This window comes from Enterobacter cloacae subsp. cloacae ATCC 13047, assembly GCF_000025565.1.
Taxonomy (GTDB): Bacteria; Pseudomonadota; Gammaproteobacteria; order Enterobacterales; family Enterobacteriaceae; genus Enterobacter; species Enterobacter cloacae.
Window position 1 is genome coordinate 110459 of sequence record NC_014107.1, and the last position, 57087, is coordinate 167545.

At 53.8% G+C, this 57087-nt stretch carries 54 protein-coding genes and 3 pseudogenes (2 of these 57 only partly in view); 35 read left to right on the top strand and 22 right to left on the bottom strand.

What is annotated here, in order from left to right:
• From traU to ECL_RS26570, 19 genes and pseudogenes are all read left to right on the top strand, one after another.
• A protein-coding gene (gene traU, locus ECL_RS26480; RefSeq protein ID WP_395314219.1) for a conjugal transfer pilus assembly protein TraU crosses the window boundary here: on the top strand, positions 1–392 show its 3' portion. 556 nt of this gene lie to the left of the window's left edge; 392 of the gene's 948 nt are visible here — the last part of the coding sequence; its start codon lies off the left edge, out of view; the stop codon is at positions 390–392.
• A 10-nt stretch (positions 393–402) separates the two neighbouring features.
• A complete protein-coding gene (gene trbC / locus ECL_RS26485; RefSeq protein WP_013087215.1) occupies positions 403–1029 on the top strand; it encodes a type-F conjugative transfer system pilin assembly protein TrbC in 627 nt (208 codons plus the stop codon).
• On the top strand, positions 1026–2861 hold the full coding sequence (gene traN / locus ECL_RS26490) for a type-F conjugative transfer system mating-pair stabilization protein TraN (RefSeq protein ID WP_013087216.1): 1836 nt from the start codon (positions 1026–1028) through the stop codon (positions 2859–2861). The genes trbC and traN overlap by 4 nt, the downstream gene beginning before the upstream one ends.
• Positions 2858–3640: a type-F conjugative transfer system pilin assembly protein TraF gene (gene traF, locus ECL_RS26495; RefSeq protein WP_013087217.1), complete on the top strand. Its 783-nt coding sequence runs from the start codon at positions 2858–2860 to the stop codon at positions 3638–3640. Before traN ends, traF begins: the two co-directional genes overlap by 4 nt.
• A gap of 9 nt (positions 3641–3649) precedes the next feature.
• Positions 3650–4141, top strand: a complete 492-nt coding sequence (locus ECL_RS26500) for a hypothetical protein (RefSeq protein ID WP_013087218.1) — start codon at positions 3650–3652, stop codon at positions 4139–4141.
• Positions 4138–4356, top strand: coding sequence for a hypothetical protein (locus tag ECL_RS26505; protein WP_013087219.1), 219 nt, complete (start codon positions 4138–4140; stop codon positions 4354–4356). The genes ECL_RS26500 and ECL_RS26505 overlap by 4 nt, the downstream gene beginning before the upstream one ends.
• On the top strand, positions 4346–4954 hold the full coding sequence (locus ECL_RS26510; protein WP_013087220.1) for a type-F conjugative transfer system pilin assembly thiol-disulfide isomerase TrbB: 609 nt from the start codon (positions 4346–4348) through the stop codon (positions 4952–4954). Before ECL_RS26505 ends, ECL_RS26510 begins: the two co-directional genes overlap by 11 nt.
• 17 nt (positions 4955–4971) lie before the next feature.
• Entirely contained in the window at positions 4972–5235 is a 264-nt protein-coding gene (locus tag ECL_RS26515; RefSeq protein WP_013087221.1) for a hypothetical protein, read from the top strand.
• Positions 5232–5636 (top strand): hypothetical protein, encoded by a 405-nt coding sequence (locus ECL_RS26520; protein WP_013087222.1) that lies wholly within the window; start codon positions 5232–5234, stop codon positions 5634–5636. Before ECL_RS26515 ends, ECL_RS26520 begins: the two co-directional genes overlap by 4 nt.
• A complete protein-coding gene (traH, locus tag ECL_RS26525) occupies positions 5629–6993 on the top strand; it encodes a conjugal transfer pilus assembly protein TraH (protein ID WP_013087223.1) in 1365 nt (454 codons plus the stop codon). The genes ECL_RS26520 and traH overlap by 8 nt, the downstream gene beginning before the upstream one ends.
• Positions 6993–10391 carry a conjugal transfer mating-pair stabilization protein TraG gene (gene traG, locus ECL_RS26530; protein WP_013087224.1) on the top strand — a complete coding sequence of 1133 codons (3399 nt, stop codon included), beginning with the start codon at positions 6993–6995 and terminating at the stop codon, positions 10389–10391. The genes traH and traG overlap by 1 nt, the downstream gene beginning before the upstream one ends.
• Position 10392: 1 nt before the next feature.
• Positions 10393–11082, top strand: a complete 690-nt coding sequence (locus ECL_RS26535) for a hypothetical protein (protein ID WP_013087225.1) — start codon at positions 10393–10395, stop codon at positions 11080–11082.
• 146 nt (positions 11083–11228) lie between these two features.
• Positions 11229–11827, top strand: a pseudogene (gene traT / locus ECL_RS26540) (complement resistance protein TraT).
• Between the two features lie 191 nt (positions 11828–12018).
• Complete coding sequence (locus ECL_RS26545) at positions 12019–12333, top strand: hypothetical protein (protein ID WP_013087227.1); 315 nt, start codon at positions 12019–12021, stop codon at positions 12331–12333.
• Positions 12334–12447: 114 nt separating this feature from the next.
• Entirely contained in the window at positions 12448–15003 is a 2556-nt protein-coding gene (gene traD, locus ECL_RS26550; protein ID WP_013087228.1) for a type IV conjugative transfer system coupling protein TraD, read from the top strand.
• A complete protein-coding gene (traI, locus tag ECL_RS26555; RefSeq protein ID WP_013087229.1) occupies positions 15000–20423 on the top strand; it encodes a conjugative transfer relaxase/helicase TraI in 5424 nt (1807 codons plus the stop codon). The genes traD and traI overlap by 4 nt, the downstream gene beginning before the upstream one ends.
• 27 nt (positions 20424–20450) lie before the next feature.
• Entirely contained in the window at positions 20451–21236 is a 786-nt protein-coding gene (locus tag ECL_RS26560; protein WP_013087230.1) for a DsbA family protein, read from the top strand.
• A 124-nt stretch (positions 21237–21360) separates the two neighbouring features.
• Positions 21361–21888 carry a hypothetical protein gene (locus ECL_RS26565; RefSeq protein ID WP_225986326.1) on the top strand — a complete coding sequence of 176 codons (528 nt, stop codon included), beginning with the start codon at positions 21361–21363 and terminating at the stop codon, positions 21886–21888.
• Positions 21879–22295, top strand: a complete 417-nt coding sequence (locus ECL_RS26570) for a type II toxin-antitoxin system YafO family toxin (protein ID WP_023338064.1) — start codon at positions 21879–21881, stop codon at positions 22293–22295. The genes ECL_RS26565 and ECL_RS26570 overlap by 10 nt, the downstream gene beginning before the upstream one ends.
• A 212-nt stretch (positions 22296–22507) precedes the next feature.
• Here the strand turns inward: ECL_RS26570 and ECL_RS26575 are convergent, their stop codons facing one another.
• Positions 22508–23485, bottom strand: a complete 978-nt coding sequence (locus tag ECL_RS26575; protein WP_013087234.1) for a tyrosine-type recombinase/integrase — start codon at positions 23483–23485, stop codon at positions 22508–22510.
• Positions 23486–23717: 232 nt separating this feature from the next.
• Between ECL_RS26575 and ECL_RS26580 the strand changes: the two genes are divergently transcribed.
• The 3 genes and pseudogenes from ECL_RS26580 to ECL_RS26590 all read left to right on the top strand — a co-directional run bounded on the left by ECL_RS26580 (position 23718) and on the right by ECL_RS26590 (position 26900).
• Complete coding sequence (locus ECL_RS26580) at positions 23718–24869, top strand: hypothetical protein (protein WP_013087235.1); 1152 nt, start codon at positions 23718–23720, stop codon at positions 24867–24869.
• 263 nt (positions 24870–25132) lie between these two features.
• Positions 25133–25323 (top strand): annotated as a pseudogene (locus ECL_RS26585) (hypothetical protein); the annotation flags it as partial.
• A 363-nt stretch (positions 25324–25686) separates the two neighbouring features.
• Positions 25687–26900, top strand: a protein-coding gene (locus ECL_RS26590; protein WP_099516394.1) for an IS3 family transposase whose coding sequence is annotated in 2 segments (ribosomal slippage) — positions 25687–25981 and positions 25981–26900 — 1215 coding nt in all. Because the reading frame shifts where the segments join, the coding sequence is not laid out codon by codon here.
• Positions 26901–26910: 10 nt separating this feature from the next.
• Here ECL_RS26590 and ECL_RS26595 read toward each other — a convergent pair.
• The 13 genes and pseudogenes from ECL_RS26595 to ECL_RS26655 form a co-directional block, all read right to left on the bottom strand.
• Complete coding sequence (locus tag ECL_RS26595) at positions 26911–28410, bottom strand: helix-hairpin-helix domain-containing protein (protein ID WP_032662300.1); 1500 nt, start codon at positions 28408–28410, stop codon at positions 26911–26913.
• Between the two features lie 25 nt (positions 28411–28435).
• Complete coding sequence (locus ECL_RS26600; RefSeq protein ID WP_013087238.1) at positions 28436–30073, bottom strand: PP2C family serine/threonine-protein phosphatase; 1638 nt, start codon at positions 30071–30073, stop codon at positions 28436–28438.
• Positions 30073–31113 (bottom strand): TerY-C metal binding domain-containing protein, encoded by a 1041-nt coding sequence (locus ECL_RS26605; RefSeq protein ID WP_013087239.1) that lies wholly within the window; start codon positions 31111–31113, stop codon positions 30073–30075. Before ECL_RS26605 ends, ECL_RS26600 begins: the two co-directional genes overlap by 1 nt.
• A gap of 85 nt (positions 31114–31198) precedes the next feature.
• A complete protein-coding gene (locus ECL_RS26610; RefSeq protein WP_013087240.1) occupies positions 31199–31837 on the bottom strand; it encodes a vWA domain-containing protein in 639 nt (212 codons plus the stop codon).
• Entirely contained in the window at positions 31837–32478 is a 642-nt protein-coding gene (locus ECL_RS26615; RefSeq protein WP_000116681.1) for a TerD family protein, read from the bottom strand. Before ECL_RS26615 ends, ECL_RS26610 begins: the two co-directional genes overlap by 1 nt.
• Before the next feature lie 22 nt (positions 32479–32500).
• Positions 32501–33139 carry a vWA domain-containing protein gene (locus ECL_RS26620; RefSeq protein ID WP_001388628.1) on the bottom strand — a complete coding sequence of 213 codons (639 nt, stop codon included), beginning with the start codon at positions 33137–33139 and terminating at the stop codon, positions 32501–32503.
• A gap of 463 nt (positions 33140–33602) precedes the next feature.
• A complete protein-coding gene (terW, locus tag ECL_RS26625; RefSeq protein WP_001176767.1) occupies positions 33603–34070 on the bottom strand; it encodes a tellurium resistance protein TerW in 468 nt (155 codons plus the stop codon).
• Positions 34071–34087: 17 nt separating this feature from the next.
• Positions 34088–35296 (bottom strand): DUF4236 domain-containing protein, encoded by a 1209-nt coding sequence (locus ECL_RS26630; RefSeq protein WP_000506888.1) that lies wholly within the window; start codon positions 35294–35296, stop codon positions 34088–34090.
• Between the two features lie 10 nt (positions 35297–35306).
• Positions 35307–36263, bottom strand: a complete 957-nt coding sequence (locus ECL_RS26635; RefSeq protein ID WP_000797363.1) for an HpcH/HpaI aldolase/citrate lyase family protein — start codon at positions 36261–36263, stop codon at positions 35307–35309.
• Positions 36263–37342, bottom strand: a complete 1080-nt coding sequence (locus ECL_RS26640) for a cysteine protease StiP family protein (protein ID WP_001182415.1) — start codon at positions 37340–37342, stop codon at positions 36263–36265. The genes ECL_RS26635 and ECL_RS26640 overlap by 1 nt, the downstream gene beginning before the upstream one ends.
• Before the next feature lies 1 nt (position 37343).
• A complete protein-coding gene (locus ECL_RS26645) occupies positions 37344–38117 on the bottom strand; it encodes an HAD family hydrolase (protein WP_001040062.1) in 774 nt (257 codons plus the stop codon).
• Positions 38110–39252 (bottom strand): phosphoribosyltransferase domain-containing protein, encoded by a 1143-nt coding sequence (locus ECL_RS26650; RefSeq protein ID WP_001282603.1) that lies wholly within the window; start codon positions 39250–39252, stop codon positions 38110–38112. The genes ECL_RS26645 and ECL_RS26650 overlap by 8 nt, the downstream gene beginning before the upstream one ends.
• A 9-nt stretch (positions 39253–39261) precedes the next feature.
• Positions 39262–40319, bottom strand: a pseudogene (locus tag ECL_RS26655) (ATP-grasp domain-containing protein).
• Between the two features lie 321 nt (positions 40320–40640).
• Here ECL_RS26655 and ECL_RS26660 point away from each other — a divergent pair.
• From ECL_RS26660 to ECL_RS27870, 8 genes are all read left to right on the top strand, one after another.
• Positions 40641–41222, top strand: a complete 582-nt coding sequence (locus ECL_RS26660; RefSeq protein ID WP_000254136.1) for a TerD family protein — start codon at positions 40641–40643, stop codon at positions 41220–41222.
• Positions 41222–42379, top strand: a complete 1158-nt coding sequence (locus ECL_RS26665) for a TerD family protein (RefSeq protein ID WP_001054787.1) — start codon at positions 41222–41224, stop codon at positions 42377–42379. Before ECL_RS26660 ends, ECL_RS26665 begins: the two co-directional genes overlap by 1 nt.
• A 22-nt stretch (positions 42380–42401) precedes the next feature.
• Entirely contained in the window at positions 42402–42857 is a 456-nt protein-coding gene (locus ECL_RS26670; protein WP_000007448.1) for a tellurite resistance TerB family protein, read from the top strand.
• Between the two features lie 22 nt (positions 42858–42879).
• Positions 42880–43920, top strand: coding sequence for a tellurium resistance membrane protein TerC (gene terC / locus ECL_RS26675; protein WP_000255079.1), 1041 nt, complete (start codon positions 42880–42882; stop codon positions 43918–43920).
• A gap of 48 nt (positions 43921–43968) precedes the next feature.
• The gene (terD, locus tag ECL_RS26680) at positions 43969–44547 is read left to right on the top strand and encodes a tellurium resistance membrane protein TerD (RefSeq protein ID WP_000116677.1); all 579 of its coding nucleotides are present in this window, start codon (positions 43969–43971) and stop codon (positions 44545–44547) included.
• A 67-nt stretch (positions 44548–44614) separates the two neighbouring features.
• Positions 44615–45190 carry a TerD family protein gene (locus tag ECL_RS26685; protein ID WP_000301242.1) on the top strand — a complete coding sequence of 192 codons (576 nt, stop codon included), beginning with the start codon at positions 44615–44617 and terminating at the stop codon, positions 45188–45190.
• A 428-nt stretch (positions 45191–45618) separates the two neighbouring features.
• The gene (locus ECL_RS26690; protein WP_001053338.1) at positions 45619–46860 is read left to right on the top strand and encodes a vWA domain-containing protein; all 1242 of its coding nucleotides are present in this window, start codon (positions 45619–45621) and stop codon (positions 46858–46860) included.
• 90 nt (positions 46861–46950) lie between these two features.
• Positions 46951–47082 carry a hypothetical protein gene (locus ECL_RS27870; RefSeq protein WP_000374059.1) on the top strand — a complete coding sequence of 44 codons (132 nt, stop codon included), beginning with the start codon at positions 46951–46953 and terminating at the stop codon, positions 47080–47082.
• 340 nt (positions 47083–47422) lie between these two features.
• Here ECL_RS27870 and ECL_RS26695 read toward each other — a convergent pair whose 3' ends face one another.
• The 3 genes from ECL_RS26695 to ECL_RS26705 form a co-directional block, all read right to left on the bottom strand.
• Positions 47423–47704, bottom strand: coding sequence for a hypothetical protein (locus ECL_RS26695; RefSeq protein ID WP_000077926.1), 282 nt, complete (start codon positions 47702–47704; stop codon positions 47423–47425).
• A 49-nt stretch (positions 47705–47753) separates the two neighbouring features.
• Positions 47754–47945 carry a DUF7706 family protein gene (locus ECL_RS26700; RefSeq protein ID WP_000398480.1) on the bottom strand — a complete coding sequence of 64 codons (192 nt, stop codon included), beginning with the start codon at positions 47943–47945 and terminating at the stop codon, positions 47754–47756.
• 91 nt (positions 47946–48036) lie between these two features.
• Positions 48037–48378: a hypothetical protein gene (locus ECL_RS26705; protein ID WP_001151575.1), complete on the bottom strand. Its 342-nt coding sequence runs from the start codon at positions 48376–48378 to the stop codon at positions 48037–48039.
• Between the two features lie 372 nt (positions 48379–48750).
• Between ECL_RS26705 and ECL_RS26710 the strand changes: the two genes are divergently transcribed.
• Positions 48751–49143, top strand: coding sequence for a hypothetical protein (locus ECL_RS26710; RefSeq protein ID WP_000341066.1), 393 nt, complete (start codon positions 48751–48753; stop codon positions 49141–49143).
• Between the two features lie 688 nt (positions 49144–49831).
• On the opposite strand, the gene ECL_RS26715 is transcribed toward ECL_RS26710, so the two are convergent.
• From ECL_RS26715 to ECL_RS26730, 4 genes are all read right to left on the bottom strand, one after another.
• The gene (locus ECL_RS26715; RefSeq protein WP_000427623.1) at positions 49832–50836 is read right to left on the bottom strand and encodes an IS110-like element IS4321 family transposase; all 1005 of its coding nucleotides are present in this window, start codon (positions 50834–50836) and stop codon (positions 49832–49834) included.
• Positions 50837–50914: 78 nt separating this feature from the next.
• A complete protein-coding gene (locus tag ECL_RS26720) occupies positions 50915–51472 on the bottom strand; it encodes a recombinase family protein (protein WP_003100847.1) in 558 nt (185 codons plus the stop codon).
• On the bottom strand, positions 51466–51837 hold the full coding sequence (locus tag ECL_RS26725) for a hypothetical protein (protein WP_003100853.1): 372 nt from the start codon (positions 51835–51837) through the stop codon (positions 51466–51468). The genes ECL_RS26720 and ECL_RS26725 overlap by 7 nt, the downstream gene beginning before the upstream one ends.
• On the bottom strand, positions 51834–52433 hold the full coding sequence (locus tag ECL_RS26730) for a transposase (RefSeq protein ID WP_223203167.1): 600 nt from the start codon (positions 52431–52433) through the stop codon (positions 51834–51836). The genes ECL_RS26725 and ECL_RS26730 overlap by 4 nt, the downstream gene beginning before the upstream one ends.
• On the opposite strand from ECL_RS26730, the gene ECL_RS26735 reads away from it, so the two are divergent.
• Genes ECL_RS26735 through ECL_RS26750 form a run of 4 tightly spaced genes read left to right on the top strand, consistent with a single transcriptional unit; the run spans position 52427 to position 56906 of the window.
• Positions 52427–54106 (top strand): Mu transposase C-terminal domain-containing protein, encoded by a 1680-nt coding sequence (locus tag ECL_RS26735; protein WP_003465068.1) that lies wholly within the window; start codon positions 52427–52429, stop codon positions 54104–54106. The genes ECL_RS26730 and ECL_RS26735 overlap by 7 nt on opposite strands.
• 2 nt (positions 54107–54108) lie before the next feature.
• Entirely contained in the window at positions 54109–55017 is a 909-nt protein-coding gene (locus ECL_RS26740; protein ID WP_003465065.1) for a TniB family NTP-binding protein, read from the top strand.
• Positions 55014–56231, top strand: a complete 1218-nt coding sequence (locus ECL_RS26745) for a TniQ family protein (protein ID WP_013087245.1) — start codon at positions 55014–55016, stop codon at positions 56229–56231. Before ECL_RS26740 ends, ECL_RS26745 begins: the two co-directional genes overlap by 4 nt.
• Before the next feature lie 60 nt (positions 56232–56291).
• The gene (locus ECL_RS26750) at positions 56292–56906 is read left to right on the top strand and encodes a recombinase family protein (RefSeq protein WP_000904941.1); all 615 of its coding nucleotides are present in this window, start codon (positions 56292–56294) and stop codon (positions 56904–56906) included.
• Positions 56907–56958: 52 nt separating this feature from the next.
• Here the strand turns inward: ECL_RS26750 and merE are convergent, their stop codons facing one another.
• Positions 56959–57087: the 3' portion of a broad-spectrum mercury transporter MerE gene (gene merE, locus ECL_RS26755; RefSeq protein WP_001087809.1), read on the bottom strand. It continues 108 nt past the right edge of the window; 129 of the gene's 237 nt are visible here — the last part of the coding sequence; its start codon lies beyond the right edge, outside the window — the gene reads right to left on this strand; the stop codon is at positions 56959–56961.

The window sequence follows — 57087 nt, forward strand, 5'->3', positions numbered from 1 at the left end:
CCGCCGCTTCAGCGGGTCTGCCGCTCTCGCCGTTGTTCTGGTGTGCAGGGAGTCAGGGGTCAATGTACCCGCTGACGGGCTATACCAGTGGTGAGTTTTCTCCGCTTGAGGCCTCTCTGCTGGTTGGCGAGCGAATGGCATTCAAGATGCATCGAGAGGGGCTGGTCTGGAATTCTATTGGTGCAGATAACGCAGTATGTAACCAGTATCCGTCACCGATCATCCCGAAAGAACGATGGCGATATCAGATGGTGAACATGTATCCCGAGACGAACAACTGTCATCCCTTCGGGGCCAGTACGCAGCTGTGGGGTACAAAGCACAATTCCCCGTCCTCCAAAAAGAACTTCGGCTATCTCTTCTGGCGCAAACGTAACTGCGTCTTCCTCTAAGGACATGACAATGAAAAACGCTTATCTCCGGGTGCTGACGATCGGCGTCCTGATTGCTTTCGCGCCGCTGGCTCTGGCGAGCGCCCAGACCGATATTTCCGTTTCCGACCATAGCTGGATCAAAGGTCAGCAGGACGCGCTGGCCGCCATGAAGGAAGACCTGCAGGGCCATCCGGCAACAGATTGGTCTGTGTTGCCACAGCGACAACAGGATCTGATTAGCCGCCTGCAGGGCGATATCGCCGCGCAAACCAACGCTATGGGGGAAAAAGACACGTTCCCGGCTATTTACTTTGTGAGCCTCGGTATTCCGCGCGAAGGTCTGCTGTCCATGCTGAAGGATGCCCGTCGTTTCAACATACCGCCAACGTTGCGTGGACTGGTCAATAACGACATGCGACAGACTGCGGCGGCCATGTTTGAGCTGAATAAGGAGGACAAGGACGCCGGCGTACAAATCGATCCAACGTTATTCACTCAGTACAACATCACCACGGTGCCCGCCCTGGTGGTGACCTGCCCTGGCCATCATGACGTTATCCGGGGAAGTCTGCCCCTGCAGCAGGCGCTGGAAAAGGTGGCAGAAAGCGGTGATTGTGCAGCAACAGCCCGCCATCTCCTGGAGGCTGCCAGATGAAAAAACTCCTTTCAACGATGCTGATGCTTTTCCCGCTCCTGGCTGGTGCAGCCGATCCAGCCTTTGAGGCGGGTGCGAGTTTTGGCAAGGGCAATGCCTCCGCCGGTACGGGGGTCCTGAAAAATCCGGGTACCGTCACAGGAACAATACCAGGCTATACCGCTAACCCACCGGAGAAAGGGTATTACGGCGGTGTGAATGGCGGCGACGGCGGACTGGCAAACAAAGGGCAGGCGGCCTTGCAGGGAAATGATGCGGCACAGTCGGTGATCAGTTCCGGTACCAAAAACCCGGCCCCCACAATTGACCCGAACGCCCCCTTTATTACCATCGGAAAAAATGCGGAGGGTACGGCAGGCGGGATCATGAATGGCACCAGTCAGCAGTGTAAGGAGACGACGGTATCAAAATCGACGTTTGAGAACTTTACCTGCGATCGGGATGTGGCCACCATCCAGACGTGCGGAAGAACAGCCAGTATCACCGGGCATTATGAGGATAACTACAGCTATAAGACCATCACCATTGATTCAGACAATCTGGACGTCAGCAGCCCGGAAGTGTCGTACAGCATGCCGGAAGGAACGGTGTATTCAGCGACGATGAATTACACGTTCAAGAAACATTTAGCGTTCAGCAACGATCTCTGGTTCCTGAACATTACGGCTCTCGGTTCACTGATGACGATGTACGAAACCTCCGGGTCGTATGACCTGCCCCCGGGTAAGAGTTTTACCGAAGGAGAGAAGCTGACCATCACGTTTAATAACAAACAAAAAGTACCCGAAAGGGTTGCCAGTATCTGGGAGATGGGTAAAACCAACCATATGTACCATTTTGTCATCACCATCGTTTACCGTACCGGTACAAAGGTTTGGGTTCCGCAGACGACCTGGACTGAAAGCTGTGGTTTTGACAAAAAAACGGCGCTGTCCAGTGCTGGCAGTACCTGTACTGAGCCTGGTGGCACCCGTACGGTAATCGTTGACGGCAAGGAGTACAGCCAGACAAACAGTTGCTGGGCCTGGTCGGATGAATACGTGACGGGTACCAGTTCCCGGGGAAACTGCGGTTCACTGATGGATAATCCCGCCTGCACACTTTCTTCACATACCTGCACAACAACGGAATCCGGGGTATGTACTCACCAGTCGGAGACGTATCAGTGTCAGAAAACGTGGTCATCCAGTGGTCTTGTCTGCGGCGGGGAATACATCTGCAAGTCCGGGGCCTGTGATGAGACCAATGGTACCGGTGATAACGGGTTTGATACGGCAGTGGCCAAACTTGCGGGCCTGGCCTCTGCGGCAGAAGATGTCAGGGATCAGAACAGCACTATAGATGTCAGAGCGTTCACGGGTAAGGCCATGAGCTGCCGCAAAGCGTTTGCTGGCTTCTCAAACTGCTGTAAGGACTCAGGATGGGGACAGGATACCGGGCTGGCAGCCTGTAACGATGATGAACTTGCTCTCGGTAAGGCGAAAGCCAAGAAGATAACCGTTAGCTTGGGTGAACGTTGCGACCGTAAGGTGCTGGGAGCCTGCATTCAGAAAAGTAAGGTTTACTGTGTGTTTGACGGCAAGCTTGCCCGCATCATTCAGGAGCAGGGGCGTCGCGACCAGTTAGGTGTGAAGTTTGGCAGCGGTGACAGCCCGGACTGCCGGGGGATCACGGTTCCGGAACTGCAGAGTATCGACTTCGACAAAATCAACTTCTCTGACTTCTACGAGGATTTGATGAAGAACCAGAAAATCCCCGATACCAGCGCGCAGGTCAAGCAGATTAAGGATCGCATCGCCGCGCAGGTGAACCAGCAGGGAGGTGGCAAATGAAGCGTGTCCTCTGTGGCCTGCTTATGGCGCTGGCGAGCCATACGGCACTGGCCGATGAGATTGTGACGCCGGCTGAGCCGTTCACCGGCTGGTCCTGGTACAACGAACCGAAAAAGCCCCCTGAGCAGCCCCGGAAACCGCAGCAGCCAGCACCGCAGGCCATTCCGGATCTCAGCAAAATGTCCCCGATGGAGCAGGCCAGGGTGCTGAAAGGGTATACACAGGAGGCGCTTAACCGCGCCATCCTGTACCCCTCAAGGGAAAACACGGCGACGTTCCTGCGCTGGCAGAAGTTCTGGACGGACCGGGCATCGATGTTCAGCCAGTCCTTTGCGGCGGCGCAGCTGAGCCATCCGGACCTCGACTACAACCTGGAGTATCCGCACTACAACAGCATGGCGCCGTTTATGCAGACCCGTGACCAGCAGACGCGGCAGAGCGCCGTGGAGCAGCTTGCGCAGCAGTACGGTCTGTTCTACTTCTACCGGGGCAGTGACCCGATTGATGTGCAGATGGCGGGCGTGGTGGCTGACTTTGCGAAAACCAACGGGATCTCACTCATTCCGGTCTCGGTTGACGGACAGGTGGCGGCCACCCTGCCGCAAAGCCGTCCGGACACCGGACAGTCCCGGTCGATGAATATCACGCACTTTCCGGCGCTCTTCCTGGTTGACCCGCGCAACCAGAACTACCGTGCCCTGTCCTATGGCTTCATGACCCAGGATGACCTGTCAAAACGATTCCTGAACGTGGCCACCGGCTTTAAACCCAATTCCTGAGAGCCTTTTATGACAAAAACACTGTTTACCCTCATCCGCGATGCAGGGCGGGCTGCCCTGTATTCCTTCGTCCTCGGCCCGGCACTGGTGCTGTATGTGTTTGTGATGCTGGCGGCATCAGACGGCTCACTTTCCCGGCAATTCCTGACGACCTTTCATCACCTGACTGAGGGTGCGCCTGCCGGCAAGGTGATGGGATGTGTTAATGAACATGAGATGGCAGGGCGTTTCTCGCCACCTGAACCCGGAGAGTCGTTAAAGCCCGTGCCTTCCGTTTTAGATAAAGCACCGCCTGAAGTGTTATGTCAGCTCGGGCCCGTTGACAGCGATTCGTGGGCGCGTACGACAGATGCAACGTTGCTCAACACCTGGATTATCTCGGTGATGTTTGGCTTTGGTGTGTGGTTTGTTTTATATGGCCTGTCCCGGGCCGCTCAGCGTCGCATTTCACCAGACACACATTCTGTACTGGTACGGCAGAACAAGGAGACACAGGAATGAAACCAACTCTTCTCGCAGGACTGATTTTCTGGGGCATGATGGCGCGCGTACTGAGCGAGCTGATGACCTGGTCCGTGGAGCATACACAGCAGGGCCTGCTGTGGCTGTGCAATGGGATGTGGGCCGGGGCGGCTGGCATGGTGATTTATGCAGGTTATCGCTGGTACCGTGACGAAAGAGGGCAAACGCATAAGGAAGGCGATCATGAACATTAAAACCGGACTCACGGCTCTGCTGATGTGCCTGCCCCTGCTGGCGAACGCCGGGGCGCGCGAGGAGTTAATGGCGCTTGAAGCGACAAAAACAACCTCTGCTGACGCTGCAGCCATCACCGCCTCCACCATTCCGGTACCTGCGCCGGCCAGCCTGATGGCGCTGCCGGACGGACGTCGGGCTAACATGAAAGATTATGCCGTGGTGCTTTTTATGCAGGCACACTGCCAGTACAGCGCGAAGTTTGACCCGCTGCTGAAGGGCTGGGCTGATGAGCATTCTGTCAGGGTTTATCCATACACCCTGGACGGCGGCGGTGATGTGTCTTACCCGACGCCGATGATCCCGCGCAAGACGGACCCGAATTCTCCCATTGCAGACGAGATTGTCACCTTCTTCGGAAACGGGCTGCCGATTGCGACACCAACGGCCTTTATGGTCAACGTTAACACCCTGAAAGCCTACCCGCTGACCCAGGGTGTGATGGACATCCCCGCTCTTGAGAGCCGTATGGCCAGCCTGATTCAGGCTGACATGGACAACGTCGATCCGAAAACGCTGCCGCCCATGCCGGCAAGTGCGCAGGTCACCCCTCAGTAATACAAACGGACTACAAAATGACGACAAATACGTATGCGTTATCGCGTACCGAGCGCGTGTGGCTGTTATTCAGCGTGACGCTGCTTGTGTCCGCAGCTTTCTATGGGGTACTGGCCCACCGGGTGGTCAGCGTCCTGAACCGTCCAGAACTGACAACCTGTCTGCAGGACTTTCCGGTGCTCCTGCTTATCTCGCTGAGTATCGGATTCTTTTTCACCGTCACCGGGCTGTACGTCTGCCGGCAGACCCTGGTCAGGAAACCCCGGGAGGAGATTGCATGAGGCACATCAGACTGAAGACGTTTATCCGAAACCAGGCTATCGGGATACTGAAAGACAGTAGTGAGGATACGGAAACCCGAAAATGGACGGATTTGTTAACCCTGAAACTGTTTTATGCCTTAATTTTTACCGCCGTAGTCGAAAGGGTATACGTGAAGTGCGCCATCACAACGCTCAGTGCGATCTCCGTTGACCGCTCCGAACAGTTTACGCTCTCGCTTCTCATCCACTATCCACAGTACCTGTTGTGGGGCGTTATGGCCGCGATTATCGCGCTCATTGCGGTGAATTTACTCGTCTGCGGCTGGTTCTGTCTGGCCACATATCTTTGCCGCAAACTGAACCGGACTGACATCCCGGCAGGCAAGGATATGCAAGCTGTGGAGGTGCCTAATGATTAAGGCGCTTATTACGGCAGGGGTTGTGTTCTTCTCAGGTCTGGCAGCGCTGCCTGCTCAGGCGGACGTCAATGGTGACCTCAACGGCTTCTTTGGCAAGCTGGGCTACAGCGGCAACGTCTCTCAGGCGCAGGCCTGGCAGGGGCAGGCGGCCGGGTATTTCTCCGGCGGGTCGGTCTACCTGCGAAACCCCGTCAAAAACGTTCAGCTGATCTCGATGCAGCTGCCGTCCCTGAACGCCGGCTGCGGCGGTATCGATGCCTACCTGGGGTCATTCAGCATGATCAGCGGTGAGGAAATTCAGCGATTCGTGAAGCAAATCATGAGTAACGCGGCTGGCTATGCATTCGACCTGGCACTGCAGACGATGGTCCCGGAGCTGAAGCAGGCGAAAGATTTCCTGCAGAAGCTGGCCAGTGATGTTAACTCCATGAACATGAGTTCGTGCCAGGCCGCTCAGGGCATCATAGGCGGGTTGTGGCCCGTAACGCAGGTGTCACAGCAGAAAATCTGCCAGGACATTGCCGGCGAAACCAACATGTTTGCTGACTGGGCGGCCTCCCGCCAGGGCTGCACCGTCGGAGGACAGGGGGATAAAGTCACGGCCAAAGCCGGCGACGCAGAAAAAGACCAGGTACTGAAAAACAAAAACCTTATCTGGGACACGCTCAGTAAGAACGGGCTGCTTGGTAACGATCGCGCCCTGAAGGAGCTGGTCATGAGTACTGTCGGCTCCATCATTTTCAACAAAACCGGAGACGTGACAATCCTGACGCCGCTGGTCGATAACCGCGACCTGATTAAAGTTCTGATGCGCGGGGGAACAGCGAAGGTCTACGGGTGCGATGAGGCAACACTCTGTCTGGGGCCTGTCGTTACTAACCTGACGATTACTGAGTCCAACGCTCTGGTCACACTGGTCAAAAAACTGATGCTCTCGATGCAGAACAAACTTGTCGATGACAAACCGCTGACCGATCAGGAAAAAGGCTTCGTGAACACCACCTCTGTGCCGGTACTGAAATACCTGACCAACGCCCAGAGTATGGGGATGAGCGCCACGTACCTCCTGCAGGTTTCCGACTTCATCGCGCAGGACCTGATGATCCAGTACCTCCAGGAACTGGTGAAACAGGCAAGCCTGTCTCTGGCTGGTAAGAACTTCCCGGAAGAGGCCGCTGCGAAGCTGCGCGACAACATCATTCATGCCCAGGGACTGCTGGCCGACATGAAGCTGCAGTCTGCGGCAGACCAGAACGCACTGGACGGCATCGACCGCAACATGCAGTACCTGCAGCAGCAGGTGTCCACCATTGTTTCAGGCTCCTATCAAAGCAACTATCACTGGGGTGATCGCTGATGCTTGAGATATACACCATTTATGGCGGGGGAATGTGGAAAACGGCGCTGGACGCCGTTGTCACCCTTGTCGGTCAGAATACCTTCCACACCTTAATGCGTATTGCCGGCACCTTCGGGGTGCTGGCTGTATTGCTCACTTTCATCAAACAACGTAACCCGATGGTCTTCGTCCAGTGGCTGGCGATCTTCATGATCCTGACGACCATCCTGCTGGTACCGAAACGTTCAGTACAGATAATTGACCTCTCAGACCCGGCTGCGGTGTGGAAAACCGATAATGTACCGGTCGGTCTGGCTGCCATCGCGTCACTGACGACCAGCATCGGTTACAAAATGGCATCGGTGTACGACATGCTGATGGCCAGACCTGACTCGGTAACCTACAGCAAGACCGGTATGCTGTTTGGCTCGCAGATTGTGGCGGAAACCAGTGACTTCACCACGCAAAACCCGGAACTGGCTCAGATGCTGCCGGACTACGTGGAAAACTGTGTGATCGGCGACATTCTGCTGAACGGTAAATACACCATCAATCAGCTGCTCAATTCCACTGACCCGCTGACGTTGATAACCAGTAACCCAAGCCCGCTGCGGGGCATCTTTAAGATGACCTCCACCTCGCGCCAGTTCCTGACCTGTCAGCAGGCGGCAACGGAGATTAAGACGCTGGCGAATACCGACGTCAATCCGGGCAGTGCGACGTTCACCTGGCTGACGCGGAAGGTATTCGGCAACAAGCTGAATGGTGCCTCGCTTCTGGCCAACGCTATGGGTGAGAGCTACGGATTCTTCTATGCCGGGGGAATGACGGCTGCGCAGATCATGAAGAACAACATCACGAACAGTGCAGTTCGGCAGGGGATTAAGGGTTTCGCCGCTCGCTCATCCGACACGGCTAACCTGCTGAACCTGGCCACCGAGAACGCTGCAACCAAACAGCGTCTCAGCTGGGCTGCGGGTAATGAGCTTGCCACCCGAACTCTGCCGTTTGCACAGTCCCTGCTGATGCTTATCCTGGTGTGCCTGTTCCCGTTGATGATTGCGCTGGCCGCATCAAATCACACTATGTTTGGGCTGAACACCCTGAAAATATACATTTCCGGTTTTATCTATTTCCAGATGTGGCCGGTGATGTTCGCCATCCTTAACTATGCTGCCAACTACTGGCTGCAGAGTCAGTCCGGGGGCACGCCTCTGGTGCTGGCCAACAAGGATGTAGTGGCACTGCAGCATTCGGACGTGGCGAATCTGGCAGGGTATCTGTCGTTGTCCATTCCGGTGCTGTCGTTCTATCTGACCAAGGGGGCTGCGGCGATGGGCTCTCAGGTGGCAGGCAGTGTCCTCAGTTCGGGCGCCTTCACGTCGGCAGGTGTGGCAGCAACCACGGCGGACGGGAACTGGTCGTTTAACAACATGTCAATGGACAATGTCAGCCAGAACAAGCTGGATACCAACCTGATGCAGCGTCAGGGCCAGCAGACGTGGCAGGCAGATAATGGTTCCACGCAGACGCAGACGGCCGGTGGCCATACGGTTATCGACGGCTCAGGCGCAATGTCGAATCTGCCGGTGAACATGAAGCTCAGCCAGCTGGCCAGCAGTGGTTTCCAGGAGTCTGCCCGCCAGTCGCAGGTCCAGGCGCAGACGGCGCTCGATGGCTACAACCACAGTGTCACCAGTGGCTGGTCGCAGCTCTCACAGCTGTCTCACCAGACCGGTACCAGCGACAGCCTGACCAGCGGCAGTGAAAACAGCCAGGCCACTAACTCAACGCGCGGCGCGAGCATGATGATGTCGGCCGCTGAAAGCTATGCGAAAGCTAACAATATCTCGACGCAGGAAGCCTATAACAAGCTGATGGATATCAGTAATCAGGGTTCTGTATCTGCAGGCATTAAAGGTACGGCCGGAGGGGGACTTAATCTGGGCGTTGTTAAGCTTGGTGCTGAAGGAAGTATTTCAGGCGATTTGAGACACTCGACAGGCAGCTCAAGAGGAATTCAGAATTCAGATTCCCATTCGCAAGATATGCGACATGATCAGAACAGCCAGGCCGTTAATGACTTCCGCCAGGGTATGGACATGGTGAAAAGTAGCCGAATCACTGATGGCGCGAATCATTCCGAGAATGCTGCAAGCAGCAATGTTCAGCAGCTGGCCGCAACGCTTAATGATGCTGAGAGCCAGTACCATCAGTACACCACCAGTTCGACGCAGAGTAGCGAGTTCAGTAGGATGGCCACTGTTGCGCAGAACCAGAGTGCAAGCCTCGATACAAACTATACGCAGGAGTTTGTTGACTGGGCGGCCAATAAATACGGCGATAAGGCGCAGTCCATGCTGACAAGCGCGCCATCGGCGCGCGAAGCGGCGATGGAGTTCGTGAATGAGCGTCTCAAACCTGAAATCATGGGGGATTATCAGCAGGGCCGTTCAGATCTTACCAGCGGTCAGGAGCATGCAGCATTCAGTGGTGAGCACGTGGTTCAGCCAGCCCACGGCAGTCAGCAAGGATCAGGCCCGACAGGTAATGATGGAGGTATACGTTACAGCCCTGTCGAGAGTGGTGCTTATAATTCGAACGACACGGGGAACCACCATGCAGACGGAGCGTCCCAGGTGACGGAATATGCGGGAACTTACGGTGGACAGGTTTCATCTGGGGGAGGAAGCGTGTCTGTGAGAACAGGTGGTTCTGGTAGCCATGAGTCATCATTGTTAGCGCAAAATCAAACAGACAGTGAGAACTTAGCCGGTCAAAGGGAAATCAGCCATAACGAAGTACATACTGACTATGGCAGACAGGAGCAAAGCTCCCAAATCCAGTCAGGCACTCACAGAAGCGAACAGGATAGCCTCTCCATTAAATCCAGTGGTCATGATACCGGAAGACATTCGACTGAAAGGCAACGCTCTGACTCCAGCGCTGGGATGCAGCAGGAATTACGCCAATCCGGTACCTTACGGGAACAAGGAGGAGCAGCAGGCCACGGGAACGACATGAGCCATAGCCATGCAACCATGAATGTTGAGGAGCCGCGGGTTCAGGGTAATGCTATGCAGGCGTCTTTCAAAGAAAACCAGGCAAAACTGCATGAACAGTCAGGTCAGGGTTTTGGACCGCAAAATGATATCCAGCGACGTGTAGCGGAACAAAGATCTGAAAATGAGCATAAAATCAACGAATCTGCTGGGGAAATTGATAAAAAACAATCCACTGTTCAGGCATCCAGTGATATCCTGAAAGGAGAAAACTTAATCGGTCAAGGGCGATTCAAGCTTGGTCGTGCTGAAGCTGAACTGGATCAATCAAGTAAACTCAATCCGTTTAATGATCTCCAACCAGATGAGCTGCAACAGAGAGTGGCAGAATTAAGGAAGAAAACTGGAGGATAAAATGACCAAAAAGGTAAGTGCTTATTGTTGTTTCATTCCAATCGGCATTTATGCAGCTTATTCTTTAAGCCTGCAATTACTTTTTGACGTGCCATTTATGGCTAAGAGCATGCTCTTATCAGTAATCCCCAGCGCCATCTATATTTTCTGCTTTTGGAAGTTACGAAGCAGCAAAAAAGGGATGAACCTAAAAGCGACTCTCCTGTTTAACACGCTGCTTGCAGGCTTACTAACTTTCTTGGTGGAGTTTGTAGGAAATGATACCGAAAGTGCTTTAATAGCAGGCATAGCTGTTCACTCGCTGATAGCTTTCATCTTTGCGGGAGTAGTCTTACGGCCTATTACTTACAAGGATAATACCCTTCTTAAGGATGAAGATGATGGCCGGGTATATGTTATCCGGAATGGGAGAGCTCATGTTTTGACAGATAATGAAGCTCAGCTCATAAGCACTACTGACAACAAAATTATCAGTTTTTCAGGCAGTCAAATGAGTATCCAGGATGGTGGCATAACCAATATTCCTATGACTACATCCTTCAACGATTCGTTTAGCAACGGAATAACTGTGAACCCTGCGTCAGGAATGCCAATGGTTGGTGGCATCTCTGGCCTGGATATACACGGAAACAGTTGGGGAACAAACTTCAACGAACCTTCAAATACGTATGACCCTAACCGGGGATACTGAAAGTAAGGGGGCAATGGCCCCCTTAATTATTGTAGTTATCAAAGCCAAATCATTTTTAACCTAAATTTCCTTTCAAATCAGCTGATAACGTCTCTGTTAGCTATATCACGCTAACGGGGACGTTTTTCTATGCACAGGATGAATTCATGAAATTAAAACAATTAGCCGTTGTTGGTCTGATCGCGTCTACTCTCGCTTTGTCTGGTTGTGGTGCCATGTCCACGGCGGTGAAGAAGCGTGATCTCGATGTCAAAACTCAGATGAGTGAAACCATCTGGCTGGAACCATCATCAGAGAAGACTGTTTATTTGCAGATCCGTAATACTTCCGACAAGGACATGTCCGGTCTGCAGGCACAAATTACAAATGAACTGGCCGCCAAAGGCTACCGCGTAACCAGTTCTCCTGACACCGCCTACTACTGGATTCAGGCGAACGTACTGAAAGCAGAAAAAATGGATTTGCGTGATGCGCAGGGCTTCCTCAAGACCGGGTACGAAGGTGCGGCAATGGGAGCGGCACTCGGCGCGGGTATTACGGCGTATAACTCGTCTTCAGCTGGCGCAACGCTGCACTGAAGCAGGGGACCTCAGTCGTCAAGCTACAAACCAGCTCAGAACAGGGTAACCGCGCCAAATACCAGACCCGTGTGGTATCCAATGCCAACAAGGTAAACCTCAAGTTCGAAGAGGCGAAACCTGTCCTGGAAGCTCAGCTGGCCAAATCCATCGCCGGCATCATGTAATAACCTGCGGCTGTGGCGACCGTCACAGCCTGTTCCCCCTCAGACTGATATTCACCGTGTTCTTTCCGGAGCCGGGTGCGTCTGTGCTTTCTGTCAGTTACCAGTAATTACGCTTCCTCGCATGGCTGCGCCAGGCGCAGCCCTGTCTGCGGCGAGCGTTGCGTCCTTAATTTCAAAGGAGTTCGTCCATCATGATGCATCAGATAAATGAACGTGCAGATTACTCAGCTGAATTCTGGTCGCTTATCCATCTGGAAAGCGAGCTGATGGCAGCAAGGGCCTGGATGAATGTATTTGGTTCACTTCCTGAGGGGCAGGGTATGACCATTGTAGCTTTCTGGGCTGGCTATGAATTTACCCTTTATGATCTGGAGCCCCGGGAGTGGCATTCACCGGTTTATAAGGATGTGGCCTCGTCGGTCCGTTCTGTGGCTGCATACATTAATAAACAGGACTGGGAGGACGGATGTCAGCAGGCCAGGTATGAACTGAGTCAGATGGCATAACCTGACGATTACCCCCCACGCGGTACCACATTTTTTCATCACCCTTTTCAACGTTTCTTCTCTGATAACGAACATCACCACGCAGGTGATGCGATAACGGCTGGACAACACTCTATGAGCTTCGCAGGAAAAAACCTCACCCAGGGCGGGCAGATGACCGCCTACCGCTGGCGCATGTTCATTCAGGTTAACAACTGGATAGGATTCTGGATCTTCATCCTGTTCGCCGTACTGACTACCGCCATCTTTCTCTGGCGAATCCCTCAGGAAGCCCTGGATAACGGTTCCCTGTGGTGGTTCGCAAGTATCAACAGCAGCTTTATCGATCTGATGCCGGCATCGGGAACGCCAAAAATCTACGACGTTCACTACTGGTATGCGCCTACCGCGACGGCAATGGTGCTGAAAATGACCCTGCCGCAGATTTATACCGACCCGTACATGCAGGCGATGGGCGACCAGTGCCTGCGTGAGCTGCATTGGGCAGCCGGTGCCAGCGGGCTGTTCAGTATGGTGGTGTTTATCGCCGTGACCTGGTTTATCGCGAATATCGGCAGAAAGGAGAGCGAGGATGAATATCTCTCCGGCATGCAGCTGACCGACAAGCCAGCGGAAGTGAATAAATTGCTGCGCCAAAACGGTGAATTGTCCGATCTGCGGGTGGCTGATTTACACATGGTTAAAAGGGCTGAGGTAATGAATTTCCTCATGCATGGCACCATTAACGTGGGTAAATCGACCATCATCCGCTGGCTTCTGGACTACATACGCAAACGTGGTGACAGGGCTATCATTTACGACTCCGGCTGCACCTTCACTGAAACCCACTACAACCCCTCCACCGATTTCATTCTTAATGCCCACGACGAACGCTGTGCCAACTGGCAGATGTGGGGGGAATGTATTGATGCGGTCGACTATGACAACCTGGCAGCCAGCCTCATTCCGGTAGAAGGGGAATCCGATCCGTTCTGGGTTTCAAGCTCACGTACCATCTGCGCTGACCTCGCTATACGGATGTCGGTTGACCCGGACAGGAGTATAGAGAAGTTCCTCAAAACCCTGCTGTCACTCAGCATGAAAAGTTTGCGTGAATATCTTGTCAATACGCCTTCAGCCAACCTGGTTGAGGAGAAGATCGAGAAAACAGCCATCTCCATTCGCTCGGTGGTAACCAACTATGCCAAAGCGCTGAGATTTCTTCAGGGTCTGGATGACGGCACCAAGCCACCTTTCACCATTCGGGAGTGGATGACGCAGGAGCGTTATGACAACAGTTGGCTGTTTATTTCCACTCAGGCCCGACATCGCAAGAGTGTGCGACCACTGATCTCACTTTGGGTGTCGCTGGCCACATTGTTACTGCAGAGCATGGGGGAAAACAGTGAGCGCCGCGTGTGGTTCATTCTTGATGAAGCCCCGAGCCTTCAGCGCATCCCGGAGCTGGCTGAAACGCTGGCGGAAGCACGTAAATTCGGCGGATGTTTCGTGCTGGGAATGCAGAACATGGCGCAACTGGTTCACGTCTACGGCCGCGAGCTGGCAAAAAGCATCTTTGACCTGATGAACACCCGTATGTACGGACGTTCGCCGAGCGCCGAGATGGCCAAAGTAGTTGAAGAGGAGCTGGGCAACCAGCGTAAGCGCAAAATCCGTGAGCAGAACAGCTACGGTCTGGATCAGGTGCGTGACGGTGTGTCGCTCGGTAAGGACGAGGTGAATAACCCGATTGTCGACTACGAGCAAATCATGCGTCTGCCAAACCTCAACTTCTACGTGCGCCTCCCGGGTGAGTATCCGGTCGTCCGTCTGAAGCTGAAATACCGTCCATTCAAAAAACGCCATGCTGGCCTTATCGAGCGCAATATCCGCGATGCGCTCAGCCCGGAGCTGGAGAGGGTTATTCAGGAGAATGAGCGTGCAGCGGCCATTGCAGGTCTGACGTTCCCGACCGGTGACGAAGTGCTGGAGAAGGGGAGCGAGACATCCTCTGCAGATGACGGTCCCGCTCCGGTTTCTTCTGCAGGGGCATCCGGCTCACAGGCAACACCGGTCGTCGAAAAAGTGGCTCGTACCCGAATGGAGGAACCGAAACCCTCGCGCAGCGCTGCGCCTGAACGGAAGCCAGTACCAGTCAGGGAGCCAGACATATCGCGAAAAGAACCAGCAGTAACTGAAAATCACAGGCCGGTGACAGCCCCTGTCACCGGAGACAAAAAAGACAATGTTGTCTCTCTTCGGCCCTCGAAACCTGCACCAAATCATCAAAAAGGGACCGCGTCCCTTAATCCGGAAATTCCAGCAGCACTGCAAAAAATCCGCAGCAGAACCCAGCTGGATATTCCCTCCGAGCCTGCTGCGGCTGGCGCGCTGGGAATGCTGAAACGGCGGCTCAGTACCGGAGCCACCTCAGACGGAGGCGAAGATCAGGCCAGCGAGAATGCGGGCGAATCCATGAACCTGGATATGAAGGTGACGGCACTGCCTGACGGTGGCCTGAGTCTGACGACGGCAGGGAAGTCAGTGACACCGCAAACCCCGGATGAAGCCCACAGCACACATCGCAAGCTGGCGCAGGAAGAAGAGAACATTTTACTTCACCGTCACGCGGACGATCCGGGTTACGACGAAAACGACCATTACTATTACGACAGAGAGCCTGAATTATGATGTCAGTCGCCCCAGTAGCGTCAGCCGGCGAGGCTGCAGGCTACTACAGCAATTCCGATAACTACTATTTTCTGGGCAGCCTTCAGAGCCTCTGGATGGGGGAAGGTGCAAAAGCGCTGGGCCTTGAGGGCAATGTCCGTGGCGATGATCTGACGGCCGTGCTCGAGGGGCGTCTTCCGGACGGCTCACGGCTTGGCAAGGAGGTTAACGGACAGCATGTCCACCGCCCGGGTCATGACCTGACCTTTTCAGCCCCCAAAAGCGTGTCTATTCTGGCACTCATCGGTAACGATAAAGAAATGGTGGAGGCGCATAATCACGCCGTCCGTGTGGCGGCCGGCTATGTGGAGAAGCTCATCTCGGCCCGCGATACGAAAGACGGCGTTACGTCCATCGTACACACCGGCAAGATGGTAGCGGCCGCCTATACGCATGATACCTCGCGCAATCTTGACCCGCAGCTGCACACCCATCTCCTGATTGCCAACATGACGGAGTATGCGGGCAAATGGAAAGCCCTGGCCACGGACTATATCCATAACGCCGGCTTTATCGAGACCGTCATGAAGCACCAGGTCACGCTCGGGAAAATCTATCGCAGCGCGCTGCGTGAGCGGGTTGAAGCACTCGGTCATGAAGTGGAAGAAGTAGGCAAGCATGGTATGTGGGAGATCATGGGCGTTCCGGAAGACGTCAGGGACGAATATTCTTCACGGGGCCGGGAAATTCAGGGGGCCGTGGGGGCTGAAGCCACGCTGCGCAGCCGGGATGTGGCCGCCAAAGACACCCGCAGGGCGAAAGTTGACCCTTCACGTATGCGCCTGATGGAGCGCTGGCTGGGCCAGATGAAGGAGAAGGGATTTGACCTGAAGGCGTATCAGGAGAGCGTGGTGCCGCGTGATGCAGGTCTTCGTGAGACCGCGACTCATCCGGAGCGAGATCACCTGGCTAAGCCGGTTCCTGCCGGGCCTGAACTGGCTTCTCTGCAGACGTCGTCCACGGCAGAAAAGAGCGTCGATACACCTGCTCAACCCGCAGAACGGGAGAGCCAGTCCCGTCAGCCTGTACCACAGCAGATTGACACGCTGAGTCAGCCGGCACAGACCAGACCCGAAAAGACGCCGGCGACCAGGAGCTTTCCTGCAGCGCAGCTGGACACTGAAATACCCCGCCCGGAACTGACTGAGGCTGTCCGTCTGGCCATCTCGCAGCTCAGCGACAGTAAAACGCGCTTCACCTTTGGCGAGCTGATGATGACCACGGCGGAGCTGAGCGAACAGCTGCCGGAGATTCAGGATATTCGCGTGGCCATCGATGCGGCGCTGAAGGACGGCATGATTGTGCCGCTGGACAGTGAGAAAGGGGTCTTCACCTCCCGTATTCACCTGCTGGATGAACTCTCGATCCAGGCGCTGAGTCAGGAACATCTCAAATCCACAAAAGTCGTCAGTTTCACCCGTCCGGCGCAGTACGCGCCGGCGGCGCTGGAAGTCGTGGAGAAAGACGCCCTGGTTCTGATGAATGCCCCGTCAGGCGTAGCGGGTATCCGGGACCTGACCGCGCAGCTGGCCGGTATTGCCGGCGCGAACGGTCGTGACGTTCAGGTGCTGGCCAGCTCTGCCGAGCGCGCCATTTCGCTGGCGAAATCCGACGATTTGCGGGAACGGATTATCAGCCGGCAGCATGTTCTGAGCGGTGATTTCCACCTGAAACCCCAGAGCACGCTGATTATCGAAGGGGCAGAGCGTCTGGGGCTAAAGGAGACGCTGGTTCTGCTGGGCGAAGCGCGCGCGCAGGACGCACAGCTGGTCTTTCTCGACAGTGCCGGGCGTCAGGCGAACGGTAATGCCATGTCCGTACTGGAGTCCGCGGGGGTTGCCCGCTCCCGCCGCACTGAGCCGGCGCCCAGACTGGAGGCCGAAGTGGTCAGTATTCCGAACAAACGCGACCGTTACGAGGCGCTGGCCAACCGGTTTGCAGAGCTGAGCGGAGGAACTGAAAACGTCACCGCCGTCGTGGTCGGCAGACGTGAACAGGCACAGCTGACGGGCCTGGTACGTGAGGCGCTGCAGAACGCAGGGCAGCTGGGCCGCGATGGCGTGGAGATAGAGGCCCGGCAGCCGGTCTGGCTCGACAGCAAAACGCGCCGCATGCCCGGTTCATACCGTCCCGGCATGGTGCTTGAAGATCGCGCGGACGCAAAAGAGCGTAAGTCCTATGTGATTGACCGGGTGCATGAGGATACGCGAGTCCTCTCGCTCATCGATGGTGATGGCGTGCTGACCCGGATGAAAATCGGTGATATCAGCGCTGACTGGCGTCTCTTCAGCCGTGAAACCCTCAGCGTGGCCACCGGCGAAAAACTGCTGTCCGTGGCGGGCGACCGCGAGCACAGCCTGAAGGCCAAAGATCGTCTTGAGGTGACCGGGATAAGTGAAAAGGGGATTGAGGTGAAACGGGGGGAAGACACCCTGACGCTGCCAAAAGACCAGCCGCTCTATCTGTCACATGCTTACGTGACCGCGCCGGGTGGACGGGATAACGACACCGGGGTGGTCCTGGCCGCGCTGAACAGCCGCGACATATCGACCCAGACCATGAACTCATTGGCACAGAGTGGCCACCGGGCGGAAGTGTTCACAGCCGAAGTACAGGACCGGGCTGAAGCCCGGCTGCAGCGCATGAAGACAAATGCCTCTCCCGTGCAGCTGGTCAGAAACCTGAGCGGTCACCAGGACATCAGTCAGGCGGTTGATTCACTACATGACAGAGTCCGGACTGACGCGGGCCTGGCCGTCTGGCGTGCCATTAACGACCAGCGCACCGTGGTGATCAGCGAGCTTAAGCTGGCGACGGAAGCGCAGAAATATCATCCCGACCTTGAAGCCATCGGGAATGAAATTGGCGCGATGATTAAAAATGGCGAGCTGTTGTCCGTATCCGCAGGGGGAGAGCCGGTACTGGTTTCCCGGTCCACCTGGGAGATGGAGAAAGCCATTCTGCGTGTGGTGGAGGAAGGGAAAGGTACGCAGCAGCCGTTGCTGGAACAGGTACCGGAGGCCGTGCTGAACGGCCTGACGGATGGACAGAAAAAGGCGACCACCCTGGTGCTGGGTACCACGGATCAGTTTATCGGGATTCAGGGCTATGCTGGCGTGGGGAAAACCACTCAACTGAAGGCGGTGATATCTGCACTGGAGACCCTACCGGCGGACGTTCGTCCGGTGATGACGGGGCTTGCTCCTACGCACCAGGCGGTGAAAGAAATGAGCGACGTCGGTGTCCGGGCGCAGACCATCAAATCCTTTGTCGTTGAGCATGACCAGGCGACGGCCGGAGGCGGGAAGCCTGACTATAAAGGACAGGTGTTTCTTATCGATGAGTCATCAATGGCAGGCAACCAGGATACGGCGGCACTGTTCCAGGCCATTGCCAGCGGCGGCGGACGTGCAGTCTCGATGGGGGATATCGACCAGTTTGAAGCGGTCGACGTGGGCGCGCCGTTTAAGCTGATGCAGGAGCGCAGCCCGATGGATGTGGCCATCATGAAGCAAATCGTCCGTCAGAAAGACCTGCAGCTGCGCGGCGCCGTTCACGACATCATTGATAACCGGATCGATGCGGCCCTGCAGCGGATTGAAACCCAGCCGGCTGACCGCGTGGCGCGTAGCGCTTCAGCCGCGCTCCCGGAGAGTGCGATTCAGGAAACGGAAACGCCTGTTAACGACATCGTGGCTGACTGGAAGGACCGGACACCGGAGGCGCGGTCCCGTACGCTCATCATTGCGCAGCTGAACGCCGACCGTAAGGCGATAAATGCCGGCATCCATGCCACGCTGGCAGCGCGGGGAGAACTGGGGGAGAAGGCCATTAAGGTGCCTGTGCTCGATAAAATCACCCATACCCGCCATGCGTTCAATAAAACAGAGGCCTGGGAGCCGGGAATGGTGGTTAAACGCGGTGACCGCTACCAGGATGTGGTGGCCGTTGACCGTAACGGCAGCACGGTGACGGTACGTGATGAGGAAGGGAAGATTGCTCTGGTTTCACCGAAGGAGCTGATCACCGGTGACGTGCAGCTGTTTCGCCGCAGCGAGATGGAAGTCCGTTCCGGCGATCTGCTTAAGTTCACGGCGACCGATCGCGAACAGGGGCAGATGGCCAACCAGCGCTATACGGTGGAGTCGGTCAGCGAGGAGGGGAATATCCGTCTGAAGGGGGAGAACGGTCGCGTCACCATCAATCCGGAGAAGGTCCGGGCGCAGCAGCATCTCGACTACGGCTGGGCCGTCACCGGCTACGGCGCACAGGGGGCCAGTAGCGATTATGTCATTGCGCTTGAGGGCACGAAAGACGGACGTAAGGCACTGGCTTCCCGTCGTGCCTTCTACATTTCAGCCTCACGCGTGAAAGAGCACGTCCAGATATACACCGACGGGAAAGCGGACTGGGTTAAGGCGGTAAAAACGCCGGAGCGTGATATCAAAACGGCGCACGATGCGCTGGCACCAGAAACGCAGCGCAAACAGGCGAAAGCCATCTGGGCAATGGGGCAGCCGGTGAATAAAACGGCCATCGGTCGCGCCTGGGTGCGCCATCAGGGCATGCAGGATGCGTCACTGACGGCAAAAATCATCCCGGCCACCCGGCGCTTTCCTGAACCGGCGCTGGCGCTGCCGGTGTATGACAACAATGGCAGGAGTGCGGGCCTGGCCCTGGTTTCCCTGGTTGCCAGCCCGGAAGGACGGATGACGCAGGGTGAGACCCGGATGGTCATGACAGAACGCGCCCGTGGCGCCGTGCTGCAGCGGAGTCAGTCCGGAAACACGATAGTGGCCAGCGACCTGACGGCTGCACTCGATGCAGTACGAAATAATCCAAAGGACGGCGTGGTCTGGCAAACCGGTGATGAACCACCTTCAGCATGGCTGCTTAAGGTAAGCGGTGGGACAAAACAGGATGTGTCACCAGGTATTGTCTCCACGCTGACGGACGAACAGAGCGTACAGCAGCTGCGTGAGCAAATGCTGGCAGACCTGGTTCGCAATGAAGAAGCCAGTCGGAGCAGGCAGCCGGAGTCGTTGCTAGCGGAAGTTCCACAGGAAGAGGTGATCAGACTGAAACCGGAAGACATTAACCCGCGTAAACCGGAACCACTCAACCCAGATGCAGATGTAATCGCCAGGGTGAGAGGTGAGGAAAACACCGATGGACGGGAAATAAAAGCCGCTGCAGGCGTCAGAAGTGAGCTGGAAGGTGCTGACAAGGCATCCGGTGAACAGTCGCGGGCATCGCGTGTGATTGCAGATCTGGCAAACGCGGAACGCGACATGCTCAGGGCGGCAGAAAATACTGAACGCGGCCGCACGCCGGAGCGTGAAGAACAGACTCTCACCCGAACCATTCAGAAAGAACGTTAATCCCCTTTTGACCATGAGAATCAATCTATGAAAGCAAACAAATTAACTGCATTAATAGTTACAACATACATTGGCTTTGTTTCAATGGCACACGCTTCGGCCCCTCAGGCGGTATTCAGTCCGGAGCAGGAGGCTCGTATCGGAGAAATCGCTGCCGACTATCTGATCTCCCACCCGGAGATTCTCGTGACGGTCAGTCAAAAGCTGCAGGAACAGCAGGAGGTACGTAAGCAGAAAATGTTTGCACTCAGCGTGATGGAGAATCAGGCGAACCTTCTGCATGATCCGGACACACCGGCTTACGGGCCTGAAAATGCAAAAGTCGCGGTGATTGAATTCTTTGATTACCAGTGCGTGTTCTGCAGCCGCTTTGCGCCGGAGCTGGAGAAGGTTATGAAAGCGCAGCCGGACGTCCGCTACCACTTTAAGGAGTGGCCAATTTTTGGTGGTCGCTGGGAAGCTTCATTTCAGGCAGCACAGCAGGGGCTGACGGTCTGGCAAAAGAAAGGGCCGCAGGCCTATGTCACCTATCACAATGCCATCTACGCCACCGGTCATAATGAAGGCAAACTGACGGCGGAGGATATTCACGGAGCAGCGTCAAAGGCGGGACTGACCACCCCAGCTCCTGGCGACCATACCGCATCCCTGGAGAAAAACAGTAACCTGGCTGAGGCGCTGGGACTCACCGGAACGCCGGGGATCATCGTCATGCCCGTTAGCGGAGCGACTCCTGATACCATCACGGTTTTCCCGGAAGCCGTAACCGCTGAAAGACTCCAGGCAGCAATCCTGAAAGCCACGGCCAGATAGAGGATTTCAATTTCCTGTTTGCTGTGCCAGCCACATATGCAACCAACTTTTTTTAGCATATAGTTAAGTTCAGTAGTAAAATGCAGCGCCTCGTCGAGAGATGATGATTATGGAGTCCGTCGTCGTGAAATTTAAAATCCAGCACTTGCAGGCCGCAGTGGCACTGGTTCTTGCCAGTTTCCAGCCGCAACCCAAAGCGGTTGCGTGTCAGCCTACGATTGTTGAACGGGTTTACGAAATGGGCTCCAGAGTCAACAAAACCGATATCAGCGAGCTCACTGTTGCTCTCAATGACGTAGCTGAAGAATTACGCTCAAGTCGCATTGAGCTGGCCCGGTATGCAGACAGCGATTTCTCCGGCGCTATCAAAGTCGCCAGCGACATCAGAAATCATACTATCCATGTCGCAGGTATCGCAGAGTCCTTTGTTCTGATGTTGCCGGAAAAAAACATCATTCAGTCGTATGACAGGAATTCTGTTGAGTTTGCGTTCTTTAAGGCCATTAAGATGGTCAGTCTTGCGACCAAAAACTACCTTAGTCTGATTGATCAAATCACGCGAACGACAGAAGTGCGTGACTCTGGAATCAACCTCTCGGCCATGAATCACCTGCTGGATTCAGGCGACAGGGCTGCGGCCAAATGGCGTTAACGGCTGAGTACAGTCATGTCACGTGGGATTCGTTTTTCCAGCCCACGTTTGCCGTTTACCCTGAGCTGGAGAGTCAGCTACAGGCAGAGTTCATCACGTATAAATCAACTGGCGCACCGTCGAATCTCCTTGGAAGGGACGCCCCCTTTGATTTCCCGCCATTCGCTGTCGATGCTAACGTCCAGCATATTCACGTTAATCTGCATTTCCAGCTCACCTGGAGTGCCAGACAAGAGAATTACAACCGTACCTCAGATCATTATCTCATTTACACAGAACACATGTGGGATAGCGGCCGCTTTCTGCTGATGGGGCTGATAACACCGGCTCATGAACGTATGCCAGCGAGAGATACCCGGTTACTCAGCTACTTTTCTGAAGTTGCAGAAGATTTTCACGCTTCATAACCCTCAAAATCACATATGGTACCCGGCGAAAGAACGAAAAGGACCGGCCATCCCGCATATCCAAACCACCCCGGTTCAGAAGGGGAAGCAGGATAACCGGCAGACCTACTTTAACGGAAGTTCCACTGTTGAACCATTCGAGAAAATCGCGCAGCCTGCGAGCATCTTTGCACACTATCTTGTTAACTTATCATCTTGGTATGTTATTAAGTTCATATCAGATCCAGACGGTCACGAGCCGTGCGCAGGCGCGCTTCGCCGCGGCGATCGTACTGCTGGGTGGTGGTGACGCTGGCATGCCCCATGGCATCCTTTACAGTGATTAAGTCCTCGCCGTTATCCAGCATGGAGGTCGCAAAGGTTCGCCTTAAATCGTGCGGTGCGCATTTTGCAATCCCAGCCAGGCGCTGGCGCACCTGCAGGACATGGTACACCGTCTGGTCGGTAAGCCGGTCGTTCGTCAGGGTGTCAAAGCGGCGGATACGGGTGAATAGCGGCCCGTCTTTTTCTCCCCGCACGTCATCGATCCACTTTCTGAGCCGCTGCCAGGTGCCCGCCGGCATATAGGCCAGCCTTTCCTTGTTCCCCTTACCCAGTACCCTGAGCGCCCGCTCATCTGTGACAATGTCACACAAATCGAGCCCCACGGCCTCCGAGCGTCGCAGGCCGCAGCCGAGAATGACACCCAGCATCGCCGCATCGCGCACCCCAATGCTGGAGTCATCGGCCTCGCAAGCACCGAACAGCGCCCGGATCTCCTCCGGCGGCAGGGCCCGGCCGCGCGGAAGACGGCTGCCGCGCAGGTTACGGACCGCCCGGATGTGCTGGAAGCTCTCCACGTCCATCAGCCTGAGCATCCAGGCTTCCTTCGCCACGCCCTTGAGTGCCGAAAGATAGGTGTTGACGGTGGCGGTGGCCCGGCCGGTGTCGCGCAGCAGTTCGGTCACGGCCATCACGTGATGGCGCCGCAGGCTGCCCCAGCTGCAGGACTCCAGGGAGGCAGCTCCGAGCATAACGGCGACGATGTTCAGGAACGAGGCCATGGTCTGCCGGCTGCGGTGGGAATTGAGTGAAAGCAGGTAGGCCCGGGCCGGGCTGACCGGGGCATTCTCACCTGACAGCGCCGGCAGGAATTCCTCACTGGCTGCGGGCAGACTCAGCTCCGGTTCGTCATCGGGAATCAGGATCATGTCGGGCTCCGTCCGGCGCGCTGCGTAAAAAATCGGGGGCAAACTTACTGTCAGAGCGTACCGCAGAAAGTCTACTTTTTCAAAGGTACATTTTAATAAGCAGAAAAAACTGAAACCATTCTTCGGTCATTGCAGCTCGAACAGCTGTTGACGGTCAGATTCGGGTAGGTGCCTGTACGCTGTAACGCTGCTAATTTAGCTTAACCACCATAATAAAGAGGGAATGTTAACAATGAATCAAAAATGGAAGACGCTGTTAATTTCGGTATTAACTCCGTCTGGCATCATATCAGGGATCGCGCTGACTGTGCTCTGGGGATATTTCAGTCGTCTTGACAGACTCGATGTTTTCTTTGAGGTGATGAGCATCAAGAGTCTATTCGCTATGGTCTGCTGCGCAGCCGTATTCTCATTAGCGATTCTGTTATTTATCTTTTTTATAATCTCTATATTCATGCCGATTATCATTCCTCTGGACATCAATAATCTTCCTACATACAATAAAATTCAGAATAACTTTTTATCGATACTGATGCTGTCAGGACTGTTCCCGATGGCGTTTATCTATGTATTTTACTATGCTTTCGATTTCAGCCAGGCCGTAAAAAATAATTCAGGCTGGCTGTCTTTGCTAAGTATCGGTGTACTGACCATAATTATTTCCTGCCTGATAAGCCGAAAATATCTAGAACACGACTTATCAATTAAAAATACGAAGGTGAGATGGATGCGGCGATGCCAGATTTATGTGGCCATCCCGCTCTGTATAGCACTGCTGGCGCATCTTCAGGTGTTTCCACTGGAAATAGTATTCAGGAATATTTCTGCTTCAACTGAAAAGGTAAGTTTCAGGATCGTGGCCGGAATGGCGTTCATGTCTTATATGGTTTTTTTTATGACAATTTTGCCTGGCCTCGTTTACCTCAGAATGGATGCCAAGGATAAACTCCCCAAAAAAATTAGCACTTCCCTGATAGTGTCTCTGATGATACTGTTATTTATTTCTACAAAAATAACTGTTTTACCTGTTATATTTACTCATTCCGTCATTAAACTTTCAGGTATAAGTGATTTCAGCACCCACAGCTATATTATAAAATCTAGCGAGTATCCGGAGGAGTTTTTTTCTAATTCAGTTTGGGATAGGAAAAAAATCAAAGCAGGAGAATATTACTCGGTTCGGGCTGTTTCTATATTTACCACCAATCAATTCAGTTTTCTTTGCCCTGAAGAAATAATCAAATCCTATAGGGAAAGCTGGAAATTTAATCCGCTGGATTCTGAGTTCGATACAGATGTCAGGCTTAAACTCCAGAAAGATGCCGCTTACTGCGTACCGGTTTCAGCGACAGCTGTAAAACGCTGGGATGTTCCACTCCAGTAACCGAAGTTTGCAACTTCGTTCCTAATAAGGGTATAAGTACGAAACTTATACCCTTCATTATCATTTCCCGGTAGATTTACTGGGTTTCAATCCGGGTGTATTACCGGGCGTATCCTTATTATCGCGACGACGTTGATCTGGCTTTCCTGTTGACTTGGCAATTGGTTTGGGACCTGGTTTTAAACCCATGATACGGATTCCTGAGTTTCAGAGGGACATCCTCAATATACATATATGGGATCCACTGTACCTTATCAAGTTATAAACGCAAAATGTTCCCGACAGATGACCGGTACGGAAGATTATATCTCTGCCGATCAAGGATGCGTCGAAAAAATGGAGTATACCGCTCCAGAACTGGCGACTGGCGATTAGTGGTTTTATTATCGAGTTCGGTGACTGCCTTAGCGATCACCTTTCATATATTGGAAGTTACACAGAATTTCAGGCTTAAAAAAACAAAAGGAACATCTTGAGAACCTTTAGAGGATAAATCTGATTGTTTTGCCGGATTAAACTTCACTATTTATTAAAATTCGCATTTTGCAGCTTCGCTCCCACTAGGCCGTAAAGGAGGGCGGCAGGGTAGAGCCACAAAACTATTCACTTTTATAAACAACTTGAGCTTTGCGCATTAAACCCTTGCCGCAGGCGGTGAACCGCATATCCGGCACAGACAGTCAGTTTTTCTGGCAGCTTAAATTTGACACAGCTTAATATAGTGATTCATTAAACAGGTTCAGTATTCTGCCAGAACGTTTTAGTCGTTATGGGCGTCCGTTGTAGTGGCACACTAAATTTGGCCACCTGATGAAAGGTGATATTCTCACCACAACACAAAACAGGTGACTTAATGAACAAGAAAACCAAACGAACCTTCCCCCCTGAGTTCAGGCTGGAATGTGCACAGCTGATTGTTGATAAGGGCTACTCATATCGACAGGCCAGTGAAGCGATGAATGTCGGTTCAACCACGCTTGAGAGCTGGGTACGCCAGCTCAGGCGAGAGCGCCAGGGGATTACGCCCTCTGCCACACCCATTACTCCAGACCAGCAACGTATCCGCGAGCTGGAAAAGCAAGTTCGCCGTCTGGAGGAACAAAATACGATATTAAAAAAGGCTACCGCGCTCTTAATGTCCGACTCGCTGAACGGTTCACGATAGCCGCCAGACTAAGTGACAGCCACACGGTTGTCAGCCTGTGTTCTGCTCTGGAAATACACCGCAGCAGTTACCGGTACTGGCGAAAACGACGCGATACGGTTAATCCGGCACGAGTCAGGTTGTGCAGCGAAATACGCCGGGCGTGGAACCAAAGTCGGGGCTCTGCGGGCGCGCGCACTCTGGCTGAAATGCTGACTCAAAACGGCGTCCCGATGAGCCGTTACCGTGCCGGGCGTCTGATGAAATATCTGAACCTGAGCAGTTGTCAGCCCGGAAAACATCAGTATAAAAATGCCCGTCAGGAGCATACCAGCCTGCCGAATCTGCTTGAGCGTCAGTTCGCAGTACCGGAGCCAGACCGGGTATGGTGTGGAGATATTACGTATCTCTGGGCAGGAAATCGCTGGTGCTATCTGGCGGTTGTTATGGATCTTTTTGCCCGCAGGGTTATCGGCTGGAGTCTGTCAGCGCATGCCGATACCGCACTGATAAGCAGTGCCCTGCGGATGGCCTATGAGACGCGTGGCCAACCCCGGGATGTCATGTTCCATAGCGACCAGGGAAGCCAGTATACAGGCCTTAAATATCAACAACTTCTCTGGCGTTGCAGAATAAATCAAAGCGTCAGTCGGCGGGGAAACTGCTGGGATAACAGCCCCATGGAACGCTTCTTCCGCAGTCTGAAAACAGAATGGGTGCCAACGAATGGTTACGCAGGCAAGGACGAGGCCCGGCAGCAAATTAATGATTACATATTGAACTACTACAACAGCGTCAGACCTCACCATTATAACGGTGGGCTGACGCCGGAAGAGTCAGAGAACAGATACCATTTTTACTGTAAAACTGTGGCCAGTATTACTTGACCACTACACGTTAGTTTTCTACTAACTGAACGACGACTAGCCTGCCGCCTTCCTCCTTTGACAGAACAAACTGAGCGTTATTCGTCAGTTCAATTTTTTCACCAATGGCAATCTGTCGTTTATCCGGTAATGACATAAGCCCATTTATGCCTTCATTTACTAACCACCACTGATCGTTATGGAAAACAAAATACCCAACTCGTTTCCTTTGTGCATCGGTTGTGCGCTCATTTGGCGCAATGAGGCGATTCACATGCCACGCATAGATTGACTGCCCGCTCCACACCATCAACCGGTGATCGTCAGGACGATAACTGCCTTCCTTTCGGGATGAATATAAATTTAGAACCGGTAATTTACCCTTGTATGGCGTACCGCAGTAGGGACAAACCGGCTTTGTCTTACCTGAGAAAACGTACCATTTCTGTTCACACGCCTTGTTCTGGCAGGGCTGTATCAGATCGACTGTTTTAACCAGGGCACTTTCCCACTCATCGGCGGTCGGGCGTTTAGTGGCATCGTGTAAGCCATCAATAAAGGCGCGTTCAAACAAAGGCGTCAGATAAGGGCCCATGATGGTGTAAGGAATTTTCTCCGGGTCAGCCCAGGGCAGTGAAAAGGAGGATAGCTGACTGACTTTGACTGCATTGCTTTTGTCTGTCGGATGTTCAATGAAGAGTGCCTTCTCACCCATAGATAAGGTCTCATCACGTACTTCATCCGACATGTCATGTATTTTTCCGCCACGTAGCGGATGACGGAAGAACAGATACATGTAGATAAGCACCGACAGCGCATGACGGTCAGTAGAAATGCTTGGCAATACGCGGTTCGGATCCTCTTTGGAAAGATGGCTGGTTTTCACCACTTCCGGAGCGATAAAATCCGGGGTGCCCACGACGTCGGGAGGATACTTTCCAGGGACAACCAGGCCGTCTACGTCAATGATGCAGGCATGTCCCATTTCTGGATCGATAAGCACGTTTTTATAGCTTAGATCGCTGTGACAGAGACCTGCCGCATGCATCCTTCTGACGGCTCTTGTTAGCAGCAGACAGACCTTGAGATAGGTAAGCGTATTGCCTCGTTCACGTGGGTCGAGAAATTTATTCTGGTTGCTGGCGCTGGCAAACCATTTGCCTTCCTTTTCACGGCCTTTTATGCCAAGAAAATCATCGTTTTTAGAGCCGTATTTAAAGAAAAAGTAGCTTTTGTAGGTTGGAACCACGATGCCGATTTTATCCCCATGCTCAACAACGTGGGTCGGCCAGCAAAACAGGTCCTTCCAGTATTCACCTCCGGACTGGCCAAAAATGTTTTGCCTGTAGCGTCCGGTGATCATATCAATCCGATCCCGGGCCTGCTCGTTCTGCGGTTTATGATAAAAAGCGACGACGTATGATTTATCAGGCGAGAAGTAAACATCCTTCATCGAGCCCGAACCAATTACCTCGTCAACATACTGGACTGTTTCGCCGTCCTTTGTTTTGCACGTAACAATATTTGCCATATTGATCACCGAAGAAGCGTATCCCTTACCACAACACCGCAATAGTGCGGTCATCGTGGTTCCCTGTGGAGAAAAAGTTAAGCCAGTCGCCTAACCTCTCAGGCGCAATACTGGCGTCTGTAAGGACAGGGATGAGCTCATCAAGGAGACGGGTCCATTTTTCGTCACTGCGAAGCCCGTTATCTGTCTCAAACAGAGGGTCTGATACGCCATCTGTCATGAGGATCAAGTGAGATACATCATTCCATTTACCCACGCTGATGCGGCCGCTAAACGAGGGGTCTGCGATAATGCTCTGGTCAAGAAAGCGGGTTTGTCCTGCGTATTCTCCGCTATCGGGATTTCCCAGTATCCTGACTTTACCGGAAGGGCTGTATGCACCTATCGCACCATCACCAAGCCAGAATGCAGCCGCAAACAGCTCATTATCAGTTCGTAGCGCTACAGTTGCCAGTAGGGTTGTTGAATAGGATTTCACAGGTTGTTCTGCACAAATGGCTTCGTTCTGGATACTGTTGACCGCGAGCGTAGCTGCCTGTTTAAAATGATGAAGCATGGCGTTTATGGTTGCCTGCTGATCGCTCCCTTCCCACGCCGTGATGTGCTGCTTTAGATGGACGCCTTTCAAACCACTGAGCTGATTGAAAAGGTAATCGCCAGCCGTTTGGACTGCAATCCGGGAGCCTTCCCGGGAATTTACCGCACTACCGGCCCCGTCTGCGACCAGCATGACAGACCATCCTGTTTCCTGGCAGTGGTTGATATAGAAGTCGTCATCTCTGAAGCTCCCGGCATGCTCATGAGATCGTCCCCGGCGACTGGCGGCAGCAATACGTATGTCACCCCTGACCAGGCCAGCAGCGTCCAGATGGGACTTAGGGTAGGAAGCGCCTGCTGGTGGCTCTACCACCTTCCACAGGCTTCTCGGATCGGGATTGACTATAAAAAGCTGTTTTGTTTCGCATTCGTCGTGCGAAGCGCATGACCAGAGTACTGAAAGCTCTATATCGCCGCTTTCGGTGGGTGTACCTGTCAGCAACTTATGCTCTTTGTCAAAGGTCAGGCCAATGTTCCTGGGAAAGACAACGTCCCTGACAGTAGCCTGCTGGCCCTCATCCAGAACTATAGCAACCGGCGAAGAGAAACGTTCGCCTGCGCGGGCGTTGGGAATAACTATTTTAGCTCTCGGGGGAACGGCAGGTGGCACAGCTAATCCGGCCCGCTGCTGGCCTGTCGGTATCTGCCCGGGTTTTAATACCAGGGAAGACAGGTTTTCGTCTTCCCTCTGTGCTGGTTTATCAAATTCGTAATAAGGCATCAGCTTCCAGAACGGAGGATGAGGTTCATTTTCTGGCAGGGGTTGCAGTAATGGTGTATCGGTAGCGTCAATGCCCGGGTTATCTGCATCACTTACGACCGTTTGTTGCTGATCGGAAAGGCTGGATGCTGACGAGGGGGCGATCTCTGCGTCGTTATAACCTTCGCTAACCCGCGCAGATAAACCCTGTGCAAGGCTCTCAATCCGCTCTTTAAGCCGCATAATCTCTTCAGTAAGGGAAGGGTCGTGCGATAGAAGAAAAAGCCGCTCACCTTCTACAGGGTGGCCCAGCTCAGACAGCACTAAGCGGATAATCTTCTCTTCAAGTAAAGCATTTTGCGACATCAACCTCTCCCTCTGTTTACGTCGAAGTTAGTGTTTCCGCCATCATTGCTGAATGACAGACCTGTTTCACACCACGGGCAGATCACGTCATCCGGGCCGTCAATGCACAGCAATTTTCCGCATGAGCACAGGGCAAACGCACTGGCATTACCGCAGTGAGGGCAACCCGGTACGCCATGCAGTTCGCTGGTGTTTACCTGCAAACCGGTAGCGGTGGCATCTGACCATGCAAAATAGTCCTCATCGATGGGATAGCATCCGGCAATATTAAAGCTGTTCAGGTTCAGGCTGAAATCGAGCCCGGAAATCCTTGCTGGTGGCCGTTCATACTTCATCAGATACGGACGACGGGTCTTGCTGCAACGGCCGGTAAGCGTAACGCAGATTTCGTCGTACGCTTTTACTGGCTCGTCCTTGGCCAGCCGGACTATGTATTCAGTCTGGCTGAGCTCAGGTTGTTTGTCGTCTCCGACGCTGCGGCTGTGCGCCGTAACCGAGGCTGTGATCCATTTGATGAAGCGGGTAAAGTCCCCTTCCTGAGACTCGGTGAACAGCATGACATTCTCTGTCAGTTGCCGCAGGGTATTCAGGTCCGCTGACGGCCCCAGGCCAACGGCAATGAGATTCACTTTACTCGCGTAGTGATCCTTCCAGCGCTTCACTTCTGCGGTTGTGTCGTCAGTCGGACGTCCGTCGGTAAGGAGATACACGACGGGTTTCCAGTCGCCTTTAGCCTCATGAGTGGTTTTTCTGACCTGGGTATCAATTTGTACGGTCAGCTCACGCAATGCGGCCCCAAGGCTCGTACCGCCGCCAACGGGAAGGCGGGGAGGGTAGAACGAGGCAATTTCGTGAAGAGGTACAATCGTACGGGCTACACCGGCAAATGCGATTACCGAAACCCAGGCTGTTTCAAGTGCGTGTGGATCCTTTCTTAAATCTCCGACGATCATTTGCAGACCATCAGTCATTTTTTTCAGGTTTTCACCAATCATGGACTCTGAACAGTCCAGGACAAAAAACACGGGAAGGCGTCTCATAATTTTCCTCGTACGGCTGGTACGGCCAGCAGAAAACGTTGCTGTACAGAAAGGTGCTGCCCGGAAAGCAGCACCTTTCTGTCTGTCAGAGCACCAGCTGGATTTCTGGTGGAGGAGGGGGAAGGGTATCAGTTCCGTTATTGATCCCCGCGCTTGTGCTGCCGGAAGACACGCTGGCCGATACCCATTTAAAGAAACCTGCAAACGCGGTTGAATCTAGCGTCTCCAGAGACACAACCTTATCGGTGAGCTGTTTTAAGTGCTCATGGCCTGCTTTAGGACCAACGGCGCAGGCAATGATGGATCCGAATCCCCGGCCGCGAATCGCTTTTACCGCTTCACCGTACGCCAGGGCATCAGAAGGGGTTCCATCAGTCATCAGGAATACCAGAGGACGCCAGTCTCCTTTTGTATCACCATCTGAGCGACGTACATCCCGTTCAACACACTGCATCAGACATTCAAGGGCAGCACCGGTGAACGTCCCGCCTGCGCTTGGCACAACGATATCAGAAAACTGGAAGTCTTCCAGCGGCGTGAGAGGAATGAACTCACGCGCCCCATTGTCATAGGTGATAATGGAGATATGAACGCTTTCGAGGGCGTAGGGATCCTGGCGAAGAGCGCTAAGCATCGCCTGAATTCCAACGTTAACGGAATGGATGGACTCACCGCGCATCGAGCCGGATGTGTCGATAACAAGGTAAACAGGCAGGCGGCGCATCACATGTAATTCCTCAGGTGCGAGACAAACGAATCTGATTCTGAAGGCTCACCAATTGCCCTGAGTTTCCAGCCTGTAGCCTCGCGTATCAGCTCGGCAAAAACCATGGAGCGCTGGCTGGCGAAGGCGGGTCCGCCAGAAAGATCGAATCGTGCCATTTCAATATTACGGGCATCTACTGCCCGGATGAAGGCATTCTGAACTTTACCAAAGTGCTGCTGGAGCTTTTCACCATTGTAGATCTGAACGATGAACACAATTTTCTCGTACTGAGCGTCAAGGGAATTCAGGCGCACAATAATTTGCTCATCGTCACCGTCACCGGCTCCGGTTCGGTTATCGCCCGTCAGCCAGATATTTCCTGACTTATGGCGAAGGCTGTTGAAAAAGATGATATCGCCATTCACAAGCGTTGGTTTACCATTTTCCACATTGCCGAGATCGGTCACCTTTCCGGCTGAATTACACAGGAAAGCGATCACATCAAGGTCGTATTCTTCTTCTTTTTTACCAAAGATCCCGCCGAGGAAACCTTTCTTTTCCTCATTAATATCCCAACCCAGGCCGATAGTAACGGACGAGAGATCGTATTCATTTTTTTTCAGGCTTACGCCCTGGCCTTTGCTCAGACTGACAGACATGACATCCCCTTAATTAATAAAATTATAAGACCACGTTTACTTCTGGCGGCGGCGGTGGCAGGTCTTCAAGACCGATCACTTCTTTTTTGCTGGACTCCACTTTCTGACTGCCTACCGAAATGCTCGCACTGACCCATTTAAAGAAAGCTTTAATCGTCGAACTGTCAGCTGTATCGAGCTGAACCACGATTTCAGTGATTTCTTTGAGGACGCTGGTATCGGCATCATGCCCGGCTGCACATGCCACAACAACGCCGGTTCTGGCCGCTTTAAAGTCATTCAGGCCTTTACGCCAGTCATCATTCGGACTTCCATCCGTCATCAGGAATACAAGGGGACGCCAGTCACCTTTAGTGTCAGCCGTCGTTTTCTGTACTTCTTTGGCAATGGAGCTGGCCGTCAGGGTAAGCGCTTCGCCAAGAGAGGTGGTGCCGCTGGCTGTTAGTGCTGGCATCTGGAAACTCAGGAGGTCTGTCAGGGGGACTGCCTGTCGGGCTGAAGAATCAAAGGTGATCACTGACACGTAAGCCGTTTCGAGTGCATACGGATCCTGTTTCAGCGTGGTAAGCAGCGTCTGAACGCCATTCTTAACCGCTTCGATAGGCTCTCCGTGCATAGAGCCGGACGTGTCGAGTAGCAGATATACGGGTAAGCGTCTCAAATGTAATTCCTTCTTAAGAGATCGGAAGAGGAGAGTAGTTTCAGGAAGAGGCCAGAGTTTGTAGATTTGATAAAACGGCACGACATCTGTCGGGTGGAGATTAAATACTCAGAAGCGGCATTAAAGAAATAAGTTAACCACCATTGAATTACCGACATGTGAATGGCCTCTTATCAGAGAAAAAAATTCAGACCGTACTGGAATATAAGATTTCTGAAAAAAACTCCGGCAAAAATAAACTTTCTTATGTATGAAAATCATCATACATCACAGATCTGCATGAATGGAGTGTAAATCGCCCAAAGATTGATGTGTAGCACAAGAGGATGTCAAGACACCAGGTTTTGTAGGCAGAAAGGCGCTGCTGACATTGCGGGAGGAGAATAGATCAAAACTCCGTCACGCAGATACAGAGGTGAAATATGACAAAACCGGGGTTTTCACCCCGGTCTGAGATTTAGCGTCAGGACTTTTTAGCGCTGTATTCTTTTATCAGTTCATCAACGGAGTGCAGAGCCAGCTTCTCTACCGCTTCACTTCGGGTCGAGCCACTCAGCGCAGCCAGACGGTCAATTTTTCTTAAAATCCGCATGCGTAGCGATAATGACACGGCTGTTTTTTTATCCTTATCGAGTACGACCTTCCCTGTGGACTCACCGGTTTTCAGTTCAGCATTCTGTGCGAGCGCTTCATTCATCCGGCGAAGGGTCTTTTTATCCAGCTGGCCCGGATTAACGAGATGGTATGAATGACCTGCCTTGCTGTATTTGATCTCCGCAGAATATGACTCGCGTAGCTCTTTGAGTGCCCGGGTTAATGTCGGCTCTGAGCATTCCAGACTGGTTATAATGTCGGCAGCGGAAACGGGCTTGCCGGTGCCCAGTAAGTTGGCAAGCTTAAAAATCCGGGCCTGTCTGGTATTTAATTGCATCGTAAGATTTAGCCTGCTTAAAGGGTTAGTGGTTCAATAGGCTGAAAAATGAAGGTACTGCTCATCTTTCGAATAACCGGTTGATCGCCTAACGCTTCAACCGGATCAATGTGTTCTAAGCCTGCAAAATTTACTGACGACATCTGGCTGCGACTGCATTTGCAGGACAGGATATACTCATCCTCCAGATAGCCGGTCCGCTTACTGACCCGTTGCGTAAAGCCTGACACAATCACGTTGTCGAACGGTAGCGTATGTAAAACGATACCGACCAGGCGGAACAAGCAGCCATGGACGTGGCGGGCATAGTTTTCGCGTACGGCTTTTTGCGTCATGGCTTTTTCCGTCAGCTCCGTGCCCCGGGCATTAACGCCGTAAATCTTATCAGGGAAATCTTCAATCTCAGCTAAATCAACATCCAGCAGGACTGCTGATAGCTCCGGCTTTACTTCAAATGCAACAAGCGTTTCACGCGGCCATTCAGTTTCTGCCAGCACACCCGCCAGGTATGATTCGAAAAACGCGGCGTCTGTCCGGAACTGCTGCCGGGCATCTGCCTGAGCCGTGGCGAGCCGTTTTTCATGTTCTTCAGCCTCAAACTTCCAGTTTGCATACTGTTCGGCCCAGGCCGTCCGTTGTTGCTGGTACCGGTGCTGTCGAAGGGTATTCTCACGCTCCACATCAATCAGCTCCTGCTGCCACCGGCGAAGATTTTCGGCGTGGCGCTCAGCTTTAGCTGATTCCGATTCAAACCATTTACCCAGAAAACTAATGCCTTCGCTCTCGGCAGGCTTTTCCGGCAATGCAAGATAGTCTGGCTTTTCTGGACGCACCGGTGCCGGAACCTGAAAAGGCGACGTTCTGTTATGCAGGTATACTGCTTCCAGCTCTGCCCAGCTGATGCCTGTTTTGGGATCCGGCGTCAGCTCGTGAATATTACGGATTGCGGTCACCGCTGACATGAGATCAGCGGCTTCCTGCTCAAGCGCCTGTCTGAGCCCCGGGTCGGTAGCCGTCCGGTTCCCACCTCCGGAACGCGCGGCCCGGTCAAGCCGGGTACGGTAACTCAGCCCGGTACCGGGCAAGCCCAGATTGGCATAGGTCCCCCGGCTTCCAAAAGAAACGGAAGCACCTCTCGGCCCGACACTCAGGCTCGGTGCACCGTTACTCAGGTTGAGGCGAACACCAGGAATAATGTTGATCGACTTTCTGAACCTGAACCCCATTATGATTTCCTTAATGATGCTGGGTCACGGTAAGTAATCTGATTCCATCAGCGCTTTGCTCGTTCTGTAACCCATAAAAACGAGCTCTGTCCAGAATGCCAGCCGCCCAGCGGCGATGTGTGGCGGGTTCACACATTGCTCCCTGCGACTTAAACACGGCCTGGGTCGAGTTCAGGATCCGCAGAGCGTCAGAATGCTCACCCTGAGTGACCATCAGCGCGTTTTGAATGACCTCTATCTGACCCGGGTGAATGGCCGTTTTCCCAACAAGCCCATGTGCCATATCAAGAGCCAGCTCTCTGGCCATTACGGCATGATCGTCAATATGCTCACATACGGGCGCGGTCAGGGCAAAATCACGCGGGCCGAAGACCGAAACGAGCATTTTGATGACGTAGCCCATCGGGCTGTCATACAGCGTCAGGTCCCGGGGACGGCGAAGCGACACAACGTTCATAAGATCGTTGCCGCCGATTCGAAGCGCAATAATGCGGTCGTGGCAGGGATGTTCCACCAGACGGGTGGCCAGCTCCCGCATCTGAACCACGTCAAAGACGTCTTCTGTTTCCAGCGTTGGCATCATGCACAGGTGAGTCCCGCCCATGATATCCCACCATTCAGCTAACGAACTGAGGGTAAATTTCGGCAACACAAACCCGTCGACAGCGGAAAGATCATAATGCGCTTTTAACCATCTGCCCATGTCGGCATGCCGGGGGCGAATGAACACCAGAGGCCAGTCATTTTTACCCAGGCTACGCATGCTGTTACTGAGCTCGTGCAGCAGGTGCTCCAGATTTTTGAGGGCGATGGGGATGTCTGCTTCACTGACAGCATCCTCAAGGCAAATTACCAGAGAGCGCAAACCCGGGATTTTCCCATGCAGGACGGCATCAGCAATATCTTCCCGTGTTGCAGGCATGTATAGCGTGGCTCCCAGATTCCAGGGAGAAAGACGATTTTTCATCAGAGTACCTTCTTGATAATGGTTACAGCCCGATACTGGCCGAGGGTTCCCCCCATTTCTGTAACAACTATTCCCTTTTCACGAGCAAGCCCTACAAGCAAGGCAACGTCCGGGTCGTCAATAGAACGCACAAATATATGGTCCGGTACCCGACGCAATACAGCCCGGGTTGCTTCAGCAATACCGGGTTTAATACGATTGACGCTGTCCACTTTAAATTCATCGGCCAGGAACGCGATAACGTCGCGACTTGTCTGCCATAAGATCCGGGCTGACTCCGTATTCCAGCTCAGGGGAGCGAGGGATGTCGGTGTTAACTTCTTACGGAAATGAGCGACGGTATCGACAAGCATCCGGCTGCATTCGAATTCACTGAGATGCTCGCAAACCATGCACCCATGTAATCCTTCAGAGGACCATACTGACCGGGAGATCAGACCTGATACCGGCGCACCCATGATGCCAAAAGGAATGAGCCAGTCATCATCACTTGCTGCAAGCCAGGAACAGCCACAGGGATCGGCCAGGACAACCAGTCGCGGCTGCTCAGGATAGCCCGGGCGATCTTTCAGTGCGCGTACAAGCTCTCCGGTAATTGCGCCTTTACCTGTCCATCCGTCAACAAAGACAATACCGCTGGTACCATGCCGCTCTTCAATGACGTCGAGTGCTGCACCGTCAATTCCACGATCCCGGATGATGCTGATGCCGTAATGCCATGAGGTTTTCCCCATGTCACGCAGGGCCTGGTGCAGCATAACGCCGAGCGGTACGCCAGCTCTGACAAGACTGGCCAGTACAATGGGCTCATCACCGAAGCGTTCGGCCAGAGAAATAGCGAGCTGTGTGACTTCTTTTGCAAGCCTCTCTGCGCCCCGATCCAGCGCCCGGTGAAACAAATCAAGATGCCATTGTGTTGGTGCTGGCTCCTGGCTGAGCATGTCTGAATAATGTTTCTTCCCGGACTGAATCAGCTCTTCTTTTTGATCAACCGGCGTCATCTCAATGACAACCGGCTTTAGCAGAAATTCCACGTCACCGGGCTGGTATGAGCCGGTAAATGTTTCATGTGGCTGCATTTTAATTTTCTCCAAAAATTCGCTGTGAAATGGCATCTGCAAACTGACTCTGACGCGGGATGCCAAACCAGCTGCACAGTTTCATAAAACGATGATCGCTCAGGCTGTCGCCCAGACCAATTACGGGGAAAACGCCGCGTTCAGCCCGAAGTTTTTCAAGCAGCCAGCTGACGGCCAGCCCTTTCTCAACCGGGGTGGGTAGCCAGGCCACGTTATTACTGTTGCGGTGGATGTAGAAGCCCTCGGTCGGAAACACCGTTTCTATCTCATCTGCAATGGCATTGAGCTCGTCAAGGCGGGTGCTGTCGCGGTGTTTCATCACCATATAAACCGCCGTTTCACCGTATTCGAAGTTCAGTCTTGCCCAGGCATTAATCCCTTTTGCGTCCATCATTTCAGTGATCAGTCGCTGCATCGATGTCAGCTTTTCCTGATAGGGAGCCAGCTGGCCGAGCATATGGGCCTTCCACTCCTCGTCGGGGTTGCCTTCAGGCGTGAGAATGACGGCCCCGTGCGTGGTGATTGCCCAGGAGTGGAAAGGGATCCGTACGCGGCTGATTTCTTCAGTTCCCCGTGCGGTAACGGGAATGAGTTCAGCCTGCTCCAGAAGCCAGTCCACTAACATGGACTGTTCTTCCGTCATAAAGCTTCGTGGATTCAGGGTACGATCAACGGCACCGGTACGGAATGGCTCCAGGGCCAGCTCGTCCACCATTTTACGACGGGTCTGAAAGAGCGTGTCGTCAAGGTCGCTCAGAACAACGGGTTTATTCATAGGTAACAATCTCCACGACGGGCGCAACCTCAGCCAGCGCCTTAAGAAGCTGCGCGTCAATACTTTCTGCGGGTGTCTCAGTACACACAAGAATGCGGTCAAACTGCTGGTGGGCGACGTTATAGACAAAATTGGGGATGCCCAGCCCGTAGTTATCCGTAAAGGAAATGGCGGACTCAATGGCATAACCAACGGCGATAGGGGAGCGGGTAGTCGAACCGTAAAATGCCTTTGCCCCGGCAGCTTCGAGCCGTTCTGCAAGCAGGAACGGCTCCCAGACGAATTCCCCTGTCCCGAGAACCAGAACACGCTCCCCTTTGCGGACGGAAACCTCATGGCCGAGATCGGCCGCAGGTGCGAGCATCCCCAGTCGACCCCATGACTGTTTCCCCTGGATGTCCCATTCTCCGCGTGAAGTTACGTTGACTTTTGGCATGTCCGGGACCGGTGCATCTGGTAATGTGGTCCATCCCCACTGACCGCTTACAAGAGAAACAGAAGTGACGGGTAAGGTGCTGCGCTCGGACAAGGCTTTGCCACTCCAGTCGGTAAGCGTAACGGCGATAACCTGTTCAATATGTTGAAGCTTGCCGGTATTACGCAGGGCAGAAAGCAGGTTAATAAAGGTATTACCGGTGGTTGCCTCGTCATCAATCAAAACCAGCGTTCGCGCGTTGGTAACACGACGTCTTTTCTCTTCATCATCTGGCAGATAGATCAGATGATCAGTGGCGTGGCTGTGTTCTTCCTTGAACTCGCAAAGCAACGTGCCATCAACCGGGTGACGGGTAGAGGTCAGATATACAGATTCACGATGCTGGTGGCGCACTTCATCAAACACACCGGCCCCAAGCCCAACGGCGGTTTCAGCCATACCGATAAACAGTACGGGCCCTGTTAGCGTTGAGGGGAACTGGCTGGCAAGCTGTCTGTAGGCCTGCCGCATGACTGAGGGTGGCACGGGAATGTGCCTGCCGAGTACTTTGCTGACAAACAGAAAGGCGCGTTTCGGGTTACGTCTTTCAGCGATATCAAACAGGTCATCGAGCGAAACTTCACCCTGATCGCGGATTACCTGAATCGTACCGCATGAGAGGGTACGGCGATAAATCATATCTTCGAGGTTATCAGACATAAACACGCCTTAATTCAAAAGGTTAGAGAGTGATTCCGGGTATGCAATTACATCCGTAATGGATCTCACCGCAACCGGAGAAAAGGTGTTTTTAGCGCTCTGGCGCACCATATCTTCAGACATCAGACCGAGCTTAAAGGCAGCAAATAACCCAGGAAGGTTCACCCCGCTGTGAAGGGTATAACCCACCCCCCCTGACGGACGCATGTTGGTTTCAAGCAGCACCGGGTTGCCATTCACATCGTTTCGCGTCTGAACATTCACCAGCCCGTCGGCCTTCATAACCCGGGCGCAGTCACACGCCAGTTCCCAGGCGCTACCTTCGTTTACCAGATACTGGATAGCCCCTTCCTTACGGCGTCCCACGGCTGCGAGTATTTCGCCCTTATCCGCGAGGATATCGACGGAAAATTCCGGGCCTGGCAGGTACGGCATCAAAACAAGGGGTTTAAACGACTCAGCAGCTGATGCTGCTGCAATATACTGTTGCGGACTGACCAGACGATGTTCGGGATGATTAAAGACGGCCATAGGCGAAGCACTGTCATCAAAGCGCCAGAATCCCATGCCATAGATACCCGTCACCGGCTTCACGCATACCGGGCTGTCAGTGAACGGCGGGGACGCGAGGTGTGTCTTTAATTCTGCCAGCGTATTCACCCGCCAGGATGGTACAACCGGGAGTCCCTTTTGCTCCATAAACTGAGCAAAAGTAACTTTTTCGTCAGCCAGAGTTAACCAGTCGACGCTCGTTGCACCGGTAGTAAGGGTGGCACCGGTCGATTCAATGTCTGAACGGTGTTCTTCAAACCACTGGCTGTTACGGCCAGTATGAATATGGTGGATGCCGTAGGTCTGAATGGTTTCCTGAATAAACTGGAGACGTTTTTGAGGATCTTCAGGTTCAGTCAAAGAATAATCGGCAACGGAAAGGATTTCATTTCTTTCGTTACGGTGGGAGGCAAAAACGGTAATGGCAAAATTATTTTTTGTGCAAATGATTTTACCCCCTGAATAATATCTCGCTGGGAGGATAAACCTTCCATAAACCAAATTTTCTTGTTCATTTTTTTTAATTATCCGGAACGCCATGCAAATTTATGATTGAGAAGTGAGTCTATGAGTGTCTAAGCTACATGTCAATCATAATATGATTAATAACTTCTGTGGTTATGGAGTGAGTCAGTATTTTTTGGATTCCCGATAAAGTATTGATATTTAAATTAAACATAGAAAATTAACACCCTGAAAAGATTTTCTTTTTGTGTTTTTACAGAAAACTACCAAAATTTCCCTTGTCAGAGAACTTCATCATGATATGATTTTCTTCGTCAGTTAATAAACAACCCTTTGATTGTCTCGGTCATTACCATTTTAAGGAATAAAACATGGTTTCATTAGTTAAGAACCAGACGGTATCACTCAGCAAAGAATCATCTGCATTAAGCCAGCTTCATTTCGGTCTCGGTTGGGATCCGGTTAAGAAAAAAGGTCTTCTTGGAGGATTGTTTGGAGGCAACGACTCAATCGATCTCGATGCTGGCTGCGTATTAATGGACAGCACCGGTAAAACAATTGACACCATCTGGTTCCGCAAACTGGAATCCACCTGCGGCGCTGTTGTGCACAGTGGCGATAACCTGACCGGTGAGGGTGACGGTGACGATGAAGTGATTAAGGTCAACCTCTCCCGACTGCCTGCAAACGTTGAATACCTGGCGTTTACGGTAAACAGCTTCCGTGGTCAGTCGTTCAATGACGTCGAAAACGCGTTCTGCCGCGTTGTCGATCAAACCGGCAAAGAGCTGGCTCGCTACAAGCTGACTGAGCAGGGCTCACATACCGGGATCGTTATTTCTTCGCTGCGCCGTAATAACGGCAACTGGGACTTTACCGCCCTTGGCCATGCCTGTCGCGGCCGCACAATTGACGATATGCACTCCGATATCGTTTCAGCGGTTATCCGCTAATGAACCTGACGCCGGGGGGCAATGCCCCCGTTCCAGCCCAGGAGTTGCGGGTCCGGATCACCTCGGGCGGCCAGGTGGATGCTTCGGCGTTTCGCCTGTATGCCGACGGGAAGGTGCAGGGTGATGCGGACATGGTGTTCTATGGTCAGCCACGTAACGATGATGGTACCGTCAGCCTGGTCAGTGAAGGCCAGTACTCAACCTTTACTGTCGCGCTCAACCGGCTGAAACCTGATGTCCAAAAAATTGCGTTCACCGTGACCTGTGACGGTGGGCAGACGGTGTCCGGTCTTCGTAATCTTTCCATCGACGTGGAGCAAGGGGCTACCGGCCTGGTTAGCGGCAGTGTCGAATTGAGCGGCCGTCAGGAAGCAGCCTTAATTCTGGGTGAATTTTACCGTCGTAATAATGACTGGAAATTCCGCTTCGTTGCGCAGGGGTTCAACGGTGGACTTAAACCGCTGGCAGAGCATTTCGGCGTAAATATTGCCGACGAACCGGCTCCCGCAGCCCCGACTCCTCCGGTTGTAACCCCTCCGCCAGTTGAGACAAAAATCAGCCTGAGCAAGGTATCGCTGACAAAAGAGAAGCCTGCAATCAGCCTGACCAAACGGGATAACTTCGGTGAAATCCGGATCAACCTGAACTGGCACCGGGGCAGCGGCAAATCAGGCTTTGCAGGCATGTTCGGCTCCAAAGGAATCGACCTGGATCTGGGGGCCTTTGTTGAGCTTCAGGACGGGTATAAATCGGTCATTCAGGCGCTCGGTAATGCATTCGGTAATTATCGCGATGAACCGTATGTTCAGCTCAAGGGCGATGACCGGACGGGTGATGTATCAGACGGCGAGTGGCTGCATATCAATGGACGTGAATGGAAGCATATCCGCGAAGTGCTGATTTACGCCTTTATTTATGAAGGTGTTCCCAGCTGGGACAAGACTGATGGTGTGGTCACCATTCATGTGCCGGATCAACCGCCCATTGAGACCCGCCTGACCGAAGGTGAAAACCGTCGCACATTGTGCGCCATTGCCAGACTCGTAAACGAAAACGGCGCAATTAAAGTCGAGCGAATTAACCAGTACTTCAAAGGCCAGGACGAAATGGACCGGGCATTTGGCTGGGGATTTCGCTGGAGCGCCGGTTCTAAATAACACAGCAACAAAGGAAACAGGTATGAGCTTTTTCGACAAGGTAAAAGGTGCCATTAACTCTGGCCGGGACGAACTGACCCGCCAGGTTGGTCGTTTCAAAAACAAAAAATTTATGCACGGCACCGTTGCTGTATGTGCCCGTATTGCCGTATCGAGTGACGGCGTGAGTTCGGAAGAAAAGCAGAAAATGATGGGCTTTCTTCGCTCTTCAGAAGAGCTGAAGGTCTTCGATACCAATGAGGTGATCGAGTTCTTCAATAAACTGGTTTCAAGCTTCGATTTCGATGTTGAAATCGGCAAGGGCGAAACCATGAAATACATCCTGGCGCTGAAAGATCAGCCTGAGGCCGCTCAGCTGGCCTTACGTGTTGGTATTGCCGTTGCGAAAAGTGACGGTAACTTCGATCAGGACGAGAAACTGGCCTCCCGCGAGATCGCTATCGCGTTGGGCTTCGACCCGGCTGAATTTGGCCTCTGATCCACATCCCTAAGGGTAAAATATGGTTTCCACACACATCGGCTTCCCGACTGAAACGGTCATTGTTTTCATTGCGCTTTCAGTCGGTGCCATCTTTATTGACCTGTTTATGCACCGTGATGACAAGCCCATTTCCCTGAAGAGTGCGGCGCTCTGGTCCGTATTCTGGGTTGTGGTTGCGATGGCATTTGCCGGTTTCCTCTACATCCACCACGGTGCTGAGGTTGCCAGCCTGTTTGTAACGGGTTATGCGCTGGAGAAAGTGCTGTCGGTCGACAACCTGTTTGTCATGATGGCCATCTTCTCCTGGTTCGCCGTTCCTGATCGTTACCGCCACCGTGTTCTCTACTGGGGGATCATTGGTGCCATCGTCTTCAGGGGCATCTTTGTCGCCATCGGTACGAGCCTGCTGAGTCTGGGGCCGTATGTTGAAGTTGTCTTCGCTATCATCGTCGCCTGGACGGCGGTCATGATGCTTAAAAGCGGTGATGACGATGATGAAATTGAGGATTATTCCCAGCATCTGGCTTACCGCATGGTTAAACGCTTCTTCCCTATCTGGCCGAAGCTCAGAGGTCATGCTTTCCTGCTTAACCAGAAGGAAGTGGATGCCGAACTGGCGAAACCAGAAAACAGCGATGTCACCATTGGCCGTGGTAAAAAGGCGGCGCTGTATGCGACCCCTCTGTTCCTGTGTGTGGCCGTGGTTGAACTCTCGGATGTTATGTTTGCGTTTGACTCGGTACCGGCAATCATTGCCGTCAGTCGTGAACCGCTTATCGTCTATAGTGCCATGATGTTTGCTATCCTGGGCCTGCGTACTCTGTACTTTGTCCTTGAAGCACTGAAACAGTACCTGGTTCATCTGGAGAAGGCCGTTATCGTGCTGCTGTTCTTCATCGCGGCAAAACTGGGCCTGAATGCGACCGATCACATTTGGCATCATGGTTACAGCATCGCGGCGACAACCAGCCTGTATGTTGTACTGGGTGTTTTGGCGCTGGGCATTCTCGCAAGCGTCATGTTCCCGGGCAAACCTGAATCTGAGGAAAAGGGGAGCTGATCCCCTGAAGTGTTAACCTGAACAATTACTAATCGAAGAGGTTATTTTATGAGTGTTTCTCTTTCCAAAGGCGGGAACGTCTCCCTGAGTAAAGCAGCTCCGTCAATGAAAAACGTCCTGGTGGGCCTTGGCTGGGATGCGCGTTCAACAGACGGTCAGGACTTTGACCTGGATGCTTCAGCATTCCTGCTGGCCGCAAATGGCAAAGTGCGCGGCGATTCAGATTTCATCTTCTATAACAACCTGACGTCATCTGACGGTTCCGTAACCCATACCGGTGATAACCGTACCGGTGAAGGTGATGGTGATGATGAATCGCTGAAAATTAAACTGGACGCCGTCCCGTCTGATGTTGACAAGATCATCTTCGTTGTCACTATCCATGATGCTCAGGCTCGTCGCCAGAGCTTTGGTCAGGTATCCGGTGCGTTTATTCGCCTGGTCAATGACGATAACCAGACTGAAGTCGCTCGCTACGATCTGACCGAAGATGCGTCCACTGAGACTGCCATGCTGTTCGGCGAGCTGTATCGCCACAATGGTGAGTGGAAATTCCGCGCAGTGGGCCAGGGTTATGCTGGTGGTCTGGCATCTGTATGTGCTCAGTACGGCATTAACGCGTCCTGATCGAAAAGTAACTTTTCACCCGGGGCTGTTAATGCAGCCCTCATTCAACTGTTTGCAGGAGCTAAAAATGGCAGTTTCTCTCGTAAAAGGCGGCAACGTATCTCTGACCAAAGAAGCACCAACCATGAATATCGCTATGGTTGGCCTCGGCTGGGATGCCCGTGTAACTGACGGTCAGGCTTTTGACCTGGACGCTTCCGTGTTCGCAGTAGGCGAAGACGGTAAAGTGCTGTCAGATGCGCATTTCATTTTCTTCAATAACAAAACCAGCCCTGATGGCGCGGTAGAGCACCAGGGCGACAACCGTACCGGTGAAGGCGACGGTGACGATGAGCAGGTCAAAATCGATCTGACCAAAGTCTCAGCAGATATCAAAAAACTGGTGTTTGCCGTTACCATCTATGATGCAGAAGCGCGTAAACAAAACTTCGGCATGGTGAGCAACAGCTTCATGCGCGTTTACAACAACGACAACGGCACGGAAATTGCCCGTTTCGATCTGTCTGAAGATGCCTCAACCGAAACCGCTATGGTCTTCGGTGAACTGTATCGTCATGGCGCTGAGTGGAAGTTTAAAGCTGTCGGTCAGGGCTTTGCCGGTGGCCTGGCGGCTCTTGCCTCCCAGCACGGCGTTAACATCTAAAACAACGCTGAATCATACCCCGGCAATGCCGGGGTTTTTTTTGGTTGCGATCCGCTTTCAGGAGGGAGTAGTAGAAAGGGGACTGGAAATTTCAGAAAGCAGGTCATGTTAATTCAGACCTGAGCCTTTTAAAGGCAGGAAACGGATTTATCTCTGGTTGCTGGTTAAAGCCGGTATTCCGTGCCTTTTATCAACAGAATGCCCCTCTGATATATGTTACTTTTGCGGTTTATGAAGGAACGGGATCTGGAACATAAGATACCCGGTCAATCAAAATTCCAGTTCAACAGGTATAGAAACTTCAGCGTGATGAAATATGGTGTCACACCATATATACGCCTCACCAGAAATCCAGCGTCCTGAACTAAGCCTGGGGAACATATATAAGCGCTGCGCTTTAAAAATAATCAAAAATCAGGAGAGTTAATGTGAATCTACAATCCGGACAAAACATACCGCTTCAGCAATCTGCGATCAGGCTGAATCTTCAGTACCCTGCCAAATCCGGCTTTAAAGGCGAACCCGATACCTGCCTCTTCCTGCTTAATGCTCAGGGAAAGGTAACCGGCGATTCTGACTTTATCTTTTATAATAATCTGTCTTCTCCTGAAGGGGCAGTAAAGCTCGTTACCGGTTCTCAGCAGTCCAGCATTGAGATAGCACTGGATCGTGTTCCGGCGAACGTCAGTAAGATTGCGATCACCGTTGTCATTGATGGTGAAGATACTATCAGTGGGCTCAGTTTATTGAGCATTCAGGCTCCTGGTATCGCTGATTTTCAGGCTGAGACTCAGGGCCGCAGTGAGAAAGCAATCATCCTGGGTGAAGTATATCGGCACAATGGCGCCTGGAAGCTTCGTGCGCTCGGGCAGGGTTTCAACGGTGGTCTTGAGCCTCTGGCCATTAGCTTTGGCGTTGATGTCGCACAGCCAGCTCCGCAGCCAGCAAAGCCTGCTCGTATCAGTCTGGAAAAGAAACTTGAAACCAGATCTCCGCGCCTCGTAAGCCTCGCTAAAAAAGCCTCGGTCAGTCTCACTAAAAATAAACTGGACACCCTTGAGGCAGCGGTTGCATTTGTACTTGACGCATCCGGCTCAATGAGTGGCCAGTTCAGTAAGGGCAACGTTCAGTCTGTGCTGGACCGCATCGCCGTTCTTGCCGCCCAGTTCGACGACGACGGTGAAATGGATGTCTGGGGATTTGGAGAGAAGCACAAGAAGTATCCAAACGTCACACTGGACAACCTGGACACATATATTCAGTCCATTCGCGGGTCTGGAAAGCGTTCAGCCTGGGAGAACCTGCCGGGACTTGGTGGGACAAACAATGAGCCCCCTGTGATGGAAGAAATTGTCGACTACTTTAAGGACTCGAAAATCCCGGTATATGTTGTATTTATTACCGATGGCGGGATCAGCAAGACCCGGGCGATTAAAGATGCAATCCGGCGTTCTGCCAACTACCCCATCTTCTGGAAGTTTGTCGGCCTGGGTGGTTCAAGCTACGGTATCCTCAAAAATCTGGATGACTTTACTGACCGCCGGGTTGATAACACCCACTTCTTTGCCATGGATGATTTCGGTTCGATCAGCGATGAAAAGTTATATGATAATTTACTGGAAGAATTCAGACCGTGGATCGATGAAACAAAAAGGTTAGGCATCCTGTAATACGCACAGTTTTCGCATGGTTAAAGGAGCTCTACAGCAGCTTAATACTGTAGAGCCTTTGTTCACTGGAAATCGTACAGGGAGGAGCATATGGACCGCATCAAGTACCTGAAATGGATAGCTGAAGAATCACCAACTGATGATGAAATCGACAACTACGATAGTATCATTAGTCGGGGCGCAGAAAGGGCCGAGAAGGTTCAGTTGTCTTTAAGACGTTAATATACGGGAGTTTAAATGTTCGCAGAAATCAAAGATAATTATTCGTTAGGTGGATAAAGAAAGGTTGCCATTACCAGCTTTCGACGAGTCGAAAATAAAAACCTTATTTATAGTGACAGGGAGTATGAGCTGACGCTTGCCAATGGAACAATAATTAAAAATGTACTTAGAAAAGAAGAGTGGGAACTGTTAGAAAGCAATTCAATTAAGGTTATATTATAACGAAAATATATTTACAGTTTTGGATAGGTTTCAAACGAGTCCGGACATTTGTACCTGAAGTATCTGACATTACAGTTAAGTGACGATTATGCCAGCACGTCTGTTGCTGGCAGCTTAGCTATCGGTCTAAAAGCTGATCCATTAATAATTCTTCGTAAAGCCCAGAGGTATCGGGCTTTATTACAATATCCGTTATTTCGAAGCGTTCAAGTACAAATTGCAGATATTCCGGAGTAACGTAGTAGGGATCAGGTTCAGCCAGATTAGTATAGAGTGGGTCTTCTGCTGCATTAATGTCATAATCAATGCACATATGAAACCACTGCAAAGGTGGATCCCAGCCTAACATCACCTGAACAATTCCCTGATTGCTTTTCACCTCATACCAGTGCTGGCTCATACTTAGTCCTTAAGAAAATTTGTCATCGGAAAATAACACGAAGCCTGCATCATCGAGGCGCATAACCTTCTTCCCTTAACGCCTGTTGTAATTTATCAACTGCGCTTTTCATTACCCAGGCTTCTTCGTCACTCACAGCACAACCACGTAGATCGCTCCAGCTCAGACGTTTAACAAATTGAGCAAGGGCCATAGTTTCGTTCTCATCAAGCCGCAAACTCAGTGTCTCAATACCTTCCACTATCTAACCTCCCTTATAATGAAAAATGGCGCTTTACTTCTGACCAGATGCCGAAGCCTTGAATGCAGCCGGAACTGTCGTTGTTTCTACTTTACAGAAATGGAATTAAAAAGTGGTGATGCTGGGCACGTTTCTTTTCCAGCCGGGGTTTAAGCCAGAGCTGAAACTCATTCAACTTCTCAGCAGCCAAAACCGCTTCAACGGGGAAAACTTTATATTTACCCTGTTGCTGAGGTTCACCCAGCCATCGCCTGATGGCTCCGTCAGTCCATAAACGAGTCTCTTTTAGCCTAGTTACAGTGACCCATTTTCTGGACCATTCATCAAATTGTCGCTGGCGATCCCGATAACGTTGTTCTTCCTGCTGCCGAAGCCACTCGCGATCAACAGCAAATTTTCGGTATCCAACAAAGAGCCCTTGTACTTTGGCCATGTCATATTCCGGTTGCTTAGAGTTACTCATTCAACCAAAACCTAAACGTCGATACAAACTCTGTTTCATAACCAGGGTTTTATCCTTACCGCGACAGTAAGTAACAGGGGCTGCATAAACCGGTCATTTAGTCCGTTATGCAAAAATTATTGAGGATCCGGGCTGTTAAACTGTTCTTCCTCTTTCGCTTCCGGTGAAAAGGGGAGGTGTCACCCTGCGAGCCCGTGTAGTGAAAGGGATTCGTCGTAATACAGGCCAAAGGCTAACATGACCGCAAAGGACGCCCGGGCGACCGGATACCTGCCGGGTTGTGCGATGTAAAATCCGGAAGCAGTGATAACACAAACAGGCCCCTACAGCGTAAGGATTGTGATGGACGATAAAGAGCAGTTTACGAATCTTGTGGCAAAGCATGCCTCCGGACTCACCGAAGAGCAGCTGGCCGGGTACGATGCCTGTTCCCTGGATGGTGAATGCGTCACGCCTTCATACGAGGTTTTCCGGGGGTATCGTACCCGCCACACACTGGATGAATTTCTGGAGATGGCCATATCGCTGAATGCCATCCACCCGGATGAATATTTAACGGATATGCTGCTGAAGCCTCATGAGGTGATCGGCGCTCTGGCCGATGAAGGCGACCAGCTGAACAACGCCACCCCGGTTTATTTCTTTCCGGATACCGGCGTCTATGCAGCGGCCGTTAGTGAAACCCGGGTGCTCGATGCCTGGCTTTGCTGGCCATGCTACCCGGCGAACTGGTAACGCGGCCGTTGGAATTGCACCGGCCGGATACGAATTTAACCGACCCCGTGGCGGGAAGGCTATCAGAGTTGCATGTCCTCATCCCTCAAGCCCCCTGCCAGGCCCCAACGTGCTGTCAGGCTTCGCCTGATTCCCGATCTGCGCCGATACTTCAGCCGATAACTTTTTGTTTTCTTTTTATTTTCTTCCCATTTCCTCAAAAATCGCGGGCGGCGTGGACAGGGCACCATTGCCGCATGTGGGGTCTTAATAAGGGCAGGGTGGTCAGTTTTGCTCGATGCCAGGGGTAGGCCCTCCCCTTCATGGGATGAGGACATGCAAGTAAGCTAACTATCTGAAATGACGAAGGTTCATTTGGTGAATGTCGCTTCATATTAATGTTGTGTCACTTATGATCGTATGTAGCTGGTTGGGGTCGTCTCAGAAAACGGAATCTATGGTCACTCCCGTTTTTGCAACACCGATTTTGACGACAAGTTGGCTTGCTTGAATCTATCCGGCGTCTGAATGGGATTTTATTCCCGCGCCTTGATGAGTTCCGCGCCTGATGAACCTCCAGAAAATATACGGCTTCAATGAGCCTTTCCGTTTTACAGGTTCCTCAACAGGCCGGTGGGCCGTTAGTATCATCAATATCAGTATTCGCAAAACCAGATCAGTAATTCTTTAAACCGGTGTATTTCTGCCGTTATGCTACATAAGTTTGCTGTCGTGCCGTTAGGGCCCAGGCTATTCTGGCCAGCTTGTTTGCCAGAGCACAAGTGACGACAAAGTTGCTTTTCCGGCACAGTAAATCCCTGACCCAATCGGCCAATTTGCCAGACTGGTGTTCCAGTTTTTGTATGAATACCCTGGCACATTGAACCAACAAAGTTCGGATCTTTTTATTACCTCGCTTACTAATTCCCAGCAATGTCGTCCTACCTCCCGTGCTGTACTGCCGAGGTACAAGCCCTGTTGCCGCCGCAAAGTCACGGCTGCTGGCGTACTGCTTCCCGTCGCCAATCTCAGTTGAAATAGTACTCGCTGTCAGTGTTCCGACGCAGGGAATGCTCAGCAAGCGCTGTCCAACCTCATCTTCGTCCAACTTTCGTTTCAACTGGGATTCCAAATCTTTAATCTGCTCAACAAGATAGTGATAATGCTGTTGTAATTTCAGCAATAACTGGCTGAGGTAAAGAGGCAAACTATTATCCTCAAGAATGGTACTCAGTCGGCTAATAACGGCAGCTCCTCGGGGAACGCTAATGCCAAATTCCAGCAGAAAAGCATGCATTTGATTGGTTGTTTTTACCTTATCCTGAACCAGGGATTCACGGACACGATGCAGAGCCCGCATTGCCTGCTGAGATTCCGTTCTGGGCTGCACAAAACGCATAGACGGACGCGATGCAGCTTCACAAATAGCTTCGGCGTCGACAAAGTCGTTTTTATTGCTTTTAACGAACGGGCGGACAAATTGTGGTGATATCAGCTTTGGGGAATGCCCCAACTCTTCCAACTTGCGTGCCATAAAGTGAGAACCGCCACAGGCTTCCATTGCGATGGTTGTAGCGGGGCATGTCGCCAAAAATTCGATCAACTTTGGCCGGGTAAATTTTTTACGGTAAACAGCCTTCCCGCGACGATCCTGGCAATGAATATGGAAAGAGTTTTTACCCAGATCGATACCAATGAGCGCAATGTTTTCCATGATAGTTCTCCGAATGAAAGCCTGTCCTCAGCATAGTACCGGGAAGGAGGGAGTGACCATCTCATTAAATAAAGCACGCTAAGCGTGCGTGGAGGCTGGCACCCAGCGGTACAGCGTCGGAATGGACACGCCGAGGTTCTTGGCCACGTCCTTGGGCGGCACCCCGCTGGCCAGCAGCTTCTTGGCCGACTCGATCTTGCTGTCGGTCATCTTCGGCTTGCGGCCGCCTTTGCGGCCGAGCTGCTTGGCGACTTCCAGCCCGGCGCGGGTGCGCTCGACGGTCAGCTCGCGCTCCATTTCGGCAAGGCTCGCCATGACGTGGAAGAAGAACCGCCCGGATGGTGTGCCGGTGTCGATGGAGTCGGTGAGGCTCCTGAACTGGACACCGTGCTTGTGCAGATCGCCGACCAGATCGACCAGTTGCTTGACCGACCGGCCCAGCCGGTCGAGCTTCCAGACGACCAAAGTATCGCCTTCGCGCAGCATTTCGAGCGTCTTGGCCAAGCCAGGCCGGTCTGCCCGCGTGCCACTCACCTTGTCCTCGAAGACCTTTTTACATCCGGCCTTGCTCAAGGCTTCGCGTTGCAGCTCCAGGTTCTGATCCTGCGTCGAGACGCGCGCATAGCCAATCAACATGGCTTGTCTCGCGCCCGGTCGATGCGTTCCTGCATCGCCTGCATCACTTCTTCGTGGGTGTACGATCTGGCGTTGGCGTCGGTGGCTTGCCGCAGGGCTTCCTCAACCTCGCGCGTCATCCGCTCGTAATCCTCCGGCCACAGCGCTTGCTCCATGCGCAGCGACGCCTGACCCAGCAGGTGCAGCAGGCTGAACAGCCGCATGTCGTTGGTGGCGACGATGCGCTCCCGAATCTGCTCCTGAATAGCTTCGCTAGCCCGATGCGCTTGTGGTGTGGCAGTCCCCTCGTAGTCAGCGGGGAATTCCGCTTCCTCGGCAATCCTTGCCCAGGCGCTGGCCAGCGCCTCGATGGTTGACGTGCTCATTTCCGCCGCTCCTGTGCTCTTTGGCGAATCAACCGGCCAAGGGGCCTCGACGCGAAAACCAGCAGCATCACGCCTATCGGATACCAGGTCGAGAAGACCACCAAGGCATCGAAGGCTGGCCGTCCGGTGTTGGTAGGCAGTACGGCGGTCACAGCCATCAACCCGCCGACCGTCCAGATGATGCGCCACACGTAGGGCATCACGCGGGGCACGTAGCCGTCATCGAAAGCGGTCTGGTAGTAGCGGCGCAGGCCGCGCTCGGCAAGCGCCTGGCGCTGCCGCTCCGACAGCGCATCCGTCCGGCCATACCAGCGCCGGAATGGTGGACAGCGCAGCAGCAAAGGGGTGAAGAGGATCATCACCGCCACGATCGCGACACCCCACGCCATGACGGCGCCGGCATCGGGCCGCTTGGCGTTCTCGATCACGGGCGCGAAGACGCCCGGTGTCGTTTTCAGAAGACGACCGCACCATCTGACTGGATGTAACGCCTGGTGTGCATACGGCTCCTGACAGCCCAATATCAGGAGTCGTCTGCACCAATCTCGACTATGCTCAATACTCGTGTGCACCAAAGCGAGGTTTGGGCATGACATCAGACACTCCACCGATTGCCGCGCAAGGCGTGGCCACCCTGCCCGACGAGGCATGGGCGCAAGCCCGGCACCGGACGGAAATCATCGGGCCACTGGCAGCGCTTGAGGTGGTCGGGCATGAAGCCGCCGATGAGGCAGCCCAAGCGCTGGGCCTGTCCCGGCGACAGGTATATGTCCTGATCCGTCGCGCCCGGCAGGGTACTGGCCTGGTAACAGACCTGACGCCCGGCCGATCCGGCGGCGGCAAAGGCAAGGGGCGCTTGCCGGAACCGGTCGAGCGCATCATCCGCGAGCTGCTGCAAAAGCGCTTCCTGACCAAGCAGAAACGCAGCCTGGCGGCGTTCCACCGCGAAGTCGCGCAGGCGTGCAAAACCCAGAAGCTGCCGGTGCCGGCGCGCAACACCGTGGCCCAGCGGATTGCCGGACTACATCCGGCGAAAATAGCCCGCAGCCGGGGCGGGCAGGACGCTGCCCGTCCCTTGCAAGGCGCGGGTGGCATTCCGCCCGAAGTCACCATGCCGCTGGAACAGGTGCAGATCGACCACACCGTCATCGACCTGATCGTGGTCGACGAGCGCGACCGGCAACCGATTGGCCGCCCATATTTGACCCTCGCCATCGACGTGTTCACGCGCTGCGTACTCGGCATGGTGGTCACGCTGGAAGCGCCGTCCGCCGTCTCGGTCGGCCTATGCCTCGCGCATGCCGCCTGCGACAAGCGGCCCTGGCTGGAAGGGCTGAATGTGGAAATGGACTGGCCGATGAGCGGCAAGCCCAGGCTGCTCTATCTGGACAACGCGGCCGAGTTCAAAAGCGAAGCGCTGCGCCGTGGCTGCGAACAGCATGGCATCCGGCTGGACTATCGCCCACCAGGCCAGCCGCACTACGGCGGCATCGTGGAACGGATCATCGGCACGGCGATGCAGATGATCCACGACGAATTACCGGGGACGACCTTCTCCAATCCCGGCCAGCGCGGCGAGTACGATTCCGAGAAGATGGCCACCCTGACGCTGCGCGAGCTGGAGCGCTGGCTCGCGTTGGCGGTAGGCACCTATCACGGCTCCGTGCACAACGGCCTGCTCCAGCCGCCGGCCGCGCGCTGGGCCGAGGCCGTGGAGCGCGTTGGCGTCCCGGCCGTCGTTACCCGCCCCACCGCGTTTTTGGTCGATTTCCTGCCGGTGATCCGCCGCACCCTGACCCGCACCGGCTTTGTCATCGACCACATCCACTACTACGCCGACGCCCTCAAGCCGTGGATTGCCCGGCGCGAGCGCTTGCCCGCCTTCCTGATCCGGCGCGATCCGCGCGACATCAGCCGCATCTGGGTACTGGAACCGGAAGGTCAGCACTATCTGGAGATCCACTACCGCACCTTGTCCCATCCGGCCGTCACCCTCTGGGAACAACGCCAGGCGCTGGCCAAATTGCGTCAGCTCGGGCGCGAGCAGGTGGACGAGTCGGCGCTGTTCCGCATGATCGGGCAGATGCGCGAGATCGTGACCACCGCCCAGAAGGCCACGCGCAAGGCGCGGCGCGACGCTGATCGCCGCCAGCACCTCAAGACGTCGGAGCCACCGGCCAAGCCCATACCGCCGGATGTGGACATGGCTGACCCGCAGGCAGACAACCTGCCGCCGGCCAAACCGTTCGATCAGATCGAGGAGTGGTAGCCGTGGACGAATATCCCGTCATTGACCTGTCCCACCTGCTGCCAGCGGCACAGGGTTTGGCCAGGCTGCCGGCAGACGAGCGCATCCAGCGCATTCGCGCCGACCGCTGGATCGGCTACCCGCGCGCGGTCGAGGCGCTGAACCGGCTGGAAACTCTGTATGCGTGGCCGAACAAGCAACGCATGCCAAACCTGCTGCTGGTCGGCCCCACCAACAACGGCAAGTCGATGATCGTCGAGAAATTCCGGCGGGCGCACCCGGTCGGCACCGACGCTGACCAAGAACATATCCCGGTGCTGGTCGTGCAGATGCCGTCAGAGCCATCGGTGATCCGCTTCTATGTCGCGCTGCTGGCTGCGATGGGCGCGCCGCTGCGCCCGCGCCCACGGCTGCCGGAAATGGAGCAACTGGCGCTGGCCCTGCTGCGCAAGGTCGGCGTGCGCATGCTGGTGATCGACGAACTGCACAATGTACTGGCTGGCAACAGCGTTAACCGGCGCGAGTTCCTCAACCTGCTGCGCTTCCTCGGCAACGAGCTGCGTATCCCCCTGGTCGGGGTCGGCACGCGCGAGGCGTACCTGGCCATCCGTTCGGACGATCAGTTGGAAAACCGCTTCGAGCCGATGCTGCTGCCGCCGTGGGAGGCCAATGAGGACTGCTGCTCGCTGCTGGCCAGCTTCGCGGCGTCACTCCCGCTACGGCGGCCATCCCCGATTGCCACGCTGGACATGGCCCGCTACCTGCTCACCCGGAGCGAAGGCACCATCGGCGAGCTTGCACATCTGCTGGTGGCGGCGGCCGTCGCCGCCGTGGAGAGTGGCGAGGAAGCGATCAACCACCGCACGCTCAGCATGGCCGACTACATCGGCCCCAGTGAGCGGCGGCGACAGTTCGAGCGGGAACTGATGTGAAGTCCGCGCCGCGCTGGCCGCTGCATCCGGCACCCAAGGAAGGCGAAGCCCTGTCCTCATGGCTCAACCGGGTCGCCGCCTGCTACCAGATGGACGTGCACGAGCTGCTGGCCCACGATCTTGGTCACAGCCAACTTGATGACCTGGATACCGCACCATCCTTGTCGTTGCTGACGGCGCTCTGCCAGCGCAGTGGCGTCGAGCTGGAGCGGTTGCGCAGCATGAGTCTTGCAGGCTGGGTGCCGTGGCTGCTCGACAGTCTCGACGATTCGGTACCAGCAGCCTTGGAAACCTATACATTCCAATGCGCGGTGCTCCTGCCCAAGCGCACCCGCAAGGTGCGGTCCATCACTCGCTGGCGTGCCTGGCTACCGAGCCAGACGATTCGCCGGGCGTGTCCGCAGTGTCTGAACGATCCAACGAATCAAGCTGTGCTACTCGTCTGGCAGCTCCCCTTGATGCTGAGCTGCCCGCAGCATGGCTGCTGGCTGGAGTCCTACTGGGGCATGCCCGGCCGGTATCTTCAGTGGGAAATCGCCGATGCTGCGCCGCGCCCTGCCGATGACGCAATCGCCTGCATGGACCGGCGCACCTGGCAGGCGCTGACGACGGGTTTTGTGGAGCTGCCGCGTCGGCGTGTCCACGCCGGCTTGTGGTTCCGGCTGCTGCGCACCCTGCTTGATGAGCTGAACACGCCGCTCTCGCACTGCGGCAGTTGCTCGGCGAGCATCCGCCATGTCTGGGAGCGCTGCGGCCATCCGCTGCGCGCCGGGCAGAGTCTGTGGCGTCCCTACGAGATTCTGGCCCCGGCGGTGCAGTGGCAGATGCTGGAGGCGGCGGCCACCGCCATCACGCTGATCGAGTCAAAGGCGCTGATCCCGCGCGGGGAACAGGCCGCGCTGTTTCAGACGGAGCCGTACACTGGTTTCACCAACGGCCTGCCGGCGAAGGTGCCGAAGCCGGAACCCATCAACCACTGGCAACGAGCAGCCCAGGCCATCGATGAGGCCATCATTGAAGCGCGACACAACCCGGAGACGGCCCGCTTGCTGTTCACACTGGCGTCCTACGGGCGACGCGACCCCGAATCCCTGGAACGTTTGCGCGCCACGTTCACCAAGGAGGGCATCCCGCCGGAGTTTTTGTCACATTACGAGCCTGAATGGCCGTTTGCAGGTCTTAGACTAAATGACGGGTTAAGTGACAGTTTTTGACGGCGAGAGCTTTCTGGCTCACACTGTCACATAATCGAACGTATATGTGACAGGTACGACATGCTGATAGGCTACATGCGGGTATCGAAGGCGGACGGCTCCCAGGCTACCGATTTGCAGCGCGACGCGCTGATTGCCGCCGGGGTCGATCCAGTACATCTTTACGAGGACCAGGCATCCGGCATGCGCGAGGATCGGCCCGGCTTGACGAGCTGCCTGAAGGCGTTGCGAACTGGCGACACACTGGTCGTGTGGAAACTGGATCGGCTCGGACGCGACCTGCGACATCTCATCAACACCGTGCACGACCTGACTGGGCGCGGCATCGGCTTGAAGGTATTAACCGGGCACGGCGCGGCCATCGACACCACGACCGCCGCCGGCAAGCTGGTCTTTGGCATCTTCGCCGCCCTGGCCGAGTTCGAGCGCGAGTTGATCGCGGAGCGCACGATTGCCGGCCTAGCCTCGGCCCGCGCGCGCGGGCGGAAAGGCGGCCGGCCGTTCAAGATGACCGCCGCCAAGCTGCGGCTGGCGATGGCGGCAATGGGTCAGCCAGAGACCAAGGTCGGCGACCTGTGCCAGGAACTTGGCGTCACGCGGCAGACCCTGTATCGGCATGTTTCACCCAAGGGTGAGCTACGTCCAGATGGCGAGAAGCTACTCAGCCGAATTTGATGCCGGCATGAGGCAACGTAGCGACAGCGTGGTTTGTCTCAATGGGAAGCGCTCATGATCGATCTTTGAAGGCCCGCAGCAGTCGTGTCACAGACAGGACGAACAAACCGGTCAGCGTGAGGGCTGCGATACCCCAGTACTCTCCGATGAACGCGCCGGCCGTCGTGCCGGCCAGCACAAT

What these genes read in the sequence shown, in the direction of transcription:
- ECL_RS26710 (WP_000341066.1), top strand. Translation starts at nt 48,751, where the DNA reads ATGGACGATAAAGAGCAGTTTACGAATCTTGTGGCAAAGCATGCCTCC.
- ECL_RS26695 (WP_000077926.1), bottom strand. Translation starts at nt 47,704, where the DNA reads ATGAGCCAGCACTGGTATGAGGTGAAAAGCAATCAGGGAATTGTTCAG.
- ECL_RS26505 (WP_013087219.1), top strand. Translation starts at nt 4,138, where the DNA reads ATGAAACCAACTCTTCTCGCAGGACTGATTTTCTGGGGCATGATGGCG.
- ECL_RS26750 (WP_000904941.1), top strand. Translation starts at nt 56,292, where the DNA reads ATGCTGATAGGCTACATGCGGGTATCGAAGGCGGACGGCTCCCAGGCT.
- ECL_RS26735 (WP_003465068.1), top strand. Translation starts at nt 52,427, where the DNA reads ATGACATCAGACACTCCACCGATTGCCGCGCAAGGCGTGGCCACCCTG.
- ECL_RS26720 (WP_003100847.1), bottom strand. Translation starts at nt 51,472, where the DNA reads ATGTTGATTGGCTATGCGCGCGTCTCGACGCAGGATCAGAACCTGGAG.
- trbC (WP_013087215.1), top strand. Translation starts at nt 403, where the DNA reads ATGAAAAACGCTTATCTCCGGGTGCTGACGATCGGCGTCCTGATTGCT.
- ECL_RS26580 (WP_013087235.1), top strand. Translation starts at nt 23,718, where the DNA reads ATGAATCAAAAATGGAAGACGCTGTTAATTTCGGTATTAACTCCGTCT.
- terW (WP_001176767.1), bottom strand. Translation starts at nt 34,070, where the DNA reads ATGCAATTAAATACCAGACAGGCCCGGATTTTTAAGCTTGCCAACTTA.
- ECL_RS26730 (WP_223203167.1), bottom strand. Translation starts at nt 52,433, where the DNA reads ATGTCATGCCCAAACCTCGCTTTGGTGCACACGAGTATTGAGCATAGT.
- traI (WP_013087229.1), top strand. Translation starts at nt 15,000, where the DNA reads ATGATGTCAGTCGCCCCAGTAGCGTCAGCCGGCGAGGCTGCAGGCTAC.
- ECL_RS26515 (WP_013087221.1), top strand. Translation starts at nt 4,972, where the DNA reads ATGACGACAAATACGTATGCGTTATCGCGTACCGAGCGCGTGTGGCTG.
- ECL_RS26685 (WP_000301242.1), top strand. Translation starts at nt 44,615, where the DNA reads ATGGCAGTTTCTCTCGTAAAAGGCGGCAACGTATCTCTGACCAAAGAA.
- terC (WP_000255079.1), top strand. Translation starts at nt 42,880, where the DNA reads ATGGTTTCCACACACATCGGCTTCCCGACTGAAACGGTCATTGTTTTC.
- ECL_RS26670 (WP_000007448.1), top strand. Translation starts at nt 42,402, where the DNA reads ATGAGCTTTTTCGACAAGGTAAAAGGTGCCATTAACTCTGGCCGGGAC.
- ECL_RS26520 (WP_013087222.1), top strand. Translation starts at nt 5,232, where the DNA reads ATGAGGCACATCAGACTGAAGACGTTTATCCGAAACCAGGCTATCGGG.
- ECL_RS26640 (WP_001182415.1), bottom strand. Translation starts at nt 37,342, where the DNA reads ATGCAGCCACATGAAACATTTACCGGCTCATACCAGCCCGGTGACGTG.
- ECL_RS26535 (WP_013087225.1), top strand. Translation starts at nt 10,393, where the DNA reads ATGACCAAAAAGGTAAGTGCTTATTGTTGTTTCATTCCAATCGGCATT.
- ECL_RS26645 (WP_001040062.1), bottom strand. Translation starts at nt 38,117, where the DNA reads ATGAATAAACCCGTTGTTCTGAGCGACCTTGACGACACGCTCTTTCAG.
- ECL_RS26615 (WP_000116681.1), bottom strand. Translation starts at nt 32,478, where the DNA reads ATGTCTGTCAGTCTGAGCAAAGGCCAGGGCGTAAGCCTGAAAAAAAAT.
- ECL_RS26560 (WP_013087230.1), top strand. Translation starts at nt 20,451, where the DNA reads ATGAAAGCAAACAAATTAACTGCATTAATAGTTACAACATACATTGGC.
- traG (WP_013087224.1), top strand. Translation starts at nt 6,993, where the DNA reads ATGCTTGAGATATACACCATTTATGGCGGGGGAATGTGGAAAACGGCG.
- ECL_RS26705 (WP_001151575.1), bottom strand. Translation starts at nt 48,378, where the DNA reads ATGGCCAAAGTACAAGGGCTCTTTGTTGGATACCGAAAATTTGCTGTT.
- ECL_RS26610 (WP_013087240.1), bottom strand. Translation starts at nt 31,837, where the DNA reads ATGCGCCGCCTGCCTGTTTACCTTGTTATCGACACATCCGGCTCGATG.
- ECL_RS26635 (WP_000797363.1), bottom strand. Translation starts at nt 36,263, where the DNA reads ATGAAAAATCGTCTTTCTCCCTGGAATCTGGGAGCCACGCTATACATG.
- ECL_RS26595 (WP_032662300.1), bottom strand. Translation starts at nt 28,410, where the DNA reads ATGGCAAATATTGTTACGTGCAAAACAAAGGACGGCGAAACAGTCCAG.
- ECL_RS26510 (WP_013087220.1), top strand. Translation starts at nt 4,346, where the DNA reads ATGAACATTAAAACCGGACTCACGGCTCTGCTGATGTGCCTGCCCCTG.
- ECL_RS26545 (WP_013087227.1), top strand. Translation starts at nt 12,019, where the DNA reads ATGATGCATCAGATAAATGAACGTGCAGATTACTCAGCTGAATTCTGG.
- ECL_RS26605 (WP_013087239.1), bottom strand. Translation starts at nt 31,113, where the DNA reads ATGAGACGCCTTCCCGTGTTTTTTGTCCTGGACTGTTCAGAGTCCATG.
- ECL_RS27870 (WP_000374059.1), top strand. Translation starts at nt 46,951, where the DNA reads ATGGACCGCATCAAGTACCTGAAATGGATAGCTGAAGAATCACCAACT.
- ECL_RS26570 (WP_023338064.1), top strand. Translation starts at nt 21,879, where the DNA reads ATGGCGTTAACGGCTGAGTACAGTCATGTCACGTGGGATTCGTTTTTC.
- ECL_RS26650 (WP_001282603.1), bottom strand. Translation starts at nt 39,252, where the DNA reads ATGTCTGATAACCTCGAAGATATGATTTATCGCCGTACCCTCTCATGC.
- ECL_RS26725 (WP_003100853.1), bottom strand. Translation starts at nt 51,837, where the DNA reads ATGAGCACGTCAACCATCGAGGCGCTGGCCAGCGCCTGGGCAAGGATT.
- ECL_RS26665 (WP_001054787.1), top strand. Translation starts at nt 41,222, where the DNA reads ATGAACCTGACGCCGGGGGGCAATGCCCCCGTTCCAGCCCAGGAGTTG.
- traF (WP_013087217.1), top strand. Translation starts at nt 2,858, where the DNA reads ATGAAGCGTGTCCTCTGTGGCCTGCTTATGGCGCTGGCGAGCCATACG.
- ECL_RS26715 (WP_000427623.1), bottom strand. Translation starts at nt 50,836, where the DNA reads ATGGAAAACATTGCGCTCATTGGTATCGATCTGGGTAAAAACTCTTTC.
- traD (WP_013087228.1), top strand. Translation starts at nt 12,448, where the DNA reads ATGAGCTTCGCAGGAAAAAACCTCACCCAGGGCGGGCAGATGACCGCC.
- ECL_RS26600 (WP_013087238.1), bottom strand. Translation starts at nt 30,073, where the DNA reads ATGTCGCAAAATGCTTTACTTGAAGAGAAGATTATCCGCTTAGTGCTG.
- ECL_RS26660 (WP_000254136.1), top strand. Translation starts at nt 40,641, where the DNA reads ATGGTTTCATTAGTTAAGAACCAGACGGTATCACTCAGCAAAGAATCA.
- ECL_RS26575 (WP_013087234.1), bottom strand. Translation starts at nt 23,485, where the DNA reads ATGATCCTGATTCCCGATGACGAACCGGAGCTGAGTCTGCCCGCAGCC.
- traH (WP_013087223.1), top strand. Translation starts at nt 5,629, where the DNA reads ATGATTAAGGCGCTTATTACGGCAGGGGTTGTGTTCTTCTCAGGTCTG.
- ECL_RS26500 (WP_013087218.1), top strand. Translation starts at nt 3,650, where the DNA reads ATGACAAAAACACTGTTTACCCTCATCCGCGATGCAGGGCGGGCTGCC.
- terD (WP_000116677.1), top strand. Translation starts at nt 43,969, where the DNA reads ATGAGTGTTTCTCTTTCCAAAGGCGGGAACGTCTCCCTGAGTAAAGCA.
- traN (WP_013087216.1), top strand. Translation starts at nt 1,026, where the DNA reads ATGAAAAAACTCCTTTCAACGATGCTGATGCTTTTCCCGCTCCTGGCT.
- ECL_RS26630 (WP_000506888.1), bottom strand. Translation starts at nt 35,296, where the DNA reads ATGGGGTTCAGGTTCAGAAAGTCGATCAACATTATTCCTGGTGTTCGC.